Source organism: Pseudoalteromonas ostreae, from assembly GCF_018069805.1.
Classification (GTDB): Bacteria; Pseudomonadota; Gammaproteobacteria; order Enterobacterales; family Alteromonadaceae; genus Pseudoalteromonas; species Pseudoalteromonas ostreae.
The window spans coordinates 1-53727 of the sequence record NZ_JAGPYN010000029.1; the positions used below are offsets into that span (position 1 = coordinate 1).

Annotated in this window: 48 protein-coding genes; 31 read left to right on the plus strand and 17 right to left on the minus strand. The window is 40.5% G+C overall.

Annotated features, from left to right (window positions below; genetic code table 11):
- Nucleotides 1-345 precede the first annotated feature (345 nt).
- The 3 genes from J7338_RS18045 (at nucleotide 346) to creD (ending at nucleotide 3870) form a co-directional block, all read left to right on the plus strand.
- Nucleotides 346-1026, plus strand: coding sequence for a response regulator (locus J7338_RS18045; RefSeq protein ID WP_210798347.1), 681 nt, complete (start codon nucleotides 346-348; stop codon nucleotides 1024-1026).
- Complete coding sequence (gene creC, locus J7338_RS18050; RefSeq protein WP_210798348.1) at nucleotides 1013-2494, plus strand: two-component system sensor histidine kinase CreC; 1482 nt, start codon at nucleotides 1013-1015, stop codon at nucleotides 2492-2494. The genes J7338_RS18045 and creC overlap by 14 nt, the downstream gene beginning before the upstream one ends.
- Nucleotides 2495-2571: 77 nt before the next feature.
- The gene (gene creD, locus J7338_RS18055; RefSeq protein WP_210798349.1) at nucleotides 2572-3870 is read left to right on the plus strand and encodes a cell envelope integrity protein CreD; all 1299 of its coding nucleotides are present in this window, start codon (nucleotides 2572-2574) and stop codon (nucleotides 3868-3870) included.
- A 112-nt stretch (nucleotides 3871-3982) separates the two neighbouring features.
- Here the strand turns inward: creD and J7338_RS18060 are convergent, their stop codons facing one another.
- Both J7338_RS18060 and J7338_RS18065 read right to left on the minus strand, forming a co-directional pair.
- Nucleotides 3983-5254, minus strand: coding sequence for a LysM peptidoglycan-binding domain-containing protein (locus tag J7338_RS18060; protein ID WP_210798350.1), 1272 nt, complete (start codon nucleotides 5252-5254; stop codon nucleotides 3983-3985).
- 66 nt (nucleotides 5255-5320) lie between these two features.
- A complete protein-coding gene (locus J7338_RS18065) occupies nucleotides 5321-6184 on the minus strand; it encodes a LytR/AlgR family response regulator transcription factor (protein WP_210798385.1) in 864 nt (287 codons plus the stop codon).
- Between the two features lie 182 nt (nucleotides 6185-6366).
- Between J7338_RS18065 and J7338_RS18070 the strand changes: the two genes are divergently transcribed.
- Nucleotides 6367-7662: an acyltransferase family protein gene (locus tag J7338_RS18070; RefSeq protein ID WP_210798351.1), complete on the plus strand. Its 1296-nt coding sequence runs from the start codon at nucleotides 6367-6369 to the stop codon at nucleotides 7660-7662.
- 41 nt (nucleotides 7663-7703) lie between these two features.
- Here J7338_RS18070 and J7338_RS18075 read toward each other — a convergent pair whose 3' ends face one another.
- The 4 genes from J7338_RS18075 to J7338_RS18090 form a co-directional block, all read right to left on the minus strand.
- Entirely contained in the window at nucleotides 7704-9725 is a 2022-nt protein-coding gene (locus tag J7338_RS18075) for a TonB-dependent receptor (protein ID WP_210798352.1), read from the minus strand.
- A gap of 163 nt (nucleotides 9726-9888) precedes the next feature.
- Nucleotides 9889-10659 carry a LytR/AlgR family response regulator transcription factor gene (locus tag J7338_RS18080; protein ID WP_210798353.1) on the minus strand — a complete coding sequence of 257 codons (771 nt, stop codon included), beginning with the start codon at nucleotides 10657-10659 and terminating at the stop codon, nucleotides 9889-9891.
- A gap of 81 nt (nucleotides 10660-10740) precedes the next feature.
- The gene (locus J7338_RS18085; protein WP_210798354.1) at nucleotides 10741-12057 is read right to left on the minus strand and encodes a sensor histidine kinase; all 1317 of its coding nucleotides are present in this window, start codon (nucleotides 12055-12057) and stop codon (nucleotides 10741-10743) included.
- 2 nt (nucleotides 12058-12059) lie between these two features.
- The gene (locus tag J7338_RS18090) at nucleotides 12060-13478 is read right to left on the minus strand and encodes a sigma-54-dependent transcriptional regulator (protein WP_210798355.1); all 1419 of its coding nucleotides are present in this window, start codon (nucleotides 13476-13478) and stop codon (nucleotides 12060-12062) included.
- Nucleotides 13479-13704: 226 nt separating this feature from the next.
- Here J7338_RS18090 and J7338_RS18095 point away from each other — a divergent pair, with 226 nt between their 5' ends.
- Genes J7338_RS18095 through J7338_RS18105 form a run of 3 tightly spaced genes read left to right on the plus strand, consistent with a single transcriptional unit; the run spans nucleotide 13705 to nucleotide 18072 of the window.
- A complete protein-coding gene (locus tag J7338_RS18095; protein ID WP_210798356.1) occupies nucleotides 13705-14958 on the plus strand; it encodes an efflux RND transporter periplasmic adaptor subunit in 1254 nt (417 codons plus the stop codon).
- 11 nt (nucleotides 14959-14969) lie between these two features.
- Nucleotides 14970-15674, plus strand: coding sequence for an ABC transporter ATP-binding protein (locus J7338_RS18100; protein WP_210798357.1), 705 nt, complete (start codon nucleotides 14970-14972; stop codon nucleotides 15672-15674).
- Nucleotide 15675: 1 nt separating this feature from the next.
- Entirely contained in the window at nucleotides 15676-18072 is a 2397-nt protein-coding gene (locus tag J7338_RS18105) for an ABC transporter permease (protein WP_210798358.1), read from the plus strand.
- A 52-nt stretch (nucleotides 18073-18124) separates the two neighbouring features.
- Here the strand turns inward: J7338_RS18105 and J7338_RS18110 are convergent, their stop codons facing one another.
- The 4 genes from J7338_RS18110 to J7338_RS18125 all read right to left on the minus strand — a co-directional run bounded on the left by J7338_RS18110 (nucleotide 18125) and on the right by J7338_RS18125 (nucleotide 23247).
- Entirely contained in the window at nucleotides 18125-18661 is a 537-nt protein-coding gene (locus J7338_RS18110) for a sugar O-acetyltransferase (RefSeq protein WP_210798359.1), read from the minus strand.
- 226 nt (nucleotides 18662-18887) lie between these two features.
- Complete coding sequence (locus J7338_RS18115; RefSeq protein ID WP_210798360.1) at nucleotides 18888-21281, minus strand: ABC transporter permease; 2394 nt, start codon at nucleotides 21279-21281, stop codon at nucleotides 18888-18890.
- The gene (locus J7338_RS18120) at nucleotides 21275-22009 is read right to left on the minus strand and encodes an ABC transporter ATP-binding protein (RefSeq protein WP_210798361.1); all 735 of its coding nucleotides are present in this window, start codon (nucleotides 22007-22009) and stop codon (nucleotides 21275-21277) included. Before J7338_RS18120 ends, J7338_RS18115 begins: the two co-directional genes overlap by 7 nt.
- Nucleotides 22010-22020: 11 nt before the next feature.
- The gene (locus tag J7338_RS18125; protein ID WP_210798362.1) at nucleotides 22021-23247 is read right to left on the minus strand and encodes an efflux RND transporter periplasmic adaptor subunit; all 1227 of its coding nucleotides are present in this window, start codon (nucleotides 23245-23247) and stop codon (nucleotides 22021-22023) included.
- Between the two features lie 189 nt (nucleotides 23248-23436).
- On the opposite strand from J7338_RS18125, the gene J7338_RS18130 reads away from it, so the two are divergent.
- The 4 genes from J7338_RS18130 to glmS all read left to right on the plus strand — a co-directional run bounded on the left by J7338_RS18130 (nucleotide 23437) and on the right by glmS (nucleotide 28553).
- Complete coding sequence (locus J7338_RS18130; RefSeq protein WP_210798363.1) at nucleotides 23437-25494, plus strand: winged helix-turn-helix domain-containing protein; 2058 nt, start codon at nucleotides 23437-23439, stop codon at nucleotides 25492-25494.
- 51 nt (nucleotides 25495-25545) lie between these two features.
- On the plus strand, nucleotides 25546-25743 hold the full coding sequence (locus J7338_RS18135; protein WP_275074571.1) for a helix-turn-helix domain-containing protein: 198 nt from the start codon (nucleotides 25546-25548) through the stop codon (nucleotides 25741-25743).
- Between the two features lie 117 nt (nucleotides 25744-25860).
- Nucleotides 25861-26619, plus strand: a complete 759-nt coding sequence (locus J7338_RS18140; protein WP_145240141.1) for a DeoR/GlpR family DNA-binding transcription regulator — start codon at nucleotides 25861-25863, stop codon at nucleotides 26617-26619.
- Nucleotides 26620-26732: 113 nt separating this feature from the next.
- Nucleotides 26733-28553: a glutamine--fructose-6-phosphate transaminase (isomerizing) gene (gene glmS, locus J7338_RS18145; RefSeq protein ID WP_210798364.1), complete on the plus strand. Its 1821-nt coding sequence runs from the start codon at nucleotides 26733-26735 to the stop codon at nucleotides 28551-28553.
- A gap of 493 nt (nucleotides 28554-29046) precedes the next feature.
- Here glmS and J7338_RS18150 read toward each other — a convergent pair whose 3' ends face one another.
- From J7338_RS18150 to hslR, 3 genes are all read right to left on the minus strand, one after another.
- A complete protein-coding gene (locus J7338_RS18150; protein ID WP_210798365.1) occupies nucleotides 29047-30585 on the minus strand; it encodes a phosphoenolpyruvate carboxykinase in 1539 nt (512 codons plus the stop codon).
- A 265-nt stretch (nucleotides 30586-30850) separates the two neighbouring features.
- Nucleotides 30851-31696, minus strand: a complete 846-nt coding sequence (gene hslO, locus J7338_RS18155; RefSeq protein WP_210798366.1) for an Hsp33 family molecular chaperone HslO — start codon at nucleotides 31694-31696, stop codon at nucleotides 30851-30853.
- Between the two features lie 12 nt (nucleotides 31697-31708).
- Nucleotides 31709-32134 carry a ribosome-associated heat shock protein Hsp15 gene (hslR, locus tag J7338_RS18160; RefSeq protein ID WP_210798367.1) on the minus strand — a complete coding sequence of 142 codons (426 nt, stop codon included), beginning with the start codon at nucleotides 32132-32134 and terminating at the stop codon, nucleotides 31709-31711.
- Between the two features lie 201 nt (nucleotides 32135-32335).
- Between hslR and gspC the strand changes: the two genes are divergently transcribed.
- From gspC to J7338_RS18225, 13 genes are all read left to right on the plus strand, one after another.
- Complete coding sequence (gspC, locus tag J7338_RS18165; RefSeq protein ID WP_210798368.1) at nucleotides 32336-33283, plus strand: type II secretion system protein GspC; 948 nt, start codon at nucleotides 32336-32338, stop codon at nucleotides 33281-33283.
- 23 nt (nucleotides 33284-33306) lie between these two features.
- Nucleotides 33307-35370 carry a type II secretion system secretin GspD gene (gspD, locus tag J7338_RS18170; RefSeq protein ID WP_210798369.1) on the plus strand — a complete coding sequence of 688 codons (2064 nt, stop codon included), beginning with the start codon at nucleotides 33307-33309 and terminating at the stop codon, nucleotides 35368-35370.
- Nucleotides 35363-36922 carry a type II secretion system ATPase GspE gene (gspE, locus tag J7338_RS18175; RefSeq protein ID WP_275074513.1) on the plus strand — a complete coding sequence of 520 codons (1560 nt, stop codon included), beginning with the start codon at nucleotides 35363-35365 and terminating at the stop codon, nucleotides 36920-36922. Before gspD ends, gspE begins: the two co-directional genes overlap by 8 nt.
- 2 nt (nucleotides 36923-36924) lie before the next feature.
- Complete coding sequence (gspF, locus tag J7338_RS18180) at nucleotides 36925-38160, plus strand: type II secretion system inner membrane protein GspF (RefSeq protein ID WP_210798370.1); 1236 nt, start codon at nucleotides 36925-36927, stop codon at nucleotides 38158-38160.
- A gap of 74 nt (nucleotides 38161-38234) precedes the next feature.
- The gene (gspG, locus tag J7338_RS18185) at nucleotides 38235-38654 is read left to right on the plus strand and encodes a type II secretion system major pseudopilin GspG (RefSeq protein WP_145242768.1); all 420 of its coding nucleotides are present in this window, start codon (nucleotides 38235-38237) and stop codon (nucleotides 38652-38654) included.
- Between the two features lie 52 nt (nucleotides 38655-38706).
- Nucleotides 38707-39306, plus strand: coding sequence for a prepilin-type N-terminal cleavage/methylation domain-containing protein (locus J7338_RS18190; protein WP_415837829.1), 600 nt, complete (start codon nucleotides 38707-38709; stop codon nucleotides 39304-39306).
- A complete protein-coding gene (gene gspI / locus J7338_RS18195) occupies nucleotides 39306-39683 on the plus strand; it encodes a type II secretion system minor pseudopilin GspI (protein WP_210798372.1) in 378 nt (125 codons plus the stop codon). Before J7338_RS18190 ends, gspI begins: the two co-directional genes overlap by 1 nt.
- Nucleotides 39684-40307, plus strand: coding sequence for a type II secretion system minor pseudopilin GspJ (gene gspJ, locus J7338_RS18200; RefSeq protein WP_210798373.1), 624 nt, complete (start codon nucleotides 39684-39686; stop codon nucleotides 40305-40307). It begins immediately after the preceding gene.
- The gene (gene gspK, locus J7338_RS18205; protein WP_210798374.1) at nucleotides 40297-41286 is read left to right on the plus strand and encodes a type II secretion system minor pseudopilin GspK; all 990 of its coding nucleotides are present in this window, start codon (nucleotides 40297-40299) and stop codon (nucleotides 41284-41286) included. The genes gspJ and gspK overlap by 11 nt, the downstream gene beginning before the upstream one ends.
- Nucleotides 41283-42491, plus strand: a complete 1209-nt coding sequence (gene gspL, locus J7338_RS18210) for a type II secretion system protein GspL (RefSeq protein ID WP_210798375.1) — start codon at nucleotides 41283-41285, stop codon at nucleotides 42489-42491. Before gspK ends, gspL begins: the two co-directional genes overlap by 4 nt.
- Nucleotides 42488-42961: a type II secretion system protein GspM gene (gspM, locus tag J7338_RS18215; protein ID WP_210798376.1), complete on the plus strand. Its 474-nt coding sequence runs from the start codon at nucleotides 42488-42490 to the stop codon at nucleotides 42959-42961. The genes gspL and gspM overlap by 4 nt, the downstream gene beginning before the upstream one ends.
- 3 nt (nucleotides 42962-42964) lie before the next feature.
- Nucleotides 42965-43723, plus strand: coding sequence for a type II secretion system protein N (locus J7338_RS18220; RefSeq protein WP_182719492.1), 759 nt, complete (start codon nucleotides 42965-42967; stop codon nucleotides 43721-43723).
- A gap of 18 nt (nucleotides 43724-43741) precedes the next feature.
- Nucleotides 43742-44362 carry a UPF0149 family protein gene (locus J7338_RS18225; RefSeq protein WP_210798377.1) on the plus strand — a complete coding sequence of 207 codons (621 nt, stop codon included), beginning with the start codon at nucleotides 43742-43744 and terminating at the stop codon, nucleotides 44360-44362.
- Between the two features lie 2 nt (nucleotides 44363-44364).
- Here J7338_RS18225 and J7338_RS18230 read toward each other — a convergent pair whose 3' ends face one another.
- Both J7338_RS18230 and J7338_RS18235 read right to left on the minus strand, forming a co-directional pair.
- Nucleotides 44365-44568 carry a hypothetical protein gene (locus J7338_RS18230; RefSeq protein ID WP_145242786.1) on the minus strand — a complete coding sequence of 68 codons (204 nt, stop codon included), beginning with the start codon at nucleotides 44566-44568 and terminating at the stop codon, nucleotides 44365-44367.
- Complete coding sequence (locus tag J7338_RS18235) at nucleotides 44568-44927, minus strand: hypothetical protein (RefSeq protein ID WP_145242788.1); 360 nt, start codon at nucleotides 44925-44927, stop codon at nucleotides 44568-44570. The genes J7338_RS18230 and J7338_RS18235 overlap by 1 nt, the downstream gene beginning before the upstream one ends.
- Before the next feature lie 291 nt (nucleotides 44928-45218).
- Here J7338_RS18235 and ccoG point away from each other — a divergent pair, with 291 nt between their 5' ends.
- From ccoG to J7338_RS18260, 5 genes are all read left to right on the plus strand, one after another.
- On the plus strand, nucleotides 45219-46649 hold the full coding sequence (gene ccoG / locus J7338_RS18240) for a cytochrome c oxidase accessory protein CcoG (RefSeq protein WP_210798378.1): 1431 nt from the start codon (nucleotides 45219-45221) through the stop codon (nucleotides 46647-46649).
- 64 nt (nucleotides 46650-46713) lie between these two features.
- Nucleotides 46714-47691 carry a serine/threonine protein kinase gene (locus J7338_RS18245; RefSeq protein ID WP_210798379.1) on the plus strand — a complete coding sequence of 326 codons (978 nt, stop codon included), beginning with the start codon at nucleotides 46714-46716 and terminating at the stop codon, nucleotides 47689-47691.
- A 29-nt stretch (nucleotides 47692-47720) separates the two neighbouring features.
- On the plus strand, nucleotides 47721-48344 hold the full coding sequence (locus tag J7338_RS18250; protein WP_210798380.1) for a thiol:disulfide interchange protein DsbA/DsbL: 624 nt from the start codon (nucleotides 47721-47723) through the stop codon (nucleotides 48342-48344).
- Nucleotides 48345-48378: 34 nt separating this feature from the next.
- Nucleotides 48379-49017 carry a thiol:disulfide interchange protein DsbA/DsbL gene (locus J7338_RS18255; RefSeq protein WP_145242797.1) on the plus strand — a complete coding sequence of 213 codons (639 nt, stop codon included), beginning with the start codon at nucleotides 48379-48381 and terminating at the stop codon, nucleotides 49015-49017.
- A gap of 63 nt (nucleotides 49018-49080) precedes the next feature.
- Nucleotides 49081-49530, plus strand: a complete 450-nt coding sequence (locus tag J7338_RS18260) for a 2-thiouracil desulfurase family protein (RefSeq protein ID WP_210798381.1) — start codon at nucleotides 49081-49083, stop codon at nucleotides 49528-49530.
- A gap of 5 nt (nucleotides 49531-49535) precedes the next feature.
- Here the strand turns inward: J7338_RS18260 and trmA are convergent, their stop codons facing one another.
- Complete coding sequence (gene trmA, locus J7338_RS18265) at nucleotides 49536-50636, minus strand: tRNA (uridine(54)-C5)-methyltransferase TrmA (protein ID WP_145242801.1); 1101 nt, start codon at nucleotides 50634-50636, stop codon at nucleotides 49536-49538.
- Nucleotides 50637-51020: 384 nt separating this feature from the next.
- Between trmA and J7338_RS18270 the strand changes: the two genes are divergently transcribed.
- Nucleotides 51021-52142 (plus strand): DUF5610 domain-containing protein, encoded by a 1122-nt coding sequence (locus J7338_RS18270; RefSeq protein WP_210798382.1) that lies wholly within the window; start codon nucleotides 51021-51023, stop codon nucleotides 52140-52142.
- A 63-nt stretch (nucleotides 52143-52205) separates the two neighbouring features.
- Nucleotides 52206-53021, plus strand: a complete 816-nt coding sequence (gene murI / locus J7338_RS18275) for a glutamate racemase (protein WP_210798383.1) — start codon at nucleotides 52206-52208, stop codon at nucleotides 53019-53021.
- Here the strand turns inward: murI and J7338_RS18280 are convergent.
- Nucleotides 52984-53463 carry an RNA recognition motif domain-containing protein gene (locus tag J7338_RS18280; protein ID WP_210798384.1) on the minus strand — a complete coding sequence of 160 codons (480 nt, stop codon included), beginning with the start codon at nucleotides 53461-53463 and terminating at the stop codon, nucleotides 52984-52986. The genes murI and J7338_RS18280 overlap by 38 nt on opposite strands.
- Nucleotides 53464-53727 lie beyond the last annotated feature (264 nt).

Consider the following 53727-nt stretch of genomic DNA (forward strand, 5'->3'; position numbering starts at 1 on the left):
TAAGAAAGCCGCTTCAGAAATGAAGCGGATTTTTTACGTCTGGAATAAAGTAAAAATATTAGCTATCAGCCGCACACTGTCAACCTATACACCGTAGCGTGGGTTGAGTATCTGACACCCATGGATAAAAGAACGCGACGGTATCCGCACATAGCCTTGTACATCATCTTAAAATACTACGTATGCATTTAAGTATCATTTATTTAATTTGTATTCATAAACAACATTATTTTCATCTTGATAAACACTCTTTATAGTTTACTGCAAACCATTTCTATTGACTGCTCTTATAGTTACTGCAACTATAAACCTTGCTAATTAGGTTGTTGTAAAGGAATGAATAGCATGACAGTTGCGCAGATTGTGATCATTGAAGATGAAAAAACGATCGCTGATACACTGATCCATACTCTAGAAATAGATGGTTTTGCTGTGCGGTGGTTTGCTACCGCAGGTGAGGGGCTTGAGTATATTAAAAATAACATGCCTAGCTTGTTGATTTTGGATGTTGGTTTACCAGATGCCAATGGTTTTGAGCTATGTAAGCAGATAAGAGAGTTCTCTGTGGTGCCGATTATATTTCTTACTGCCCGTAATGATGAAATAGACCGCGTGGTGGGGTTAGAAATAGGTGCTGATGATTATGTTACTAAGCCATTTAGCCCGCGAGAAGTGCTTGCAAGGGTTAAACTTAGAATTAGACATAGCAAAACTGCGGTTAAAACATCCACCTCCCCAGAATCTGTCTCAGGGCTTTATGCTGAAAATTTTGATTATCATTTCCAAAACCAAGCATTGGCTCTCACAGCATTGGAATTTAAATTGCTGGATAAGCTAATTAGCCATCCTCGCCAAGTATTCTCCCGTGAGCAACTACTAGTGTCGGCGCAAAATCATCAAGATGGCATCTATGCCCGTAATGTAGATAGTCACATTAAGGCTATTCGCAATAAACTACGCGCAGTATCGGCTCCTGAATGTATTCATACTAAACGTGGCTTTGGCTATTACTATGAATCCACCTAAGCAAGTAAATACAGTGTTTTCTCGTCTTAAAAGGTGGCCTAAAATTCCACTTGGACTGAGGCTATTTTTACTCTATTTTGTGTTAGTGATTTTAACCGCTTACTTGGTTAGCTCCACAGTTATGAGAGAGATCAAGCCAACGGTACGCCAAGCGAGCGAAGAAACGCTGGTCGATATGGCAAACATGTTAGCTGTAATGGCAAGCAATCCAATGGCGAGCGGCGATATCGCACAGAGCGCTTTTGCTAAGCAAATCAACTTTTATGGTTTACGTAACCCTGATGCTGCTATTTGGGGAGTTGAAAAAAAATCTGTTAATCATCGAGTTTATATAACCGATCAACAAGGAATTGTGGTGCTAGATTCATGGCAGCAGGATGTTGGTAATGATTTTTCTAAATGGAATGACGTTTACCTCACCTTGCGTGGCGAGTATGGGGCACGCTCAACCGCATTAGACCCTAATGATCCGCTATCAACCGTCATGCATGTAGCGGCACCTATTCTCTATAACAATGAAATAATTGGCAGTGTCACAGTTGCCAAAGCGAACCGTTCGGTACAGCCCTTTATTGATATTTCTAGGTATCGGGTATTAACTTGGTTAGCGTTAATGAGCGTACTCGCGCTTATAATTGGAGCGTTAATCGCATGGCGTATAAATACGGCGTTATATAAGCTGGCAGACTACGCTGATAAAATGGGCCTCGGTGAAAAAACCAGTAAACCCACCTTTAGAGTTTTTTATGAATATAGCTTACTCAGTGATGCCCTTGAAAATATGCGTCGTCAGCTTGATGGTAAGCGATACGTAGAAAATTATGTGCAAACTCTAACACATGAGTTAAAAAGCCCATTGTCAGCGATCAAAGGGGCTAGTGAAATACTACAAACCCCTACCACGGTAGATAAACAACAGTTGTTTGCTCAGAATATTGAAACCGAAGCTACGCGCATGCAGCAATTGATTGATAAGTTGTTAGCTCTAACAAAGCTTGAGCAACTCCCTGAACTTGAACAGCGGCAATCAATTGATTTACCAACTTTATTGTCGCAGATAAAGGCCTCTTGTATCAGCAGGCTAATGACCAAACAAGTAGAGTTAAGCGTTGTATGTGATAACAAAGTCGCTTTTGTGGGGGATCAATTTTTAATACAGCAAGCTTTGTACAATTTGTTTGAAAACGCGCTGGATTTTGTATACGAACAGGGCAAAATCAAGATCACTGTTACGCACACTGTAAGCGAGCTTTGTATTAACGTCGAAAACACTGGTCCGAAGATACCAGATTATGCGTTAGAGAGAGTAACCGAACGCTTTTATTCGCTTGCCAGAAGTAATGGACAAAAAAGTACCGGCCTTGGACTTAACTTTGTAGAACAAGTAGTTAAATTACATAAAGGCAAGCTAATAATAAATAATACTTCACAGGGGGTATCTGTTCAGCTGTTCTTACCAACTCCATAAAGACTCCACATAAGCACCACTTCAACTCCATGTTTGTTGATTATTCTGTAGTTATAACAAACACGGAGTAAATAACAATGAAACAAAAACTGGAAACAAAATTGGTAATTATCATAGGTTTAGTTGTGCTGCTATTAGTACCTATTTTTATGATACAGGACTTGATTGATGAGCGTTCAGAGCTGCAACAGCAAGTGCAGGCCGATATCGCACAAAGTAGTAGTGGTGAGCAGCAAGTAATAGGGCCATTTATAAACGCGCAATTTATAGAAACTCATATTGTTGAGGGTAAAACCACGGAGCAGATAAAAACATTGTTGTTATTGCCTGAATCATTAAAAATAAATAGCGAATTATCTTCATTTGAAAAATACCGAGGTATTTACAAAGCGTTGTTATATCGCTCCGAGAATCACTTTGAAGGTCAATTTAATACCGAATCTTTAAAGCAGTTAATTGGTAAAAATATCAAAAGTGTGTCTATGGTGATGGCGATTAAAGATATTCGTGGTATTGGTCAGGGTAGTACTATGCGCATAAATAACCAAGAATATGCGTTGCAGCCAGGCACTAAGTTGGCGCAATTGCCTGAAGGCGTTAATATAGAGCTCGATTATAATGTTTTACTTGCGCAGGAGACGCTGGATTATCAAATTGATTTAAATCTACAAGGAATGCGAAAACTAGCTATTGCTCCTATCGGTAAAGAAACCAGTCTTAACATGCAAGCAGATTGGCCACATCCAAGTTTCGTTGGTGATTATTTACCTATCGACTCACGTATTTCAGAGCAAGGCTTTACTGCCAACTGGCAAACAAATTACTTTGCTACCAACTTAAAAGAGCTGTTTCAGCATTGTGTTTTTCAAAATCAGTGCGAACAATTTAAGCAACGTAGCATGGGAGTTAACCTTGTTGATGGTGTTGATCATTACTTAAAAAGCTATCGTGCCAGTAACTACGCAATTTTAGTGCTGATATTGGTATTTGCCAGCTTCTTTTTACTCGAAGTGCTACGCAGCGAACCTGTTCATCCGGTGCAATATGGCTTTGTCGGTTTAGCACTGGCCGTTTTTTACTTATTGTTGATATCACTTGGTGAGCACCTAGGATTTAACCTTGCTTACTTATTGTCAGCGCTTGCCTCTTCATTATTACTAAGTATTTATGTGGCCGGTATGTTGAAAAATACTAAGCATGGGGGGTTATTTTTGATCGGTATACTGTTTTTATACAGCTTACTGTACGGGCTATTAAGCGCAGAAGATTACGCATTGTTGATGGGCAGTTTACTGGTGTTTGTAGTGCTGAGTTTGATTATGATGCTGACCCGTACAGTAAATTGGTACAACACTAAATCACAAGCTGATGATTAATCTCTGTTTGCAAAGGGCTGCATGATTGCAGCCCTTTAATTATTCAGGCCTAACACAGTTAGCATTGGGTATAGCCGCTGAAGATAGGCTTATTATCCAGCGTTCATGTTATTTAACTTGCTGATAAAAATACGGTTAGCTTCTCGCCTACTTTTAAGCGATCGCTTGAAAGGCTATTCCATTGTTTTAGCTTAGTGATGCTGACTTTGTAATGGTTGGCTATTTTCCATAAGCTTTCGCCAGATTTTACCTTGTGCTCTATTTGTGTATCGGCTAACTGCGGCAGCACCAACTTTTGGCCAATACGTATGGTACTACTTTTTAAATTATTGAATGCTTTAAGCTGACTCACACTCACTTTGTAGCGTTTTGCAATAACACTCAAACTATCGCCACGTTTAACAGTGTAATGCTGCCATTGGCTGTAATCGTTGCTTTTTTGATTTGCGATCATGGTTTCAAATTGTACTTTCTCGCTGGCAGGAACGACGATATGCGGCGCATCAATAATTGCTGGGAAGCGAATAACCCCGTAATTTAAAGACTCTAACTGTTGCCATTGGGCTTTATTATCTAAAATAACTGAGCCAGAAATGGCCACTTTGGCTATCGCATCTTTATTTGCGATTGCAGGGAACGCCATTTTTTGGCTTTTTAATAATTGTGCCGCAGCAAGTAGTTTAGGTACATACTGACTGGTTTGCTGAGGGAGTTTTAAACTGAAAAAGTCAGTTGGTTTACCTTGCTTTTTATTGTTGCTGATCGCTCTAAGTACACGGCCTTCACCTAAGTTATAGGCTGCTATAGCGTGATACCAATCACCATCAAAGCGTTTGTATAAGTACTCCATAAAATCCAGAGCAGCGCGGGTACTGTCGATCACATCTTGGCGGCCATCGTACCAAGGGCTAATTTTTACCTTAAAGTACTTAGCAATGGCAGGCGTTAATTGCCAAAGCCCAGATGCATGCTTGTGCGAATAGGCACTGGCATCAAAGTCACTTTCAATTAGCGGCATTAACGCTAATTCTATGGGTAAGTTCCGCTTTTCAACCTCTGTGACTATATAATAAAGGTAAGGCTCAGCACGGCGACTAATTTCATCCATATAGTTTGGGTGAGATAAATACCAAGCAATGCGTTGCTGAACTGCTGGGTGGCTTGAATTGGCAAATGTTAGCTGTGCGCGAATACGTTGCCATACATCATCAAGTTCTTTTGTGGTGAGTGGCGCTATTTGTGCAATATCTTCGCGCTGTTCACTAACAATTGTTTTGGGGTTAGCCTTAATTTCAGGGGTTGATATTGGTGTATCGGGTGTGGTTTCACAGCCGGATAAAATAAACACTAATGGCAAAATGCGGATAAATCGATTTACAAACACGTACTAAACTACTCCGAAAATATAAATGCGGCTAACCTAAAGCAGGTTAGCTTAACATAAGGTGAGTTAAAAATTACCGGCAGATGAATTTAACTGTCCCTTAAATTGCTCTTTGTAGCGACGTGATAAGTTAAGTACTTTGCCGGTTGTAAGTTTTACTTCACTGTCCCCGCTCGATAGTGGCGTGATTGATTCAACCGCGTCTAACCGAATGGCATAGGAGCGATGAATTCGGCAAAACCCTTGCGGTTCTAACTGAGATATAAGTTGGTTCATAGTTGCACGTAACGGGTAAATCCTTGCATCAATATGTAGATTTACATAATTACCGCTAGATTCAAGCCAGTCTATTTGTGCTACGCGGACAATAAATTCTTTTCCCAGTTTTTTTACCAGTAGTCTGTCGAAATTTAAATTTTCAGGCGTATCTTCGCCTTGTCTGATCGGTGCTGCTTCACCGGTTAATTGGTTTACGACATATTGATAAGTTTTAATAACAACAATTAGAAATAAAAACCCCCACAAGTCTTTTCGATATTCATAAAGTAACTCAAACCACACTAATCCAAAGTCATATTGCATACCTTGTACGGTGTAAATGAGCTTGCGAATGGTGACCATAATGCCAATATGCAATAACGAAAAAGCAATGCTTGCCAGCAGATATAGCAGTAATGAGCGGGGGATTTTTTGCCAACTAAAAGACTGGGTTTTTAATAGCCAAACTAAAGCGGGAAACAACAACAAGGTGCCAATAGCGCTGGAATATTCCCATACAAACGGCTCCCAGATCATAAATGGGAGTTCGCCATCTCGCTGGGCTTCCATAATGTTTGAGCTGGCATTTATAGTATTGTTGATAAAAATATAACTAGATAAAAATAATGCCGCATACCAAGTTTGATAGCGCTGAAAATGCGTTAAGGAGATCATTATTATTGTTACTCTTTAAAAGACCATAATTAGACTAGCAAGATAGTGATAGATCACCAAACTTATCATCCCTGATATCCACCGTTTATCCCTACTGACTGTTTTATCAGCCTTTTCTGATTGCTTAACGCAGATTGTTGTTCATATTTGTTATTAATTATTCGTAAGCTAAATCTACCATGACACTTAAAATAGTAATTAAAAACACAACACGCACGCTATTACAGCCATGGCAAAATGCGTTCAACCAAGCTGTTGAATTACCACCGCGCCGCTATGATTTAGATTGGCTACGGGTGATTGCATTTGGTTTATTAATTTTCTACCACACCGGTATGCTATACAGTGAAAATTGGGGTTTTCATTTTAAAAGCCAGTATTTATCCAGCAGCATTGAAAATATCATGCTCTTCCTGTCGCCATGGCGGATGGGATTAATTTGGTTCATTTCAGGTGTGGCGCTGCGCTTTATTGTTGCGCGTTTTAGTCTGGGCATGTTTATAACTACGCGCAGTGTAAAAATATTACTGCCTTTATTGTTTGGCATTTGGTTTATTGTGCCGATTCAGCTTTATGCGCAAATGAGCCAAGAGGTTGGTTTAGCTATGAGCTTTTGGCAGTTTTACAGCCAGTTTTTTGATTTAACCAATCCGTTATTTGAGCACTATCAAGCAGGTATTTGGCCGCATGTTGATGTAAACCATCTTTGGTACTTGCGTTCGTTGTGGCAATTTACTTTATTGCTGGTGTTGGCAATGCCACTGTTTCATCACTCTCATGTGCAAGTAGTAATCACGCGTTTATGTGAGCGCTCGTTATTTACAGTTTTTATTGTATTGCTATTGCCGCTGTGTATTTTAAAACTCAGCTGGCCGAGTGATACATTCAGATACCCCATGGGCGCGCTGTTTTTACTTTACGGTTACTTGCTTGCGTGGCAGCCTGCATTTTACAGCAAATTGCTACGTCACTGGCAGGCGTTATTTGCGGTATTCATTGTAGGTTATTTGGTTGTTGTGTTGGGTTATCAGATGATTTGGCAAAACCCAGCTACGAGCCAATGGCAAATTACTAGCATGGATATGCTGTATACCTCGCAACGATTAGTGGGTGTGTTATTGATGTTGGCACTAGCACAACGTTTTTTGAATCACGATCACCCTAAACTGGCTTTATTAAACTGTGCAGTATTCCCTTTTTATTTATTACATCAAAGTGTAATTATTGGCCTAGCTTATTACTTTAGCCCATTGCAATTAGGCCCTTGGCTAGAGCCAACACTCATTATTTTGTTTACGTTTGGATTGTGTGCGTTGGTTTGTTGGGGGCTGAGTTATGGTGCGCTACTTAGACCATTATTTGGCATGAAAGCCAATTACCAACACGCAAAGCTAGAAACAGTATACTTAAAGCGTATTGGTATGCTTGTTGGTGGAGTCGCTATTTTACCTATGGCACTTAGGTTACTGTTCTAAATGCCATAGGTTTATTTGTTTAGGCTCGGTCAGTAGCGCGTTTAAAACTCGCCACTGAGTGAAATAGTGAGGCTGGGTTCACTGTGTTCTAGCGCATAGTAGCGATAATCTAACTTGCCAGTTCTATCTGGGTAATAAATATGGCGGTCAAATAGATACTCTCCACCAAAAGCATCTTCAAGTTCTATATTGATCTGCATGTCATTATCCAAGTCGAACTCGGCGTAAAAATCGTAAGTAGCGCGATCTTTTTGTCGGTAAATTTCTTCTGAATAGAAACCTGTTTCAGTGTTGGGTAGAGATGCCAGCACACCCCATGCATACCAATCCCCGTTTTTTCTAAACTCTATCTCTGCACTGTGCGGCTCTAGCCAAGATATGGCCCGATCACCTGTTAATGGGTCATCGTAGTTGGCATCGCGATATTCATAAAATGCATTTATGAGGCTGTCTTCCAGTAACTGATTGGTTTGTATACTGATATTGATATCTAAGCCATAGTAATAGGCGTGCCCTGCATTACCGACCCCCCAGTCACCATTCTCAAAACGAATGAACTCATGAATATCACGCTTTTTTTGCCAAAAAGCTCGCGTATTTAGCGTCCAGAGATCTTCTGCTTCATAATTTAACTCGTAACTTAACTCGATACTTTGTTGAGGCTTCAACTCAGTGTTGCCAGATTGCTCACGGCCAAAGTCATTGCCCTGGCTATCCAGAAAGTCAGAGAAATCAAGCTGGTCGACCTTACGCTGCAAAGTGAATGTTGATTGCAGGCCGTTTTGCGCTTGGTGGCTGAGCTTAATTAGAGGTTTAAGATAGCGACTTTGTGTTTCATATTGGGTATTTGATTGGCTGCTGAGCTTAGCGTATTCAACCGTTAATTTACTGTATAGCTGCCATTGCGGGTTAAGCTCGATTTTGCTGGCAATAAAAGGCTCTGCACGGGTTTCACTGACGCTGGTAGTCGTGATTTTGCTCTCTGCGGTGTGCGCTTCTAACGTATCTGCCTCTAAACGGTTATGACTCACCTCTATACCTAACTCTGGTTGCCACCACAAAGCAGGTTGCTGACTTGCAAGCTTTAATACTTGCTCTGTATTTGATTGGTTTTGCTTAAATTGAGTAAGCGTGAGTTCACTGTCGCTTTGCTCTGTGGTGAACGCAACTTGGTCACTGTCACGAAGGCGAAGTAATCCCGTCACTTGCCATAACCATGATTGTTCGCCTGCAATTGCTTGCTGTTGCCAGTCAAAGCCCAACTCATACTCATCGAGTTGAGATTTATCTTTTATAGCCTCATTACCCGACTCATCGTTATTGTTTTGCCAATCACGTTTATAATCTTCTTGATAATGCTCTTTAAGTAACAGAGCATTTATTTGTAATACGCTACCAGTCATCACCTTGCTTGATGTAATACCTGTACTGATATTTTCAATGCTTTCTTGATACTGCTCTTGACCATTTAAATAGCTGATATTTTGACTGTTAGACTCAGTGTAATCAGTTACAGAGTAAGCAACATTTTTGTCAGTAGAGAGCTTTAACTGGTGATCCCAATTCAGCCATTGTGTACTGACTTGTAGCGAGGCTGCATTTGCTTGGTTAAAGTCTTTATGTGATTTAGCACTAACCTGCCAATTTGCCCTGTTTTTAGAATTATCTCTTATAATATTAACTGCTTGCGTATATTGGCTGGTAGAAGAAAATGGATGGCCGGCTAAATAGACTTCCATTTCAGCAATTTGGCTTATGGGTAAATCTGACAAAACCGTTTCTAGGCTTTGCGACTTATTGAGAACGGGCAGGCCATTAATCAATACATTGCCGCTGGCGTTACTCAGGCCTCGTTGATTATTTGAATCAATAAACTGAAAGCCTGCAACTTGCTCAATAATATCGAATGCAGTTTGCCCCTGCATGGCTAGAAGATCATCGCTGGTATAAAGCGCGGCTTTATCTTCAATGACAACCCGCGTGACATTTTGGGCGAGCACTGAAGAGTTACAGCTTAATGAACTGATAAAAAAAGCAGAGGTAAGCCAATTTTTGCGATGCATTGTGCGTCCTTGTAAGTGATTTAAAACGTTGCTATTAGATTTTATTCAAGGGCTGACCACAATATTTAAGTGTTAACTGGCTTGGTCTAGGGACGAATGGATGGGTTTCTTTCCAGTTATCCCATTGAGCAGGGATAACTGGACTGACTTATTTAAGCGCGGCTCATGCGACTTGTTGAAGATAAGCCATAACGGCTGTTTTATGGGCTTTACTCAGGGCGACAGTTTTATCGTTCGACAGCACTACAAAACCACTACCTGAAGGCTTAATTGTCACCTTTTTGATCAATGTAATATTCACTAAATGTGAGCGATGAGTTCTGAGAAAGGTATTATCAGGCAAGTTGGCTTCAACCTCTTTCAACGTGGCACGTTTTAACCAAGCTTGTTGTGCCGTACAGATCTCTACATAGTTACTGGCAGAATTGAACTGAATAATTTCGTCATAAGGAATATCAACAAATTGATCGTTATGTTCGACGGTAATACAGGCTTGGTATTCGTTTTGCGATGCTTTTGATTGAACGGACTTTGATTTTATCAAGCGCTGCCAAAGGTAAACATTTACGAAAATCACCAGAGGGTGTAAGGGGGCAAAATATAAAAACGTATAGGAGATTGGGTCGTTAAGCGCATAAAGGTCAAAGATTACTTGTGCGCTCATGGCAAAAGCAGACACACCAGCATAAGCTAGTAGAGAGAGCGTTGTGATATGTTTTTTCTTCTGTTCAATAAGGCTGAGGGCTCTAAACAGTAAAGGCGTAATAATAAACCACAACCCCCACTCTTGAGCTGCCCAATACCAGACATTATTGAGCTGATCTTCAGGTGCAACCGATAAATCATGCAATACATATATTGTGGTAAGAAAGAGTATGACAATACACCAGACGATACTGGATATTTGCCACTCTTTACGTATTTGCTTGTCCATTACTGCCCCAATTCAGAAACTTCGTTTAGTTTACTTGCTGAGCAAAAATTGGCAATTTATTGCGAGAATTTTTTAGCTCGATCATCCAAATACACACCTAAAGCATGCGCCTTGTGGTTTTGGTACATAAATTAAATCACCACCGTGGTTGAGCATGATTTGCCGTGAGAGGCTAAGGCCAATGCCGGAGCCTTGTTGCTTGGTGGTAAAAAATGGCACGAAGATCATATCTATCACATGTTCGCTGATGCCTGGGCCGTTGTCGCTGATTTCAATATAAAGTTGTTGGCTAGTGTTTTGCGCCAAGCTGATTTCTACCCTTGCTTGAGTGGCATTCTCTGCGCTGTACTTTTGGTTACTCTTTAGTACTTCAAGTGCATTTTTTATTAAGTTTACTAATACCTGTTCTATTTGGCTGCTATCAAGCATGACTAACTGCTGATTTTTAATCGACAGTTCGATATGGGTGTGTTGAACGCGTGCTTGTTGTTGATGTAAAGCGACAATACGCGTTAGCATATCGGCTAAATTTGCCGGTGTTAAATTGGGTTTAGGTAAGCTGCTAACTTGGCGAAAACGAGCAATAAAATCCCCTAAATGAGCGGTTCTTGATGCTAACGTGTTTAGCGCAAGCTGTAAGTCTTGTTTATCTTCAAGCTCATCAAAACATAGCTTTTGTGGCAGTAAATTGCTACAGGTATCAGCCAGTGATGACAGTGGCGTAATAGAGTTGGCAATTTCGTGCGTAAGTACCTTAGTTAAGCGCTTATAAGCTTGTTGTTCTTTAAGTTGTAATTGATCATGGATTGATTGCAAGCTCACTACTCGGCGTACTTTACCTTGTATTTCGGCAATACTCAGTTGAATTGAGAGAGTGTCGTGCTGCTCGCCATTTTGCCAATAGGAGGTGCTGCGAAGATTATGACTGGCGTTTAAAATTAACTCACCTACAGCCCCTAACTCATGTAAATGTCGAAAACTCTTCCCCAGTAATTTACTAACGGCTGGGTTTGATTCGATCACCTCGCCGTTGTCATCACATACCATAACAGCTAAATCAACATGGATGAGCAAAGCTTGTAGAAACTGTGCTTGTTGCTCGGCATTAAAACGTGCCGTTTGCATTTGCGTTTTTACTTGTTCAAATTGCTTAAGCATTGGATGTTGTTGACCAAGCCCCAAGGTGCTGTCGCCATTGGCTAAAGCGCGGATCACCATTTCAGCTTGTTTTTGTTGGTGCTTAAACAGCGTAAAAATGTGCGCTATTAACGCCATGGCGACTAGCATTATAAACAATGTCGTCGCTGAGAAACCATGCTTTTGCAATACATAGCTAAGCAACGCGCTTACACTTAGAAGTGCGATAATATTAAATGAAAGCAATAAATTAGCTCGCATGATTATAGCCCATACTTTTCAAGGCGGCGGTACATGGCACCGCGGGTTAAACCCAGTGCTTTGGCCGCATGACTAACATTACCTTGATGGTGCTTAAGTGCTGCGCGAACTGTACGTTGTTCAAGTATGTCTAAATCAAAGGTGTCGTACTGCGCTACATTGTTTAAAACCTCTGTGTTTTGGGTATTCTCGTCAGTACTAACTGATGCTGAATTACCAACCACTGAGCTTATATCGAGTTTATCCCCTTCAGTTAAAATAACCGCACGCTCTATAGCGTGAGCCAATTCACGTACATTACCTGGCCACGCGTATTGGCAAAGTGCACTCATATCATCATCGCTAATGGTTAAGCTACGTTTATATTTTTGCGCAAAGTGTTTTAGGTAGTAATTAGCTAATAATGGAATGTCATCGCTGCGCTCCCGTAATGCCGGAAGGCGAATTTCAACGGTGTTTATACGGTATAACAAATCTTGACGAAAACGTCCCTCTGCGACGGCTTGATCAAGGTTGTCGTTAGTGGCGCAAATAAGGCGGATATCAATATCAACGGCTTTACTGCTGCCAACGGGTGTTATTTGCCTATTTTGCAGTGCAGCCAGTAATTTGGCTTGATGCTCTAGGGGTAAATTACCCAGTTCATCTAAAAATAAACTGCCACCGTGGGCAAGCTCAAATTTACCAATGCGATCGGCTTTAGCATCAGTAAACGCGCCTTTTTTGTGGCCGAATAGTTCACTTTCAAATAAATTCTGCGCTACTGCACCCATATCTAAACTCATAAATGTTTGATTGTGGCGCATACTTGCTTGATGAATGGCATGCGCGGTCAACTCCTTCCCTGTGCCACTTTCACCGGTTATCAATATGTTGGCATCAGTTTGAGCTGCTTTTTCTATGGTGCTAAACACCTGTTGCATCGCATTGCTTTGACCTAAAAATTCAAAGTTAGGCGTGTTTAAGGCTTGGTTTAACCCTTGTTTTTGCCGCGTTAATTTGCCCACTTGCTGTTTGTCTTTGGCGTGTGAAAATGCGGCGGCGACTGCGCCAAGTAATTGCTCGTTTTGCCAAGGCTTGGCAATAAAGTCAGAGGCCCCCGCTTTAATTGCATCTACAGCTAATTGAATATCGCCGTAAGCGGTCATTAATAAAACAACGATATTAGCGTCTTGTTCGATAATTTTTTTTAGCCAATAAAAGCCTTCTTTGCCACTTATTGAGTCTTGGGTAAAGTTCATATCAAGCAATATTACGTCAACGGGCTGTTCGAGCTTGCGTTGCTCGTTAATGATGCCTGCAATGTCAAATGGATTGTCAGTGGTTTTAACACTTTGATAATGCTGCTTTAGTAATAAACGTGCTGCAATGAGAATGTCTGGGTTGTCATCAACAATTAAAAGTGAGCCTGTGTGTTTCATGATTTTTATTCTTATAGAGTTTTATTTAGCCTAAAACAAAAAAGGGACAGTGTCCATAAATGGACGTTTATAAAATAATAAAGTGTTCTATAAACGGACACTATAATTAGTTTATAAACATCATAAATATATAAGTGATTGATTTTGTTTTTAAATTAAAGTTGGCATACGCTTTGTAATAGCAATAGGTAATTAGTTAAATTAAACCAGTATCAAGGTAGTCGACATGGACAAAAAAATAGAACGCTCATTTACGCAAAAGTATTTTAAAAAATTTACTTTTGCAGCACTTGCTTTAGGTGTTGCTGCGGCTGCATACGGTTTTACGCAAAGCAGTGATACAGGCCGTAGCCAAAATATCGAGCGCAGCAGTTTAACGGTTAGCACGGTTAAACAAGGTGCCTTTAAAGATGCTTTGAGCTTACGCGGTCAAGTGGTGCCAAAAACCAGTATTTATCTTGATACTATCGCTGGCGGTCAAGTGGAAGAACGATTAGTCGAGCAAGGCGAATATGTTGAGAAAGGCCAACCGCTCGTGCGCTTAAGCAACACTAACTTACAACTTGATGTAATGAGCCGTGAAGCACAAGTTACCGAGCAGCTTAACTTTTTACGTAATACGCAGATGATGATGGAAACCAGCCGGTTAAATTTACGCCGTGACCTATTAGAAATCGAATTAAAAATCACTCATTTAACACGCCGCTTAAAACAAACTAAGCCCTTGGTTAAAAGCGGGGTGTTGGCGCAAGAGCAATTAGCAGAGCTTGAAGAAGATTTAAATTATTACCAAGCTCGTAAAGAGCTCACCCTTGAGCGCCAAAAACAAGAAAACTCAATACGAGAGGTGCAAGTGGCGCAGTTGTCAGACAGCGCTAAAATGCTAGAGAAAAACCTCCAGTTTGCCCGTCGAAACCTCGACAACTTATTAGTAAAAGCGCCAGTGTCAGGCTATTTAAGCGAGCTTGATGTAGAAATTGGTGAGTCAAAAAGTAGCGGCGCACGACTCGGTCAAATTGATATTCCTAATGAATATAAATTAGTGGTGCGCATGGATGAGTTTTATTTAAATCAAGTTCAGCGCGATATGACAGTGATGATTGAGCTTGATGATGGCGTGATTACCGCCAAGGTGAGCAAAATCGATAGCCGCGTACAGCAGTCACAATTTCAAGTAGAAGTGGACTTACCCAGTAACACTAAAAGCATTAAGCGCGGACAAAGCATTGATATTGAGTTAATGCTAGGGGATGACAATAACAATGCCTTACTGCTTAAACGCGGGGCTTTTTTTACTAACTCGGGCGGTAACTGGGTTTATGTAATCGAACAAGGCGGTGATAAAGCAGTGCGCCGTGATATTCGCCTAGGCAAAAAGAATCAACACTATTTTGAAGTGCTTGAAGGGCTCAATGCTGGGGATCAAGTGATTATCTCAAGCTACAGCAACTTTGACAAAGCACAGCAATTACAATTTTAAGGAAAATAATAATGATAAAATTAACTAATCTAAGCCGCGTATTTCGTACTCAAGATGTTGAAACTACAGCGCTAAGTAATATCAATCTAACTGTAAACGAAGGTGACTTTTTAGCGATAATGGGACCATCTGGCTGTGGTAAATCAACTTTGCTGTCTATTTTAGGTATGTTGGATTCACCAAGTGCAGGTAGCTTTGATTTTGCTGGAACCGACATTGCAGGCTATAGCGAAAAGCAATTGTCAGAGCTTCGTAAAGCATCAATTGGCTTTGTATTTCAAAGTTTTAACTTAATTGATGAGCTTACCGTATTTGAGAACGTAGAGCTGCCATTACAGTATCAAAAAATAAGCAAAAGCGAGCGCAAAGATCGCGTTGAAGCCATTTTAAAACGCGTAGGTATTGATCACCGAGGCGAGCATTTACCACAGCAACTTTCGGGTGGTCAGCAGCAGCGGGTAGCCGTTGCGCGTGCATTAGTGATTAATCCCAAACTAATTTTAGCCGATGAGCCAACCGGTAACCTCGATTCTAAAAACGGTGATGAAGTGATGGCGATGCTACGCGAATTAAACCGTGAAGGCACAACGGTGATCATGGTGACTCACTCAGAAAAAGAGGGTGCCTATGCTGATCGCTTAGTGCGCCTATTGGATGGCCAAGTGATGCTTGATAAAGCAAATGTTGCGCAGCAAGCCGTTGTTGAGGTTGCTTAATATGTTTATTAATTATTTAGTCACTGCTTTAAGATCATTCAAGCAACAAAAACAGCATTTTATCCTAAACCTTTTAGGGCTAAGTATCGGCTTAGCTGCGGCAATTTTAGTGGCACTGTTTGCACAAAACGAGTTGTCATACGATAGTCAGCAACCACACGCTGAACGTGTTTACCGTGTAGGCCAAGATTACTCAAAGTTAGGGTTATCAGTTATTCCTATTTTCAATTATTCATTAGGTGCGCAAGCGACAGAATACAGCCAGGTTGAAGAAGTGTTTGGTTTGACGATGGTATCGCTGACTCGAGAAGCTATGGTTGACGTGCAGTACCGGGATCAGGGTTTTAAACTTAATGACTTGTATGGGGCAACGCCAAATATTGAGAACTTTATCAATATAAACACATTGGCAGGGGATTTAAAAAATGCAATGAGTACACCAGGGAGCCTGGCGTTAAGTGAATCTGAAGCACTGCGTATTTTCGGTGCAGTGAATGCTATTGGCAACACGCTACAGCACGAGCAAGGGCAATATACTGTACGGGCGGTGTTTGCGGATTTACCTAGCAATACTCATTTTGCGTTTAAAAACCTCGTTTATGTAAAACATGATCCAAATAACCTGATGATTAATAGTAGTTATGTTTATATGCGCTTGGCGCCGCAAGCAGACCCAAAAGCACTCGCTGATACGCTTTCGAAACGATTTTTTTATGAAGAAATGGCGGGAAAAATCGCTACTGAACTACACCCATTATTAGACTTACATTTTACAGCAAAATCGCCATTTGAAATGAAAGCAGGCGGCGCAAAGCAAGTTGTAACGATTTGTGCAGGGTTGAGCGTGTTACTTATTTTGATAGCTGGCTTTAACTTTATCAATATGACAGTAGCGCAGTCTGCAAAGCGCGCCAAAGAAGTAGGGGTGCGCAAAGCACTTGGCGCAAGTAAGCTGCAGTTAGTAACACAGTTTTTAGCTGAATCTACTTTGGTTGCTCTATTGTCGATGATTATTGCTTGTGTGTTAGTGGAACTGTTATTGCCAAGCTTTAACCAGCTGGTCGATCGTGAACTGGTAGTGAGTTATTTTTCAGCCTTTGGTTTGGGCATTATGGCTGTTGTTATTGCTGTAGGCATACTTGCAGGTTTGTACCCGGCATTGTTTATCTCATCATTTAGCGCAAAACGAGTGTTAAGTGGCGATTTACAACGTGGTAATACGGCCATTTGGGTACGTAAATGTTTATTGACCTTGCAAGCTTCATTAGCAATCGGTTTGATCATTGCATCAGTTACGTTATTAAAACAATTATCTCACTTACAAAGCCTTCCTTTAGGCTATCAAACACAGCAACGCTTAGTGGTTTCAGAGTTGCCTGTGCAATCGGTATTTACGCAGCAGCCTAGCGCACTAATTAATCGCTTGACGGCTATAGATGGTGTAGAGCAAGCAACGATTATTGATACTCGTTTAACCGTTTCAATTAACAATACATTACAGCCTACTTGGCCCAATGGTGAATTTTCAGGTGGAATAACCCCTGTGATAGGTTCTGGTTTTGATGTAGTAAAAGGGCTAGGCCTTACGCTCATTGCTGGCAGAGACTTTAGCCGTGAGTTTTCCTCAGACTGGGCGACGCGAGCAAATGGGGTTACAACAGTAGGTACAATTATTACAGAAACCGTTGCCAAGCAGGCTGGTTATAGCAATGTGGCTGATATTGTTGGACAAAAAATTAAAGACACAGGGCGTAATGTGGATATGCAAGTTGTTGGTGTTGTAAAAGATGTAAAAGTTGGCAATGCACAAGATGCTAACTCTAACATTATGTTTTTATGTGGCTTTAACTATTTAGCACCAGTATCTGAAGTGATTTTAACCGTGAACCTGCAAAACCTTCCTGCTATAAAGCAAGCAGTGATCACAGCCTTGGCTGAAGTGTCTAATATTTATGAGCCAAAAATAAACCTACTAACTGAAAATTATAAAGCGGTATTAAAAGGTGATGAGCGTGTTTCTTTTGTCGTACTTATATTTACTGGCCTTGCAGTGTTCTTAACTTGCTTAGGTACTTTTGGTTTAGCTTCATTTGCCACGATTCGTCGCCAAAAAGAAGTCGCTGTACGCAAAGTACTGGGTGCATCACGCATCAGCATTATGAACCTATTGGCAAAAGAGTTTTTAATTTTAGTGTTAGGAAGTGTAGCCATAGCATACCCGTTAACCTATTGGCTGGTGGATGATTGGCTCGCAAACTTTAATGAGCGGGTTGATCAAGCGCTGTGGGTTTATCTGGTTGCAGCTCTAAGTGTTGCTGCAATTACTTGGCTCACGGTTGCAAGCATCGCCTTTAAAGCCGCCAGTACGAGGCCATCGTTAACATTAAGATATGAGTAATAACGAGTAAAGAACCCTACTAAAGGTCTATCAGAATACCGATAGACCTTTTTCAAATATCTTTAATTTTCACCGCAGGATTGCCAGCAACCACTGTATTTGCAGCCACATTTTTGGTGACGACTGACCCTGCGCCTACCACGGTATTATCACCAATACTAACACCCGCTAAAACAATAACTCCCGCGCCTATCCAGACGTTATTGCCGATAGTAATCGGCGCTGCAAAGTTCTCTTTTTTGAGCCGCTCTATGGGATTAACCGCATGAGAGACCGCTAATAATTGTACGCTCGGGCCTATTAAGCAGTCGCTACCAATAGTAATTGCCCCCTCACTAATTGGTGCATCTAACACCGTACAATTAATGTTTATAAAAGTACGATCACCAATTTCAAATTGCGAGCCATAGTCACAGTGGAAGCCTGCCTCAATAATCACGCCTTCACCACATTGAGTAAATAAACTCTTAATGCGTTTTAAGTTGCCTTTACTTGGGCTTTTGTTAAACAAGCGGCAAGTCTCATGGGCGGTTTTGCGCGCTTCAAGTAATGGTTTTTTTAGGCTATTAAATTGAGTTGGATGAGTCATTATTTTAAGGAGTTAATAAGTGTGTATTGATGATAAAGCAAAATTGGCAGCTAACCAAACGGGACTACCTGTTGTTGTTGACAGTGAGTGATTCAATGAAACCCGACTTTATGCAGAATAGATTAAAGTCGGGTGCCTATTTATAGTTTTATTTATGGATATACCCAAACCACCTCAATTCTGCATCTGAGGTGGCTTGGGAATATAAAGCGCTTGAGTCTTATTTTCACTCATTTCGTAATGCCTTTATTGGATCTTGTCGTAACGTTTGGTTGATCGGAAAAAAGCTGGCAAGTACTGATACCGCTAATAAACCCAGCCAAATGACCGTTGTTAACCACCAGTCTATAGGCAGGTCAACCCCAGGTAATGACATACAATAGCCTATAATTAAAAATGCCAACGAAAAGGCTAACACTAAGCTCATTATTATGGGTTGCATGAGTTCTAATAAGCTTTCTTTTAGTAGCCTATAATTGTCAGCCCCCATAGAAAGTTTTACGCCTAAGCTATATCTGCGCACTTTAACTAAATAGCTAACAATACCGTTTATGCCAATACACACCATCAGCAGCGATGTTGATGCCAACACAATTGCCAGCCATGCTGCATTTAAGTGACGTTGCCTTTTTTCATCAAACATACTTGTTAAAGAGGCTATGTTATTAATGTCTAATCGTTGATCTACTTCTAATACTGCTTGTTGAATATGGGCAATTGCATTATTTTCATCTGCAACAGTAATCAAATATGTAAATTGTTGCCAACCAGGGTAATCTTTAGGTGTGAAAACTTCAAAGTTTTCACTTTCAGGGCTGCCCGGTACATAGGTGTTGCTGACAATACCTATGATTGAGTAATATCTTTTATTATCAAAACTCACTTTACTGTTTAGTACTTCATTACTGTTTTTATTAAGTAAATCTGCAAGGCGTTGATTGATAATGATCGGTGGGTTTTCTAGTTGTTCATCCCCTTTGGCAAAGCCTTTCCCCGTCATTGTTAAGTTAAGTTCAGTAAAGTAATTGGCAGTTACTAAGCTATTACGTGCTTGGGCAATATACTGTCCAGCTTCGTTATATATTTGATTGACATTAACCGTTTTTGGCAGCCTCATTTCGGATGACACAGCTAAGCTGCTCACATTATTAAGCGCCAGCAACCGCTGGTTAATTGCTTTGTGTAAATTAATACGTTCGCCGGATTTATCGACATTACTATAGTTTATTGTTAATGAATATTTACCTTGTGTATCCAGTCCGTTATCTCTGAGTGCTTCAGAAAGAGTTACTAAAACTACGTGGCTAGCAGTGGTTAATACTAAAAACGAAAACAAAATTTGCAGACCAACAAGTAAATGGCTGGTGGCTGAACTCATTTGCTTGCCCGTGCCTTTACCGCTGCTTTGTAGGCTGCTCATTAAGTTTTGCTCTTTCACTACACTAAGTTCTATAAATGAATAAAGTGAGGCAATGCTGATAATTAGAAATGCTGAAAACAGCAGCGTGTTAATGCTCAAAGAAAGTGTATCTAAGCGTTGAATGGCATCGGCTGCTAGGTTTTGAATAACGATAAAGCCGATTTGAGTAAATGTTAGAGCCAATAACACCGCAATACTAATGAGTAAAACATTATGTTTGAGTGTTTCAATAATGAGCTGTCTTTTACTTGCTCCGAATGCAAAACTGATTGCAAGGGGTTTGATGCGCGTAATGGCTTTTGCAAGCTGCATACTAGAAAGGTTGATAAGTGCAATGAGCATTAATAAGCACACACCCAATAATAGCATTAATACAATCCTCCCGCTGTCGCCCCTAAGTGCATCATTAAATGCAGTAACACGCGCATTGACAGTAAAGTCTTTTAAAATATTAGGAGCGTGCAACTGCGCACCTTTGAGTGATAAATCACTTAATTGTTTACTAATTTCTTGCTCTGAGATTGCGGGTTTAAATCTAACAACGTTCTTATATGCACCCATAAAGCCATTTGATGTTTTAGGGTTAAAAGCTTCGTCAGCATCCATGGGAAGCCATATTGCATCATTTATATTGCTGTATGAGGGTAATACGAGATCGTCAGGTGCAACACCTACAACGGTAAAGCGACGTTGGTTTAGTTGTATTTTTTTACCAACAATATTCGGGTCACCATTATAGTGGGTTTGCCAAGCACGGTAGCCTAAAACGACTGACATTTGCTGAGTACCGAGCGCTTCTGATTTGTTAAATAACCGACCAAGCTTGGGTTGTACGCCGAGTAAATCAAATAAATTATGTGTGGCAAGTATTACGTCCACAGCTGGTCTTGTTGGTTTATCTAGTAGCTTATAGTCAGTCCATTTATGATAAGTAGCAACATCAGTAAAAACGGTGTTTTCACTCTGTATGTAGCTCATTACTTTTGAATTACTTGCAGGCCCTGAATAACCTTTAGAATTAATTGTGCCTTCAAGCAGATATAAGTTATCGCTCTGCTGATAAGGTAGTGGGGCGAAAAACACTAGATCAACCAAGCTAAATGAACTAAGCACCATGGACAGTGTAAGTGCCAGTGTAAAAACGGTGGTGAAATAGTATTGTTTGGCACGTTTAAAAGTATTGTAGGCAGTTTTTAACATGACTGAGCAACCTGTTCTACATTTGCAGGTGTGCTTGGCACGAGTTCATCGTTTTGGGCAACTACAGTACCGTCTCTTAACTGGATATTGCGCGTAGCCATATCGGCATAACGGGGATCATGGGTAACTAATACAATCGTGGTGCCTTGCTGATTAAGGTCTTTTATTAATGCCATGATTGCATCGCCATTTTTTGAGTCCAAATTACCTGTGGGCTCGTCGACCAACATAATGCCAGAATCGCCAGCTAGTGCGCGTGCAATCGATACGCGTTGTTGTTGACCACCAGAAATTTGATTCGGATGTAAATCAGCTTTATCAGCCAAACCTACTTTTTCTAGGCAACCTAACGCTCTTGCATGACGTGAAGATAGCGAGTCACCACGGTATTTTAGCGGTAGCGCAACGTTTTCAAGTACGGTCATTTCATCAATTAAGTTAAACGATTGAAACACAAAGCCAATGCGATTACCGCGTACTTTCGCACGTTGGTTTGAGTCCATATCAGAGACGAGTAAACCGTCAATGTAATATTCACCACTTTGAGGGGTGTCGAGCAGCCCCATAATGTTAAGGAGTGTTGACTTGCCACAACCAGAAGGCCCAGAAATAGAAATAAACTCACCGTCGTACACGGTAAAGCTAATCCCTTTTAAAATTTGACTGACTTGTTCGCCATTAGAAAAAGACTTGCTTAGGTTATTAACTCTTAAAATTTCAGTATTCATATTATTCTTCCTTAACCAGCAATTTTTATTGTTGTTGTTTCTGCGGGGATATCTAATGTGGAAATAATAACCTGTTCGCCAGGCTCTAGCCCTGACAACACTTGAATAAGTTGGCCTGATGCTTTGCCGTATTGCACGTCAATTTTAACTGCTCTGTTATCCATTGTGAGTTTGAATAATGAGCCATAGCTACCTTCGCTTGCACCTGTTGGTTGTTTTATATAATTCACCTCTTTTTGTACATCGGCAAAAATAGTCGCATCGACTTGCTGCATAGGCTTCATGGTGTCTAATTCTGAAGCTTCGAGTTCAATATCAATTTGTACAGCACCGTCGCTGATCACAGGATCTACACGCACCACTTGACCGCGCACTTGGTCATTCAAAGTACTAATTTGGGCTGTCATACCTATTTGAATTAAATGAGCTTGAATTTGCGGTACTTTTATTTCACCAACCAAAGGAGAGAGGCTACCGATTAGCGCCAGTTCAGAACCCGCAGTGACACTTTGCCCTAAACTTAAAGGCAGACGTTGAATAACACCACTCATCCCCGCTTTAACTGAAAGCTGCTCCACCATCAATTTGGCGACATCAAACTCGTCTTGCGCTTGGGCTATTAAGTCATCTTGAATCGAAAGCGACTCTTTTTGCATCTGTGCTAATTTATCAAGCTTGGATTCTTCAAGGTCAATACGCTTTAATAACTGCTTGGCTTCGAGCTCATTCTTCTTCGCGCTGATCCCCGATACAATACCTGATTTAGCCAGTGTGCGTTCTGCTTCAACTTGTAACATGGCAATTTCAGATTGTGCTTTTAGCTCTGACACGGTTGACTCGTTATTTAACAACTCACGCTGTTGCAGTAATACGGTTTGCCGTTTTTGGGTTTTGGCATTTTTAAGCTTTGCTAACGCCAAGCGAAGCTTACTTTCTAGCTCGGGGTTATTTAAAGTGAGGATCACTGTGTCATGGTTAACCACAGCACCCGCTTTTAGTTTTATTTCGTCAACCACCGCATTACTTGTAGCTGTGAGAAGTCGTTTATTGATTGATTGCAATGAACCATAGCCATCCACCTTAATTGAAAAATCACCGCGCTCAACCTTCGCAATGGTGACAGAGTCTTTTGATATAACTTCGGCATTATCTGCAAAGCCTAATTGCCAGCCAGAGATAAGCATAACGACAGATAAACCTATCAACCCTTGATAGATTAGTTTGGATGTAAACTTCATAGTTATTCCTTTTTTAAACGAAAATACGGCAACGTATCAATTAGGCAATAATGTATTAATAATTTTACTGTAACCAAACTGTGACTATGTTTAAAATCAAGTAGTTAAGCTGTTGTGGTAATGATAGGTTGCGTAGGTTATGATTGGACTAAGTAAAAGAAATTGGCCGTTAAGAGCTGTAATGGAAATATGTTGATTCAATTAGGTGAGTATTTCTTAGACACAGACGAAATGTCTCTTCAAATTAATGAGCAGTTCGTTGTACTTGAACCAAAAGTATTTGCCGTATTGATGTATTTTATTGAGCATCATGAGCGTTATATTTCAATGGATGAATTGCATGATAACTTATGGAAAGACCGCTGTGTTTCTGATGCCGCAGTAAGGCGAATTATAAGTAAACTTCGCATAATCTTGAATGATGATTATAAAGATCCTAAGTATCTCCAATCCCTTTCTAAGCGCGGCTATAAATTAATTTGTCCTTTTTCAACAATTCTTTCCCCTATAGAAAAAAAACAAAAAAGTATAGAAAAAACAGAGCACAAGAATGTTAAAAAAGCTAAGGTCTATTTTTACCTTATTGCAATAGCGATTCTTTTTCTTTCGTTAGCTTATCTTTTATTTAAATACAATGTCGATGAAGTTTCAGTTACTGCTAGGGTGGTAAATACTGTCGTCTCAGACAAAAAAGCCTTTGCAGCCTCCAGTGAAGGTCGATACATTGCATTTACTAGTAAATTAAGTCATGAAAAGAATTATCATATTTATTTAAAAGACCAGAAAACAGAGACTATAGAGGTGCTTGTAGATAATACAACCCTGCCTACAGGTTTGGTTTTCTCTAATGATGGGGAGCGCTTGTACTTTTCCGATAATTTAGGTGGTATTGCTTTATTAAAGCAGATAGATCTAACAAATAAAGCGCATGGGATAGGTACATTAGTAGCTGATTTTTATTTTATCACAGATGTGTTTATCGACAAAAATGAAAATGACGTAATTTATTTTTCTGGGCAAAAAGATCAGCAAAGTGCATTACTTATCTATAAATTCAACTCTGAAAAAGGCTTGCTTGAAGAGATTACTTCTGTTCCTCAAAAAGGATTTCATGATAGTCGTGCGGATATTTCTCCAGACTCTGGTAAGTTGGTTGTACTGCGAATCTATTTGGGTAGTAAGCGTAATTCTATTCGAGTACACGATTTAAAGACTGGCAGAACTCTTTTTCACCATGATCAAAATACAACTATCTATGATGTTCATTGGCTTGATGATGAGCATATCATTTTATTAGATGATAAGAAGCTAGCTAAAATAAATGTTAAAACAGGTGATTCAAATATTATTATCGATAAAAACAAAGGCCTTATCGCATTAGAACGAGTAACCCCAAATACACTATTAGCTATCAGAGATAATGATATTATCAATACTCTGATAGAGAAAAAGCTGCCATTAAGTGATTTTAAAAATGTTGAAATGATTCAAAAGAAACAACCTGAGCAAGATAGTAACATTATTGCCTATCAACCATTAGGTAACAAAATCTGGACGGTAATAAATGAGGGAGGTGTTAGCTCCTTAATTTTTTATGAAAAAAGCAATGTGACGAAAAAAGCAACACTAATGAGCACTGAAAACCCACTAGAGTTGCTCGGCGCCTCTCTGTCTGGACAATATGTATTATTAAAGCTTCAAGACCGCATAACAATTTTTAATACGTTTGATAATAGCCTGACTTACCTCTCTAAAGCTGATGAGTTGATTGGCGATGTTATTTTTTCATTAGATGATAAATCCATTCTATATACGCGAAAAAGTAATGGTGAATGGCAAGTATTTGAGTATGTGATTGAAGAGGAAACTAAAAACCTTATCTTTAAAGGTTACCGCTTTATTCGCCAATTTGAAGGGGGATATGTATTAGGGGATAATACGGGGAGGTTATCACGCTTTGATGAGTATAAAGAAACGATGACTCCAATGTCGGTAAGTATGTCCACTGAGACAAACACGAATTGGGCTGTAATAAACGGTAAGGTATTATGGAGTAATCACAATTTGATAAATACGATCTTCTATGAAATAGACTTACATGATGTTGATGCTTCTAGCCTAAAGTCAAAAACGTTTGGTTTTAGTGTGATTAGACCAGGGTTTTATGTGGACAAAGTGAATGGTTTAATTGTCGTTGAAAGTTTAGGTAGTAGAACTAGTGAAATTATTTCCATTGATATTCAATAGGTTGAAATATTTGAAGCTTATCGACGCTCAACAAATCTTGAGGCTGTAAAAATTACGCGACGTGAAAAAGAATGTATTCGTTGGGCTTCTATTGGAAAGACCTCTTGGGAGATCAGCCAAATACTCAGCATTAGCCAAAGAACCGTTGATTTCCATTTAACAAATTGTATTAGAAAGACAAACAGTACAAACCGACAGCATGCCATTGTTAAATGTATTTTGAGTGGAGAATTGCTAAGCCCTCAATAGAATTTCCCTGACCAATTAAAAGCGCATATTGCGCTTTTTTTGATCTACACCTTGCCATTTTCATAGTTTCGTTTAAAATCTCTTAACTTTCGAAACGAAACTTAAATGATTTACTTAATGACTAAACGAAACACCCAGCAACGTCGTCACCTTATTCTTACTCAAGTTAATGAGTTAGGTGAAGTAGCCGTAGATATTTTAGCTGAGCAGTTTCAAACCTCTGAAGTAACCATTCGTAAAGACTTAACAGCGCTTGAAAAAAGCGGACTATTACTGCGCCGTTATGGTGGCGCGATAGCATTGCCGCAAGAAATTGTAAGCGATGATATTGATTCAAAACGTAAAGTGGCGATTGCAAAAGCCGCAGCAGCACTAATCAAAGATCATAACCGCATTATTATCGACAGTGGTCGTACTACAGCAGCAATGATCCCTGAACTGGGTAATAAGCGCGGTTTAGTGGTGATGACTAATGCAATTAAAGTGGCTAATCGCTTATTGGCGCTGGAAAACGAGCCAACACTTTTGATGACCGGTGGTACGTGGGACCCGCATTCTGAGTCGTTTCAGGGGCAGGTTGCAGAGAGTGTTTTACGTTCTTATGATTTTGATCAGCTATTTATTGGTGCTGATGGCATTGATGTTGAGCGCGGTACTACTACCTTTAATGAACTTGTAGGTCTAAGCCAAGTTATGGCAGGCGCTGCTCGTGAAGTTATAGTGCTGGTGGAGTCTGAAAAAATCGGCCGAAAAATCCCTAATTTAGAATTACCTTGGCAGCAAGTGACTACGCTTATCACCGACAGCAACTTAGCACTCGATACTCGCCAAGCAATACAAGCGTGTGGTGTGCAGTTGATCTGCGCCGAGCTATAAATTTACAAATTCGTGTTTATTACAGGCCGACAACACCTGTAATGTTCATTTAAATATTAAACAACACATACAAACCCAAAGTTGACGCTTTGGCATGTGCAAAAGGAGAAATTATGTGTGGAATAGTTGGGGCAGTTGCAGAACGCCCAGTAAATAAAATTTTAGTTGAAGGCCTTAAGCGTCTTGAATACCGTGGTTACGACTCAGCTGGTGTGGCACTTTTAGATGGTAATACACTTAATACCGTAAAAGCAGTGGGTAAAGTAGTTAACCTTGAAAACGCGCTTGATGAAGCTGGCGTAAAAGGGACTACCGGTATTGCACATACTCGCTGGGCAACTCACGGCGGCGTGACGAAAGCAAACGCGCACCCGCATATTTCAAACAGCGAAATTGCCTTAGTGCACAATGGTATTATTGAAAACCACGCCAGCTTACGTGAAGCGCTGAAAGGCGATGGTTACGAGTTTTTATCAGACACCGATACCGAAGTAATGGTGCATTTAATTCATCAACTTCGCCAGCAGCACACTACTTTATTAGCGTCAGTTCAAGCAGCTGTTAAACAGTTTGAAGGCGCATTTGGAACCGTTGTGTTCGATAAAGCGAATGATAACGAAATTATTGTAGCGCGCTCAGGCAGTCCGTTAGTTATTGGTTTAGGCCTTGGTGAAAACTTTATTGCTTCAGACCAATTAGCACTATTACCTGTAACGCGCAGCTTTATTTACCTTGAAGAAGGTGATGTTGCGCGTATCACCCGTAACAGTGTGGAAATTTTTGATGTAGACGGCAATGCGGTTGAACGTGAGGTTGTTGAATCAAACATCACACAAGATGCATCAGGTAAAGGTGAATACCGTCACTACATGCTTAAAGAGATTTACGAGCAGCCGCTTGCTGTACGTAACACCCTTGAAGGACGTTTAAACGACGACCGCGTAGCGATTGATGCTTTTGGCGATAGCGCACAGCAAATATTTAAAGACGTAAAACATGTACAAATTATTGCCTGTGGTACGTCATACCATTCAGGTATGGTTGCTCGTTACTGGCTTGAGCAATTTGCAGGTGTTAGTTGTAACGTAGAGATTGCCTCTGAGTTCCGTTACCGTCAGTCATTTGTACACGAAAATAGCCTATTAGTAACGATTTCACAATCAGGTGAAACGGCTGATACTTTAGCTGCGCTTCGTTTAGCTAAAGAGCAAGGCTATATGGGGTCAATGACTATTTGTAACGTACCAGGCTCATCGCTTGTACGAGAATCAGACCTTGCCTTTATGACCAAAGCCGGTGCTGAAATTGGTGTAGCCTCTACTAAAGCATTTACTACACAGCTTGTTGGTTTGTTAATGCTTACTGCGTCTATTGCTCAAGAGAAAGGCTTAGATCAAAGCGCGATTGTTAACGCTATTAAACTGCTACCAGCTAAATTAGAAGAAACGCTACTATTGGCTGATGGCATTGCAGACCTTGCAGAAGAGTTTGCTGATAAACACCACTCACTGTTTTTAGGTCGCGGGTCGCAATACCCAATTGCAATGGAAGGCGCACTTAAGCTTAAAGAAATTTCATACATTCACGCTGAAGCGTACGCAGCGGGCGAGCTTAAACACGGCCCATTAGCACTGATTGACGCCGATATGCCAATTATTGTTGTAGCACCAAACAACGAATTGCTTGAAAAACTTAAATCAAACGTAGAAGAAGTCCGTGCTCGCGGTGGCATTATCTATGTATTCGCAGATAAAGACTCACACTTTGAGTCAGACGAAACCATGCGTGTGATCAACGTAAATCATGTAGATGACGTAATTGCTCCAGTTGTATATACAATCCCATTACAGTTACTTTCGTACTACGTAGCGGTAATTAAAGGCACTGACGTTGACCAACCACGTAACTTAGCAAAGTCGGTAACGGTTGAGTAAAATCAAAGGGTAACCATAAATAAATAGTGGGTGAACAATAAAGTTTTCCCACACTTCTTACCCTTGAGATTCTTCTTAGATCAAAACCGATATTTATAGATGTCGTCGATGCATCGTTTAGTATCTACTGTTCTAAGCTACTAGCTAGATGAGCTCTCCTCTTTTCACCCCAATTAAAAAACATGCCCTGCGTATAGGTCTTCGGCTGCTGTTGCACTCATATTATGCATTTTGGTGCGGGCAATTTAGCTCTATGTTTTCTCCACATGAGCGGTTGAAAAGTTCAAGGCATCGTTTAATTGGTGAAATTAAATATAAACTCAAAAGCTAATGATTCATTTTTATTTTCTTTTGGGCTAAATTTGGTGTTTTAAAGTTGTTTTAAAGGTGGGGCCGCGCATGACTGCTTTTGAGGCTCAGATTTAGTTTTTCGATTAAAATCAAAAACGCCAACTCAAGGTTGGCGTTTTAATTATGAAGCTAAAGTAGGCAATTAAGCTTTGGGGCCTGCATTTTTAATTTCGTCAGATACGTCGTATTTTGCGAAGTTTTCAGTGAAATCTGCGGCTAACTTAGCTGCATATTCAGCATACTTAGCTTTGTCTTCCCAGGTATTAATTGGGTTAAGTAGCTCGCTGTTAACGCCTGGTACTGCAACTGGTACGTCTAGGTTTAAAATATCAATATGTTGAGTTTCAACGCCAGCTAGTTTACCGGATACGATAGCATCAACAACAGCGCGGGTAGTTGGAATATCAAAACGCTTACCTGTGCCGTAAGGACCGCCAGTCCAACCAGTATTAACTAGGTACACCTTGGCGCCAAATTCACGTACACGCTTCATTAGAAGCTCCGCGTATACACCCGCTGGACGTGGGAAGAATGGTGCACCAAAACAGGTTGAGAATGTTGATTCGATATCGCTGGTAGAACCAATTTCAGTAGAGCCAACTTTTGCTGTGTAACCGCTTAGGAAATGAAACGCTGCCGCTTCTTCGCTAAGGATTGATACTGGTGGTAATACGCCGCTTACATCACAGGTTAAGAATACCACTGCTTTTGGCTCACCGGCGCGGTTTTCTATTTTACGTTTTTCAACGTGCTCAAGCGGATAAGCTGCGCGGCTATTTTGCGTTAGGCTAGTATCATGAAAGTCAGGAATGCCTTTGTCATCAAGGACAACGTTCTCTAGGATAGTTCCAAAGCGGATTGCATCCCAAATAACAGGCTCATTCTTTTGTGAAAGGTCGATACACTTAGCATAACAACCACCTTCAATGTTGAATACACTACCAGGTGCCCAGCCGTGTTCGTCATCACCGATTAAAAAGCGAGTTGGATCTGCGGATAAAGTTGTTTTACCAGTACCAGATAGACCAAAGAATAATGCTGTATCGCCAGCTTCACCTACGTTAGCTGAGCAGTGCATTGGTAGCACGCCTTTTGCTGGTAGTAGGAAGTTTTGCACTGAGAACATTGATTTTTTCATTTCACCGGCATAACGCATACCTGCAAGCAATACTTTACGTTGTGCAAAGTTGATAATTACTGTGCCATCACTGTTAGTGCCATCACGTTCTGGATCACAAACAAATGAAGGTACATTCATTACCTGCCACTGGGGTAAATCAGATGCATTATAAGATTTAGGTTCGATAAACATATTTTTGGCAAAGATATGATGCCATGCAGTTTCTGTTGTAACAACAACAGGTAAATAGTGCTCAGGATCAGCGCCTACTTCAAGGTGAGAGATGAAGTGGTCGTTGCTCTGCACATGTGCTTCTACACGTGCCCATAAAGCGTCAAATTTATCTGCATCGAAAGGGCGATTTACATTACCCCACTGGATTTCATTTTCAGTACTTGATTCTTGAACAATAAAACGATCTTGTGGTGAACGACCAGTACGACGACCAGTGTTAGCAACAAAAGCTCCATTGGCGGCTAAAGTCCCTTCACCGCGACGGATCGCGTGTTCGACAAGTTCAGCTGCAGTTAGATCGACAAAACGAGTAGCGCTTGAAGTCATGTTTATACCTAAATTGTGTGAGATTGAACGGGATAGCTCTGGGGTTCTTGTTTCCCTTTAAGCTGTAATTATAGTAACAGATGGATTAGGGATATTCGAGCCTATGAAAGGCCTAAAAACACATATATTTAGTAAAAAACATGAATAATTTCAATGATACCGGTGTCATAAAAGTAATACAATTCATGACACCGGTATCAATTTTTGGCATAAAAAAACCGCAATAAATGCGGTTTGAATTTTGTTGGCTTATTGAACGATGAGATTAGTTGAAAATACTTTTCACATCTTGTTCATTAAAAACGTAATCTTTTAAGCAATAATGGCAGCTAATTTTTACTTCACCATTTTCAATAACGTCATCTAATAAAGCTTGTTGGCCTATATTAACGAGTGCAGTGATGGTTTTTTCTCTACTACAACCACATTTAAACTGGATTGCTTGCGGCTCGTAAACACGTGGATTGTCTTCATGGTAAAGACGAGTAAGCACAGTTGCAGCATCAAGCTCTAACAACTCTTCAGCTTTAATTGTATTGCTAAGTGCTTCGAGGTGGGTAAAGTCAGTAATCGACTTTTCTTTATTTACAGGCAACACCTGTAATAGTAGGCCAGCAGCTTTAGCATGACCTTGTGTTGTATCAGTTGCAAACCAAAGACGTGTTTGTAGTTGCTCTGATTGTGCAAAGTAGGCTTCAAGACATGCCGCTAACGTATCGTGCTCAAGCGGGACTATACCTTGATAACGTTCACCTTTAGTTGGTGTGATTGTCAGTACCATCACACCGTTACCGATTAGTTCCTGGATGGTTGAGCCTGTTACTTCACCTTGCAGGCGGGCAATACCGCGCATATTTTGTTGATGATCGCCGTTGATAACCGCATATTTTACCGGACCATCACCTTGCAGTTGTACTGCTATATCACCTTCAAACTTTAATGTAGCTGTAAGTAGGCAGGTTGCGACCAGTAATTCTCCCAATAAAGCTTGCACTTGCGCGGGGTAATTATGATCAGCAATCATTTCATTATAGGCTTGCTCTATTTGTACGAGTTCGCCGCGGACGTCTAGTTGATCAAATGTATAACGATGAAGTAGATCTTGTTGCATGATTGGCTTTACCTAACTTGATTTCATTTTTAAAAGTTCGCGTCTTTGCTTTTTATCTGGTTTACGGTCCGGATGAGGAGCAAAAAAACTATTATTCTTGCGCGCGATGCTATTGGCTTCGCGTTTTTCGATACTTGCATCAGATTCGTGATACAAGGTTTGAGCAATGGGGGCACTTAAGCGTTTATCAAGCAATTTAAGTACAGTGATAACTTTTTCGTCAACTCCTTGAGCAAGTTTGATCACGGCATCTAGTTCGACTATTTTACTAGGTTTAGTGCGCTGGCCATTATAATGTACTTTGCCACCTTGCACCATGTCCCGTGCGATGGCACGGGTTTTATAAAAGCGTGCGGCCCACAACCATTTGTCTAAACGGATACTAATAGCTTCATCTTTTGACGTGGGATTACGGGTGTTATTTTTTGACACAATCATACTCAATTAAAAGCGCGGCTCGGTAAGCAAAATTTAGCATGAAACTTACCAACAAAGAAATAGTCGAAGTTTTTTACACTCGGCTTGAACGTTAATTTACCTTGTTTACAAAGTTTAATATTAGTGCGCTTGTTGAATGAAAAATGAAAAGGTACTATAGGCCAGCGATGAAGCAGAAAATTAAAATAAGAAACGTCATTTATGGAACAGCAATTACAACAGCTAAAACATGTAGTAAGTAAATTACCCCACGCTAAATTGAGTTGGGCAATAACGCTATTAGTCGTTGTTTATATTTCCTTTTTATCGGCAAAGCTATTTTGGCTAATATGGCCATCCTCAGTTAATTCTAGCCTTTCTCCAAGCTATATTAATAGCGTTACAGGTAAACCTGAACGGGTTAATACGCAATCAATTTTAGCACAAAACTTGTTTGGTAAAGCCGATGCGGCGCCTAAAAAATCAGCAAGCAAACAAACTCAAGTCATTAACAATGCGCCAGAAACTCGATTAAGCATTAATTTAACCGGTATTGTTGCGGTCAGTGGTAATGATCAAACCGGCTTAGCAATTATTGAATCTCAAGGCCAACAATCAACCTATTTAGTAGATGATGTTGTGCAAGGCACTCGCGCTAAGCTTGCTCAAGTATTACCTGATCGAGTAATTTTAGATGTCAGTGGCCGTTTTGAAACGTTAATGCTTGATGGCGTGGATTTTACTAAAACAGTATCAATGCCAGTACTTGCCGAACGTGATAGTGATGAACCTGAACTCGATGACGGTCCGCAAATGGAAAGTGACCGTCAAATTGATGTAACAGCAAATCAAGAAGTAAAAGAAGCAATTATAGAGACCCGAGAAGAACTGTTAAAAGATCCCGGTAAACTATTTGACTATATTCGAGTATCTCAGGCTATGAAGGATGGCGAGCTTATTGGCTATCGTTTAAGCCCAGGTAAAGACCCTGCACTATTTACGCAGATGGGGTTACAAAATAACGATTTAGCTGTATCGATTAACGGCTATCAATTAACAGATTTAAAACAGGCCATGTCAGCCATTAATGAGCTGCGTAATAGTACCGATGCGAACATTACAATTGACCGTGATGGCGAGCAGATTGATGTGCAATTTAGCCTGCAATAACTTAGCTTTGGAGTTTTAATATAATGGTTCACGCGCTACACCTCAAAAAAATCAGAAAAGGGTTAGCTAAGTACGCAACACTTTTTTTTGTGGCTAGCTTATCTCTATCGGTGTCTGCCGTTGAGTATGCTGCAAACTTTAAAGGGACCGATATCAACGAGTTTATTAATATCGTTGGTAAAAATCTGAATAAGACTGTCATTATCGACCCGAACGTACGTGGCAAAGTAAATGTACGTAGCTATGAATTAATGGACGAAGCTCTTTATTATCAATTCTTTTTAAATGTACTAGAAGTTTACGGTTATTCAGTTGTTGAAATGGATAACGGCATATTAAAGATTGAAAAAAGCTCTGATGCTAAAAAATCAAACGTACCGTTAGTCACTGAAGATGATCAAGCGCGTGGTGATATGATGATCACTCGTGTCGTACGTGTAAAAAATGTTAGCGTACAAGAACTAGGCCCATTAGTGCGTCAGTTTAGCGACCAAAAAGATGGCGGTCATGTTGCCAACTTCAACGCTGCAAACGTCATGATGTTGACCGGTCATGCAGCCTCAGTAAACCGACTTGTTGAAATTATTCGTTCAGTTGACCAAGCTGGTGATAAGCGGGTTGATATTGTAAAGTTAAATTTTGCCACCGCTGACGATGTGGTATCTGTGGTTGATAATATTTACAAAGATAGCGGTAAAGGCAGCGTCCCAGAATTTTTGATCCCTAAAGTAGTTGCAGATGGCCGTACTAATAGCGTGATTGTTAGTGGCGAAGGCCAAGCAAGAACCCGTGCTATTGAGTTAATTAAACGCCTCGACGGTGAGTTACAAAGCCAAGGCAACACTAAAGTAATTTACCTTAATTACGCCAGCGCTGAAGATTTAGTGAAAGTGTTGCAAGGGGTTAGCAAAACGCTTGGTGAAGAAGGTCAAGGTGGGGCAACTAAAACCCGTAGCCGCAATCAAAACGAAACCAGTATCGAAGCTCACCCGGATTCAAACTCATTGGTCATTACTGCTCAACCTGACACTATGCGTTCATTGGAGTCCGTGATTGAACGGCTTGATATTCGCCGTGCTCAAGTACTCGTTGAAGCAATCATTGTTGAAGTAATGGAAGCTGATGGGATTAACTTTGGTCTGCAATGGATTTCAGAGCAAGGCGGTATGATGCAGTTTAATAACGGCACAACCGTTCCTGTTGGTTCTTTAGCTGTAGCTGCTCAGCAAGCTCGTGATAAAACAATTACAGATAGCGTTGTAGGCACTGACAATGCAGTAGTTACTCCTATTAAGAAAACTGTAGAAGGTGATCTTGGCCCGTTAGGTAAGTTGTTAGGGGGCATCAATGGATTGGCCATGGGTATTGTTAAAAACGATTGGGGCGCGATCATTCAAGCAGTCTCTACTGATACTAACTCAAATATTCTTGCTACGCCTTCGGTTACCACCATGGATAACGAAGAAGCATCGATGATTGTCGGTCAAGAAGTACCGATCATTACTGGCTCGCAAACAGGTTCTAATAATAACAACCCATTCCAAACGGTTGAGCGCCAAGAGGTGGGTGTAAAGCTTAAAGTAACGCCACAAATTAATGATGGTTCAGCTGTACAGTTAACCATTGAACAAGAAGTATCTGGCGTGAGTGGTACTACTTCGGTGGATATATCTATTAATAAGCGTGCCATTAAAACCACGGTTATGGCTGATGATGGCGGCATGGTTGTGCTTGGTGGTCTAATTGATGAAGACGTGCAAGAAAGCGTCTCGAAAGTACCAATATTAGGTGATATTCCTATCCTAGGTCACTTATTCCGCTCAACCAGCACCAGCAAGCGTAAACGTAATTTAATTGTGTTTATTCGCCCAACCATTATTCGTGATGGTATTAAAATGAATAAATTGAGCCACAGCAAATATAACTTTATCCGTGGCGAGCAGTATAAACAAAAAGAAGATGGTATTGATTTAATGCCTCTAACCGATGCACCAATCCTACCTGAGTGGAATGATGCATTAGTATTACCGCCAACCTATGAAGAGTATTTAAAGCAGCAAAATACAGATGAGCGCAATAATGACTGATGCAATCACTGAGATCACCGCAGAGGCCTCACAGCCGCTAAATAATAGCGAGCTGATGACCAGTAACGATTTAGTTGAGCTGCCTAATAAACGGCTACCATTTTCATATGCACGACGTGCAGGCATGTTATTAAGTAAAAATAACGATGACCGGGTGGTTTTCTATCGTGGTGAGCTTGATATTGATGCATTGTTAGAAGTTCGTCGCATTGCTGGGCATGGTTTTACGCTTGAGCACTTAGCTGATGATAAGTTTGAGTTGTTATTAGAGGCATCGTATCAACGCGATAGTTCTGAAACCCAGCAAATGATGGAAGACATAGGTAACGAAGTCGATTTATTTTCACTGGCTGAAGATATGCCGCAAACGGAAGATTTGCTTGCCGGAGATGATGATGCACCAATCATTAAATTGATCAATGCGATGCTCAGTGAGGCGATTAAAGAAGGCGCGTCAGATATTCACATCGAAACCTTTGAGCAAGAGCTAGTGATCCGCTTTCGGGTTGATGGCGTGCTTAAAGAAGTGTTAAAGCCGAATCGTAAACTCGCTTCATTGCTAGTTTCGCGTATTAAAGTCATGGCGAAACTAGATATTGCTGAAAAGCGTATCCCGCAGGATGGTCGTATTAGTTTGCGTATCGCAGGACGTGCCGTTGATGTTCGGGTATCAACCATGCCATCAAGTTTTGGTGAGCGGGTTGTACTGCGTTTACTTGATAAAAATAACGCGCGTTTAAATCTTGAAGATTTAGGTATGACGCTGCGCAATCGTGAATTGTTCTCTGATTTGATCAGTAAACCGCACGGAATTATTTTGGTGACCGGTCCAACTGGTTCGGGTAAAAGTACCACGCTTTATGCGGGCATGAGCCAAATTAACTCTCGCGATCGTAATATTTTAACGGTTGAAGATCCAATCGAGTATGAAATCCCAGGTATTGGTCAAACTCAGGTAAATACTAAAGTTGATATGACCTTTGCCCGTGGCTTACGAGCAATCTTACGTCAAGATCCTGATGTAGTAATGGTTGGTGAAATACGTGACCTTGAAACCGCACAAATTGGCGTACAAGCCTCACTTACTGGTCACTTAGTGATGTCGACATTGCATACCAACACCGCAGCAGGTGCTATCTCTCGTATGGAAGATATGGGGGTTGAACCCTTCTTGCTGTCATCTTCTTTGTTAGGGGTATTATCGCAGCGTCTAGTGCGAACTTTATGTAAGAGCTGTAAAGAAGGTCATGTTGCAGATGAGCGCGAGTGTGAATTGCTCGGCGTACCATTTGTAAATCCGCCAACTATTTACCGAGCCGTTGGCTGTGAAGAGTGTAACTTTAATGGTTACCGTGGTCGTACCGGTATTCATGAATTACTGGTAGTTGATGAAACTGTTCGCGAACTTGTTCACAGTGGTAAAGGTGAGCAAAGTGTTGAAAAGTACATTCGCAAACATACCCCAAGTATTCGCCAAGATGGCTGTAGTCGTGTATTAGCTGGTAAAACCACCCTTGAAGAAGTATTACGTGTAACGCGTGAGGAAGGTTAACAATGGCAGCATTTGAATATCGCGCGCTCGATGCTCGCGGCAAAGAGAAAAAAGGTATTCAAGAAGCGGATACCGCGAAACAAATTCGCCAATCTTTACGTGAACAAGGTCTTACGCCGCTCGAAGTTGTGCCCGCCGCAGAGGGAGAAAAACAGGTAAAAGGCGAAAAAAGCCCGTTATTTGGTAGTTTTTTTAAGTCAAAAATATCGACCTCTGATTTAGCACTAATCACTCGCCAACTCGCAACGCTAATTCAATCATCGCTTCCTGTCGAAGGGGCTGTTATGGCGGTGGCTGAACAGTGTGAAAAACCACGTATGAAACGTATGTTAATGTCGGTGCGTTCAAAAGTTGTTGAAGGTTATACCTTGGCTGATGGCATGTCTGAGTTTCCACATGTATTTGATAATTTATACCGCGCTATGGTAGCTGCGGGTGAAAAATCAGGTCACTTAGATGCTGTATTGAACCGTTTAGCCGATTACACGGAACAACGCCAACACATGCGTAGTCAAATCACACAAGCGATGGTGTATCCGGTGATATTAGTAATATTTGCCATTGGTATCGTGTCAATATTACTAGGTACTGTAGTGCCTAAAATATTGAAGACATTTGAAAAGTCAAAGCAGGTTTTACCTTGGACGACTGAATGGGTAATGGCTGCTAGTAACTATGTGCAAAATTATTGGTTCATTACTTTGGTGTTATTTACCGCGACAGTGATTGGTGTTAAACATGCGCTAAAACAGCCTAAGATCCGTTTTTGGTATGATTCGAAAATTCTGATGATGCCGGGCATTGGCAAAGTTGCTCGTAGTATTAATACCGCCAGATTTGCTCGTACACTGAGTATCTTGTCATCAAGTTCAGTGCCATTACTAGAGGGAATGCGTATTTCTGGTGGCGTATTGATCAACGAGAAAATTAAAAAAGCAGTGGCCGATGCCGCAACCCGCGTTAGTGAAGGGGCAAGTTTAAGAGCGTCCTTACAACAAACAAAATTATTCCCACCGATGATGCTGCATATGATCGCCAGCGGGGAGAAATCAGGTGAGCTCGAGCAAATGCTAGAGCGTGCTGCAAACAATCAAGACCGTGAATTTGAAACCATGGTAAATGTCTCGCTAAAGCTCTTAGAGCCTGCGATGATAGCGTCTATGGCGGTTATTGTATTATTTATCGTAATGGCCATATTACAACCTATTATGGCAATGAATAAAGCGATCGGACTTTAACTATTTTAGGGATTTCGTAATGCATTTTCACCGTGTTACGATAGTTAATTATTAAGAACAACAGAGGTATGTACGTGAATAAACAAGCAGGTTTCTCATTACTCGAAGTTATGGTGGTACTGGTTATCATTGGTATGATCATGTCAATCGTGGCACCCAATATTATGGGCCAGCAAGAAGAAGCGGCACTTGATAAAGCGCATCTTGATATTCAGCAGCTTGAAGATGCTATGAGTCTTTATAAATTAAAGAACAAAGCATACTTAACCACAGAGCAAGGCCTTGAAGGGTTAGTGACTAAAACTAGCGTAGAGCCAGTACCAAAGCGTTTTCCTGAAGGTGGCTTTATTTCTAAATTACCAGAAGATCCATGGGGAAATCCGTACCAGTTAATCAGCCCTGGTGAAGTTGGTAAATTTGATTTGTTTTCAATGGGACCTGATGGCGAAGTGGGTACTGATGACGACATTGGTAACTGGGATGAAGAAAAATAATAATGGATCTTGATATAAAGGCGTTTTTACACCTAGTACTGAGCTTAGCATGATGTTAAGTCGGGCTAAGTTGCGCCTTGCAAAGCTAAAGTCACCGATGCGTGGCTTTAGTTTAATTGAAATTTTGGTTGTGCTAGTGGTGATCGCCTTCGCCACTAAAATGGTGGTATATAGTCTTGATGGCGGTGTTGAAGATGAATTGGACAAACAAGCACTGAGACTGCATACCACCATTAATATGGCTTCTGAATTTGCAATCTTAAATCAGCTTGAATTAGGTTTTCAGCTTGATAAAGATACCTTAGAGTTTTTAGTGTTTGATGGTGAAAAATGGATCACCTTCGAGCGAGAAAAGCTGTTTGCGCCGATGACTGTTGATGAGCGTCTTAAGTTGACACTTAATCTAGAAGATCTCGCATGGGCTCAAGATAATCTACTCGAGCAATCCAATTGGCGCGAGTTAATGAGTGGCGGTGATGATGATAGCTTACTCGAATTGCAAAAAATGAAAATCCCGCAAGTGCTAATTTTATCTTCTGGTGAGGTGAGCGCATTTCAACTTATCTATGAATTAAAAGATGAAAAAGAACCTGTGTATTTCATCGAAGGGGAATTTTCCGCACCGGTTAACTTACGCAGAGAGCCAGAATAATGTATCGCAGGTCTAAAGGTTTTACTTTACTTGAGGTTATGGTGGCGCTGAGTATTTGCGCCATGGCTGGGATTGCCGCCATGCAAGCGACAGCCGAGCATATTAATCATTTATCAAGCCTTGAAGAGCAAACCTATGCCTCTTGGGTGGCTGAGAATGTAATGATTGAACAGCGTACCTTAGGCGATAAGTGGCAAGGCAAAAATGGCGCAAAAGGCACTGAAACAATGGCTGGTATAGAATGGTATTGGCGTCAAGATACCGAAGCGACAGCAGATAAAAGTTTTGTAAAAGTGACTATTAATGTATTTAGCGATGAAAAGTTAGAGCGCTCGGTTTATGAGCTCATCAGCTATTTAAATAAAGGTAGAAAATAAGTGAAGCAGCGCGGTTTTACACTATTAGAAGTGATGGTAGCGCTGGGGATTTTAGCATTCGTTGTGTTAGCTACTCACCAAATTCTTGATTCGACCACCAAAGCGAAAGATGCATCAGACGAAAAAATTGCAGAATTGAATGGTTTGCAAACGACCTTTAGGTTAATGGATCAAGATTTCAGCCAAATGACAAAACGTGCCGTGCGCAATGAAGCTGGTGATGTGCAAGAACAATATCTACTTGCTGGGCGTTACACCATTAATAGCCAGTATGATGGCATTGCCTTTGTACGAGATGGCTGGGTTAACCCAATTAATTTGTTACCGCGCTCAGAGCTACAAGCGGTGGGTTATCGTGTTATTGATGACAACCTTGAGCGTATATATCGGGTCTATGTTGATCAACTCGATAATCTTGAGCCGCGAGTGCAAGTTATTCTTAAAGATATCGAAGATCTTAAATTTGAATTTTTAGATGAAAAAAATGAATGGCAAGAGCAGTGGCAGGGAAAAGCCTTGCCAAAAGCTGTGGCGGTGACATTGCAACAAATTGATGAAGAACCAATAAGACGCGTTTTTTTAGTACCGGGTAATGGAAAGACGGGAGGTTTAAGTGAACCATAAATCTCAACATGGCGCCGCGCTTATAATTGTTTTGTTTATTGTTGCTTTGGCATCAATTTTAGCTGTTGAGATGAGTGCTAATTTACTCGTGCAAGTACAAAAAAGTACCAATATACAAGGCCATCAGCAAGCTAAGTGGTATGCCTATGCTGCAGAAGAGCTGGCTATTAAAGCGTTATTACAAAGCAAAAAAGATGACCCTGACAAAACCACTTTAAAACAAATTTGGGCGCAACAAGGCGATATTCCTTATCCGGTTGATAATGGTACTTTGCAAGGCAAGATCACGGACTTACAGGCTTGTTTAAATCTCAATGCATTACGTGTTAAAGCGCCACAAGCGGGTAGTACTGATAAAACCAATCCTGCGCACACCGCGTTATTAGCGCTATTAGAAAATATTGAGGACTTGCCAGCAGAAGAGTCGGAAGAAGCCATGGCTGACAGTGTTTACGACTGGCTCGATGAAGATAGTATTACTTATCGTTCTGGCGCTGAAGAAGATGAGTATTTATCGCGTAAATCACCATATATGACAGCGAATAGTTTTTTTGCATCAAGCTCAGAGCTGCGTTTGGTTAAAGGGTTTAATCCATTAGTGATGGAAAAAATCTTGCCATACGTATGCGTGATCCCAGGTAGCGAATTGTTAGCAATTAATGTCAATACAATCGTTCCTGAACAGGCATTATTATTGAGTGCATTGATTGATGGTTTGAGTGAGTCAGGTGCGCAAAGTGTGCTATCGGTCCGGCCAGAAGAAGGCTTTAATAATATTGAAGAATTTTTTGAACAAGTGAATCAACAAGGGGCTAAAAATGTTAAGTCTGTTGAAAAACTGTTCACCATAAATAGCGAATATTTTAAACTACAAGCGCAGGCTAAATTTGTCGATCTGCGTTTTTCGATGACCACATTACTGCATGCCAAAGATGGCGAAGTAACTATACTGGCGCGAAAATTTGGAGGCGTACAGTGACAGAAATACTGTTGATCCGCACGGGTCAAACTCAACAAGAAAGTATTAATTGGCTGATTTACTCACCATTAGAACAAGAAATAATTGCCAGTGGCGGATTGCCGAACGCTGAGCAACTGAGTGAGTTAGTTGAAAAAGCACAGAGCCGTGAAGTTGTGGTATTACTACCATGCGATCAGGTGCAACTAAAAACCGTAATCCTGCCGACCAAATGGAATCGTAAGCTTGAGCAAGCGCTACCATATATGCTTGAAGAAGAGATTGCATGTGACGTAGATGATTTATTTATCGCGATTGCTGAACCTACTATGGTCGGTGACAAGCACGCCATTAAAGTTGCTATGACTGACCGAGAATGGTTTGAAACTTGGTTAGCTGTATTTACTGAACATGGAATTGAAGTGTTCAAACTGTTACCCGATGCATTATTGCTCCCTACTGCGGAACATGAGGGATTAAGCGTAATTGAGCTTAATAACCAATGGTTATGTAAGCAAGGCTCATGGCGGATAAGTGCTGTAGAGCAAAGCTGGTTAGCTGAGTATTTAACTGCTTTAGGTCACCCTGATGTTGCACATTACAGCCCTGCCTCGCAATTTCCAGAAACGGTTAATCTTACGGCGCATACCGATGCTTATGATTTACCGCTGGCGTTATTTGCTAAACAATTACCTGAGATAAAATTCAATCTTCGCCAAGGCCAATATCAACTGAAAAAGAAAAGCGCATTATGGTGGGCGTATTGGCAAGGTGCCGCCATTGCAGCGAGTGTCGCGTTAGTTGGCTCTGTGGCTGTAAAAAGTATTGAATTGTATCAGCTAAATAGTGAGCTTGAAGTCGCTAAAAAACAGGTGGTTGAGCGTTATCAAATAGCCTTTCCGGGGAAAACAGTTCGTCCGCATTTGATTAAAAACCAAATTCAGGGTGAATTGGCTAAATTAGAGGGTGGTAGCAGTGCCGGCTTCCTAGACTTAACGAATGAGTTGGTGGGTGTATTTAGCCAAGTGCAAGAGTTTACCCCTGAGACATTACGTTACGATCAACGTCGTAATGAACTTAGAGTGCGTGCTCGCGGAAAAGATTTTCAAACCTTTGGTAAAGTTAAAGCAATTCTTGAACAGCGCGGATTAACTGTAGATCAAGGCTCATTAAATAATGATGGCGACTTTGTAGTCGGTGAAATAAAACTACGAGGTGCTGCATGAAACAACAACTTTTAAAACATTGGCGTGGCTTAAAAGATCAAGAACAGCAGTTGATGATGGTCGCGGGGGTTATTTTTGTTATTTTTATCTTAGTTATGGGTATTTTTAGACCACTCAACAACGCGATAACTGAAGCTGAAAAAAACCAAGTTAAACAGCAAGAATTGTTAGCGTGGGTTGATAACAGTATTGTTAAACTCAAAGCGGGTAGTGCGCGTGCTGTTACAAGTGACCAAAACTTGAGTCAAATAGTTAATGCTAGCCGTGGTCGCTACGATATAACCATAAGCAAAATGCAGCCTAGCGATAATTCATTAAGATTAACCATCGACTCGGTACAGTTTAATAAGCTCATAGAATGGCTTGATGAACTGGTAAACACTAAAGGCGTATTGATTGAAAATTTAGATCTCAGTCGCGATGATAAACCAGGCTACGTGCGCGTTAGCCGACTGGTATTAGAGAAGTAAAGAATGAAAAAAATAGCGATTCTTATAGTAATATTTTTCTTCGGTTTTATCTTTTTTGCACTATTAAAAACGCCAGCTGCAGTTGCGCTTAATTTAGCAAATCCTTATTTGCCTAAAGATCTGCAAATAGGTAAAGCATCGGGTAGCATTTGGCAGGGTAGAATCATGCAGCTGCGCTATCAAGATGAACAGATTAATAATTTAAACTGGGATATTTCTGGTTGGGCATTATTCACCGGACAGCTTACAGGCAGTGTAAAGTTTGGTGATCCGCGACAGACCAGTGAACTGTCAGGGCGCGGTGACTTTAGTTATGGTTTACTTGATCAAGTAGTTGCATTAAATGATGCTACATTGCGTTTGAGTGTTGAACGTGCGATGCAGCGTTTGCAGTTGCCATTACCTATTAATGCTAAAGGCAGAGTAATTGTTGAGTTAGATGAATATCTCTCAGGAGCGCCTTATTGTGATGCATTAAAAGGTGAAATCGCCAGTGCAAACATCGATGTGCAAGGATTGTCTGGCTGGTTTAGCGTTGGTCCATTAAGTGGCAAGTTAAGCTGTAAGTCGGGCGATATAGCCGTGTTAGTTGATCCTGAGAACCGCTTAGGCTTAGCGGCTGATGCAACCTTAAAAGCAAACATGGACTTTAAAGTGGCTGGATATATCAAGCCAGAAGCATCACTACCAAAAGAAGTACACGATGCCGCCAAATTTTTAGGCCGTGCAGATAGTGATGGCCGTTACCCATTAAATTTTTAAACAAGGCTGAATTGTTTTATGCAAATTCCTGAATTTACACAGCAACATGGCCAGCAGTTAAGTACGTATTTAGCGAGCCGCAATGGCGCCATGACATTTGTGCAGAGCCAAGGTTACTTATTTGCGGTTATTTGCTCTCCTGAGCCATTAGACGTACACGAGTGGCTTGAGCAGATAGTGCCAGATGCACACGGCCAGCTAGAAGAACAAACATTATTTGCATTTATGGCTTTGTATCATCAGATCAGTGAGCAAGTTTATGAAACAGGTTTTAAGCTCCCTGTAAGTTTACTGGTGAGTGATCAAGATGACAGCTACCTAGATTTGCATGAATGCCAGCAATGGTGTCAGGGTTTTGTTCAGGGAGCACAGGTGTATATTGATAAGCTAATGCAAGCTGATGCACTGACAACAGACTTAACTGATGCATTGCAAACCGCTTACGCCAGTTTAGGCTTTTTTGCTTTAGAGCCCCAGCTTATCACAACAATTGCCCAGCAAAATCAGCTTAGTGAAATACAACTATGCCAGCAACAGTATGAACTAATGGGAGATTTTGCATTAGGATTTGCTGAGTTAATAGAAATTATCGCGGTGCAAAGTGGTTTGTACGCAGATGAAGAAGATGGTTGGAGTTAGCATTATGCTAAATCCAACACAATTTCAGTACAGCCCTTAGGGCATTTAGCAACCCCTTGGCCGGGTTGCTGAGTCTTTAAATCTAACGTTAATATGCCTTGGCATACTTCACATTTAACCGTTTGTCCTTTTGCCAGCTTCTTCAGTAGGTTTTTATGTTGGTTAAACGATGCGCTGCTTTTTTTTGTTAAAGCTGAAAAATCCACTATTTACCTCTGCGCTCAGCCAATGATGTTGAGACGATGTCACACACTGTATTTAAACGATCTTCGTAAAAATATAAGTTGAGATCTTTACTGCGGCAGTAACGAGTATGGAATAGCTGCAGCTGTTCATCAGTTTGCATGGTTTCTTCTAAATACTCTAACTCGCTTTCTGAGAGTGTTAGTTCTGACTTGATGCGGTTTTTTGCCATGCTCGCAGCGGGTCCACGGTTAATATTGCTAGCACTACTTAATAGTCCTACACCTTCTCCTAATAACTTTTCTCGAGGCTCTTTTATCATTGGATGATCAATTGTGAATAATGCAAGTATCACTACAACTAGTACAAGGAATTTTTTCATATGTGAGTAAACTTTGATCTGAACGGGTACGAATTAGGCACCAGTGTAATAAAATGCCCCTTTGTAAAGCAAGCAAGTTAGGTGAATAAATTATTATCAATGAATATCAGCTTTTTTGAGGAGAATTGATATAATGACTGAGAACAATTGGATTTTTCAGAAATCTCTGAACTTTTACAGCACAGAAGTTTAGTTTGCACTATTTTAAAATGTAAGCTTAGTTGTTAATTATCTAAATAATGCAATATGGTTGTTTGACTTTCATTCTCCAAGCGGCGTTGAGGAACTTCGATGGATCAGCAAATAAAAGTAAAAAATATTCCAAGTGAGGTCAAGATCGAAAAGCCTGATCTATACACTCAACAGGATAGATTTAATCCTCGCAATCGCATTTATGTGCGTGCGGTTAAAGGGTTACATCAACTATTAAGACAGCGTATTGGTTTTCTTGGCATGCTGGCTTTTATGGCTTTACCTTGGATAAACTTTAACGGCCAGCAAGCCGTGTTGTTTGACCTGATAGGTCAAAAATATAACATCTTTGGGCTAACTCTATGGCCACAAGATTTTACTATTCTTGCTTTTATTCTGATGCTTGCTGCATTCGCGTTATTCTTAGTAACCACCTTTTATGGTCGGGTTTGGTGTGGTTATACATGCCCGCAAACAGTGTGGACGTTTATTTTTATTTGGTTTGAAGAAAAGTTCGAAGGGACAGCTAATCAGCGTAAGAAGCTTGATCAGCGACCTATGGACTTTGATAAATTTTGGCGTAAGACAGCCAAGCATACCAGTTGGGTAGCCTTTTCTTTATACACCGCACTGAGCTTTGTTGGTTATTTCACACCTATTCGCGAGCTGTTGCAGGATTTTATTACTTTTGATGTAGGTAGCTATGCATTGGTTAGCATTATCGTATTTACTGTATGTACTTATGGTAATGCTGGTTGGATGCGCGAAATTATGTGCTTGCATATCTGCCCGTATTCGCGCTTTCAATCTGCAATGTTTGATAAAGATACCTTCACAGTAAGCTACGATGAAAAACGTGGTGAAAATCGTGGGCCACGTAGTCGTAAACAAGATCGACAAGAGCTTAGCTTAGGTGACTGTATTGACTGTAATTTGTGCGTACAAGTATGCCCAACAGGAATCGATATTCGCAATGGCTTGCAAGCGGAGTGCATTAACTGTGGCGCCTGTATCGATGCCTGCGATGGGGTAATGGACAAAATGAATTATCCGCGCGGGCTTATTTCATATACCACTGAGCGTAACCTCGAAACGCCAGAGCATAAAACCAACCCCCTGCGTGCTAAGATTATTGGTTATATTGTTATATTAGTGGTGCTCAGCGCAGCGCTGGTAACGAATATTGTGATGCGTAAGCCAATGGACTTAGATATTATTCGCGATCGAAATCAACTCTATCGAGTCGATTTTAATGGGCTTGTCGAAAATACCTACACACTTAAAGTGATCAACAAAGCACAATACGAGCAAACCTTTAATATTAAGGTGGTAGGACTGGAGAACTTTAAGTACATAGGTAAGCAAACTTTTACCGTACAAGCGGGCGAATCGCACAACGTGCCATTATCATTGGTGATGGATCCGTATGATTTGAAAGCGCCGATGACCGAGTTTAATTTTGTATTATCGCCAGTGGACAATCCAAGTTCACAAATTTCGCAGCCGAGTAACTTCTTTAAAGCGCGATAGTTAAGTACACTGATAACAAATAAAAAGCGGGATTTTCCCGCTTTTTTTATAATTGATGAGAATTATGAGTAAATTTAGTTTTGTTGACCTCACCCCAGATTCGATTTTAGATGCGGTCGAAAGTATTGGTATTTACGCAGAGTCTGGCTTATTAGCACTGAACAGTTACGAAAACCGTGTCTATCAATTCAAAGCTGAAGATGGCCTACGTTATGTGGTGAAATTTTATCGCCCCGAGCGCTGGAGTAAGGCACAAATACTCGAAGAGCATAGTTTTGCATTTGAATTGGCTGATGCTGAAGTGCCTGTAGTTGCGCCGATACAGCGTAATGGCGAAAGCTTATTTGAGCATAATGGTTATCTATTTACTTTGTTCCCAAGTGTCGGGGGGCGCATCTTTGAAGTTGATAATCTTGATCAGTTAGATGTGTTAGGACGCTTGATTGGTCGGATGCATCAAGCAGCTAAAGCGAATGTTTTTAGCGAACGTCCGGTCATAGGGTGTGACGAGTATCTAGATACAGCTAAAATTCAGTTACAAAACAGTAATCTGGTGCCTAGCAGTTTAACTACCGCGTTTTATACTATTTTGGATATGGTGATCGCTAAAACGAAATCGCTTTACCAGCAGGTGGATGCTATACGCTTACATGGTGATTGCCATGCCGGTAATATTCTGTGGGCCGGTGATGCGTTGATGTTTGTTGATTTGGACGATAGTCGTCAAGGGCCTGCGATTCAAGATTTATGGATGATGCTCAGTGGCGATCGAAACAATCAACTGTTACAGTTAGATACCTTAGTGGCTGCCTATGAAGAATTTTGTGATTTTGATCACACTCAACTCAAATTAATTGAACCATTACGCGCAATGCGTATGATTCATTATATGGGGTGGCTAGCTAAACGTTGGGAAGATCCGGCATTTCCGAGGAACTTTTCATGGTTTGCTGATGACAAATACTGGGAGCAACAAATTTTAGCGCTGAAAGAGCAGTATTCTGCACTTCAAGAGCCGCCGCTGAAGTTGCTGCCTAACTAATTATTAAAAATATCTGAAACGAGAGTCCAATGCTTAACAAACTAAAATTGAGTTTACTACTGCTATGCCTACCTTTTGCTGCGATGGCCGCAGATTTTAAAGCTGGTGAGCACTATGACGTACTAAAAATTGAAAAAAGTAAAACCCCACAAGTAACAGAGTTCTTTTCATTTTATTGCCCGCACTGTTTTAAGTTTGAAGCTGTAGCTAAAGCAATGGAAAAAAGCTTGCCTGCAGGTACTGAGTTTGTAAAAAACCATGTCAACTTTTTAGGTGGTTTATCGCCAGAAGTGCAAAGTAATTTGAGCTATGCATATATCATCGCTAAACAGCATAACAAAGGTGAGCAAGTTGCAGATCAAATGTTTGACAGCATTCATATAAAACGTGCTCCACTCAATAACATTAAAGACGTCAAAGCATTACTTGCAGTTAATGGTATTGATAACGATACCTTTGATAAAGATATTGCCAGCATGCCTGTGATTGCGGCGGAAAAAGCCATGCAAGACAAGCAAAATAAGTTTTCACAAATGGGAGCCTTAACCGGTGTACCAACGTTTATCGTTAATGATAAATACAAAATCAATATCAATACCATCAAGAGCCAAGAGCAGCTTGATGAGTTAGTTGCCTTTTTATTACAACAATAAGCTATTAAAACAATAATTTTTGGAGTTTTTACCGATGATCAAATTAGTTAAAGCAGGATTGCTGGCACTTTTATTACCATTAGCCGCGAATGCAGCACCAACAACTTATGAAGAAGGTGTGCATTATGATGTAGTATCTGAGCGCGCTAGTAAAAAGCCAGAGGTAAAAGAGTTTTTCTCATTTTATTGTCCAGCGTGTAATAACTACGAAGCTCTATTAGTTGAGGTTAAACCTAAACTTGATACAAGTATTGAGTTTAAAAAGAGCCATGTCGATTTTGTTGGTGTGCGTGATCCTGAAAATCAACAAATGATTTCACAGGCACTTGCAACAGCTGAAGTACTACCACAAAAAGATGCCATTATTGCAGCTATGTTTAATCATGTTCACGTTAAACGTGCTAAGTTTAATGAATTAGCTGATGTTAAAGATGTATTTGTCGCGCAAGGTGTTGACGGTGATAAGTTTGATAAACTGTATAAAAGTTTTTCAGTACGCACTATGAGTTCAAAAATGAAGCGTGACCAAGATTACTATAAAGATAAGGGGGCACTGCGTGGCGTACCAACATTTATCGTAAATGGTAAATATAAGCTTAACCTAGGTCGTGAATCAGGTATTACTGAGCCTGAAGATATTAGCAAATTGATTAATTACTTAGCTGCTAAATAGAGCTGTTTAGTGTTTATTGTAAAAGCTCCGTACGCGGAGCTTTTTTGTTACAGGTGGTAAGAAATGCATAAAATACTGGTTTCAAGTTGCTTACTTGGTGCTCCCGTGCGCTACGATGGTAGCGGACAACAGTTACTCCATCCTCAGCTTATCGCATGGCAGCAGCAGGGACGTATTGTCGCTTTTTGTCCTGAGATTGCTGCTGGTTTATCCACACCTAGAGATCCTGCTGAAATCGTCAACGGTAAAGTGATTACCAATACTGGTGATGATGTGACACCGGAATTTCAGCTAGGTGCAAAACAAGCATTACGCCTTTGCCAACAATACAATATTCGTTTTGCGCTATTAAAGGAATCAAGTCCTTCTTGTGGTCGTAATACAATTTACGATGGCTCGCACAGTGGTATTAAGGTGGTTGGAATGGGATTAACGGCTTCGCTATTAGAAAAGAATGGTATTAAAGTCTTTAGTGAGCAGCAAATGCCAGCGCTAGTAAAAGCACTGGCATAAAGACTTTACAATTTACGTTGCAAAAATACCCCTGATTCAATGTGGTGGGTATATGGAAATTGGTCAAAAATAGCAAACCGTTTGACTTCATGAGTGCGAGTTAGGTGCTCTAAATCACGCTCTAGCGTATCAGGGTTACATGAGATATAAATAATACTCTCGTAGTTAGCCACCAAATCACATGTTAGTGTATCCATGCCTGCGCGCGGCGGATCAACTAAAATGGTCTGGCAATCATAGCTGCTTAAGTCAATCCCTTCTAAACGTGAGAAGGTTCGTTCGCCTTTCATAGCTTGAGTAAACTCTTCGCTCGACATACGAATGATATCTAAGTTAGTTACGTTATTTTTAGCAATATTATACTGCGCCGAGTGTACTGACGATTTAGAGATTTCGGTTGCTAATACACGATTAAACGAACCAGCTAAGGCAATTGAAAAGTTACCGTTACCACAATAGAGCTCTAGTAAATCATTTTTTAGTGGTTTACATAAGTCTTGTGCCCACTCCAGCATCTTAATATTTACTTTAGCATTTGGCTGCGTAAAGCTGTTTTCAACTTGTTGGTAAATAAGTTGCTGGCCATTAACTGTTAAACGCTCAGTAACAAAATCATCACCGAGTACTTCTTTTTGTTTGCGAGCACGACCAATAAAATCAATTTTAAAGCGCTCACTCAATGATTCTTTTAGTGACTTGATAGCTGCTAGCCATTCTTCGTCGAGTGGTTTGTGATAAAGCAGACTCACTAAAATCTCACCGCTTAAACTAGAAAGATAATCTATTTGGAATAATTTACGACGCAAGACTTCACAGCCTTTAAGATTATCGATCATTGCCTGCATTACTTCCCCAATTAGCGGCGCTGCAGGGTCAAACACATCGACTCTGATTTTATCTTTGGTGGCTTGATCAAACATAATGTGGAATAACTCATCGCCATCGTGCCATACTCTAAATTCAGCGCGTTGACGGTAATGAATTGGCTCAGAGGCAAAGACTTCTAATTGTTCAACACCAAAGCGTTGGAATTGCGCAATGATACGTTGCTCTTTTTCATTTAACTGTGCGTCGTATCCTGTTGTATCGATCTTTATAACCGCCATTACCTACTACCTTATATCATTATGCTGTTTATCGGCGCTATTGTAGGGGGCAGGGATTATTTGTCTAGGGTCTGTTTATCTTTCTAGGTTAATTTTGCAGCTGCCCGAAGGGTTCTGCCTAGGGGCGATTAACTCTTTGTTACTTACATGGATGTAAGTAAGGGGCGTGAGCAGGACGCGGAAGCTTTGCTCAATTTTTACTTAGCCCACTAGGTTACAAATCTCGCGCCGCGATTAAATCGCCCCGAGGTTGAACAAATTTTAATCCTTAAAGGTCAACAGCCCCTAATTTTGAGTAATAGTAAATGCTGTTTTTTTGTACATTTCACTTTAGTTATTTATTTTTGTGCCGATACTTAAGTAAGCAAACATAGGAGTCGGATCATGAAAATTGGCAACTTTGGCTTTGTTCCAAACAACAACGTCAATAAATACAGTAACAAAGCTGCATTACAGCAACCTACAATACAGTCGCCTCAAGATAGTTACCAGCAACGTGGTAAAGAATTAGCAGCAAAAGTGTTAGGTGACAAAATGGCTGAGGCCTTAGGCTTACCTGTCGCGGAAGAGAAAAAAGACAAGCCACTCTTTGATTTTGAAGAAATAGTCAAAAACGTTTTGGACTTTGTAACTGGTGCCGTTAAGAAGGCGCAAGCCAATGGAGCCGATAATGAAAAACTCAAAGGTATGCTTAGTGATGCACGCAAAGGTGTGCAAACAGGTATTGATGATGCCTATGGTGAATTAAAAGATACCGGTATTCTAAACGACGAAATTGAGCAGGGCATAGAAAAATCCAAAGAAGGTATTTTTAATGGCCTGGATGAGTTTGAAGAGGATTTATTTAACCCTAAGCCGGATTCTGTCAGTGTTACTCAAGCACAGTATTTAAGTTTAAGTAATAATGCTCAGTATAACTTCACCACTGCAGAAGGTGACGAAGTGAGTATTAGTTTTGCTGATGCATTTAAACAGCAATCAGCCAGTAGTTATCAGCGTAATGGTCAAAATGAAGGCTATGCCAGTGCATCATCACAATCCCGGGAATTATCATTTAGCATGTCAGTAAATGGTGATTTAAACGAAGATGAACAAAAGGCTATAAATGCAATGATGGAAGACTTGCAAAATGTTAGTAAAACATTTTTTGGTGGTGATTTGGAACAAGCCTTTGAACAAGCACAAGAGCTCAACTTAGGCAACGAACAGCTAGTCGCGTTTTCAATGGACTTAAAGCAAACTAAAACGTTTGCAGCAATAAAAGGCTATGAAGAGAATAAACCAACACCAGAGAAAGCTGTGGCTGAAAAAATAGCTCCATTTAATGACGATCTAAAAAATGCCTTTAAAAAAGCGGGTGATCTTGGTTTGCAAAATGAACTGTCAGGCATTTTACAATGGTTAAATCAAGACCAAGAGGAAATAGGCAAATTAGTCGACTATACAAAATCAATGTTTGAGCAAATGAATAAATTGCGCTCAGCAGCGCTAGAGAGTGAAGCATAAGCTTTATTTTCAGTACACCGCGTGGCAAACTGCTCAGCTTAGTTATCATAAGGAGCGAGTTGTTTGTCACCTCATATCATGGTTTTTGATTCGGGCATTGGTGGTACCACAGTGCTGAAGCATATTCAGCAATACATACCTGATGGCCGTTATAGTTATTTTATGGATAACGCCTACCTACCTTATGGAAAGCTGAGTCAACAAACCATAATTCAGCGCCTCACCGGATTATTAATTTTTATAGAAACACAACAATTACACGTTGATGTGTTAGTTATTGCTTGTAATACCGCATCTACTTCAGCACTGAGCGCGCTTCGCGAATTAACCACGATACCGATCGTCGGTGTAGTACCTGCAATTAAACCCGCCGCTTTATTATCTAAGTCACAGCATGTTGCCTTATTGGCCACACCAGCAACAGTAAAAAGTAGTTATACACAACAGTTGATAAGCCAGTATGGTCAAGCTGTCACAGTACATTTATATGCGAGTGTTGAGCTTGTAACGTTGGCAGAGCAAACATATCAAAGTAAAAAGATTATCCAAGACAAGCTAGTTGCAGAGCTCGATAGTCTCGTTATTGATAATAGAGTGGATGTAGTCGTGTTGGGTTGTACGCATTTCCCAATTTTGGCAAAAGGTTTGAATGAGTATTTTAATAGCGCTGTATTATTACTTGATTCCGGCGTAGCAATAGCCAAACGGGTGTGTGCAATACTCACAGAACATAATACAGGTTGGAGTAATAAGCTTGACGCTAATTGTAAAGGTGAAAAAAAGCCGTTACATTATTACGCAACGGCTTCTATTTATATTGATGAGCAACCGGTGGAGCTAGTTACGTTGATCGATCCGACTCAGAACGAAAAGAGTTAGATTCATCATCTTGTTTTTGTTTTGCTTCACGAACTTTTAATGTACGTTGTTGAAACTCGCTATCGTTTAATTTTGCAATAGCATTATCAGCATCCAGCTCTGCCATTTCAACAAAGCCAAAGCCACGACGTTTGCCAGTATTTTTATCCTTTAATAAGCGTACATTAAACACTTTACCTTGTTCTTCAAATAAAGCGCGAACTACACCTTCATTTGCACGATAAGGAAGATTGCCCACATAAAGTGTTTTTGTTTTTACTTCGGCTTCTTCTACATCGCCAGATGACATTGCAGCTATAACTACACCACCAATTAATAAACCTGCACCAAATAACAGTGCAGGACTTAATTGTAGGCCCGAAAGCGCAAAATTAACTATAACGAAACCAATAACAGCAAGGATAACTGAAGAGATAAGAGATTTTTGATCGGGTAATTTCATTTTGATCTACCAATAAACAGGAAATAAACATTAATTTAACATTGTGAGCTTGCTATCTTAACGCGATAAATGAACATAGCAATGATATTTATGCGAAATAATTTAATTTACATCAAAAAAGACTCGAAAAAGCATCGATTGAGTGTTCTTTTGAAACGTTTTGCATGCTTTTTGAGCGAATGGTAAAAAGATTGAAAAAAAGTGTTGATCTGTTTTTGGATCTCCCTATAATGCGACCCCACTGAGACGGGAAACGCCAACGCA

Bases quoted from the DNA above. Each gene is read 5' to 3' on its own strand.
- J7338_RS18280 (WP_210798384.1), bottom strand. From the start codon at position 53,463: ATGAAATTACCCGATCAAAAATCTCTTATCTCTTCAGTTATCCTTGCT.
- gspC (WP_210798368.1), top strand. From the start codon at position 32,336: ATGGAACAGCAATTACAACAGCTAAAACATGTAGTAAGTAAATTACCC.
- J7338_RS18115 (WP_210798360.1), bottom strand. From the start codon at position 21,281: ATGTTAAAAACTGCCTACAATACTTTTAAACGTGCCAAACAATACTAT.
- J7338_RS18045 (WP_210798347.1), top strand. From the start codon at position 346: ATGACAGTTGCGCAGATTGTGATCATTGAAGATGAAAAAACGATCGCT.
- J7338_RS18130 (WP_210798363.1), top strand. From the start codon at position 23,437: ATGTTGATTCAATTAGGTGAGTATTTCTTAGACACAGACGAAATGTCT.
- J7338_RS18110 (WP_210798359.1), bottom strand. From the start codon at position 18,661: ATGACTCATCCAACTCAATTTAATAGCCTAAAAAAACCATTACTTGAA.
- J7338_RS18080 (WP_210798353.1), bottom strand. From the start codon at position 10,659: ATGGACAAGCAAATACGTAAAGAGTGGCAAATATCCAGTATCGTCTGG.
- J7338_RS18150 (WP_210798365.1), bottom strand. From the start codon at position 30,585: ATGACTTCAAGCGCTACTCGTTTTGTCGATCTAACTGCAGCTGAACTT.
- J7338_RS18255 (WP_145242797.1), top strand. From the start codon at position 48,379: ATGATCAAATTAGTTAAAGCAGGATTGCTGGCACTTTTATTACCATTA.
- J7338_RS18140 (WP_145240141.1), top strand. From the start codon at position 25,861: ATGACTAAACGAAACACCCAGCAACGTCGTCACCTTATTCTTACTCAA.
- J7338_RS18190 (WP_415837829.1), top strand. From the start codon at position 38,707: ATGTTAAGTCGGGCTAAGTTGCGCCTTGCAAAGCTAAAGTCACCGATG.
- J7338_RS18105 (WP_210798358.1), top strand. From the start codon at position 15,676: ATGTTTATTAATTATTTAGTCACTGCTTTAAGATCATTCAAGCAACAA.
- J7338_RS18260 (WP_210798381.1), top strand. From the start codon at position 49,081: ATGCATAAAATACTGGTTTCAAGTTGCTTACTTGGTGCTCCCGTGCGC.
- J7338_RS18075 (WP_210798352.1), bottom strand. From the start codon at position 9,725: ATGCATCGCAAAAATTGGCTTACCTCTGCTTTTTTTATCAGTTCATTA.
- J7338_RS18235 (WP_145242788.1), bottom strand. From the start codon at position 44,927: ATGAAAAAATTCCTTGTACTAGTTGTAGTGATACTTGCATTATTCACA.
- gspM (WP_210798376.1), top strand. From the start codon at position 42,488: ATGAAACAACAACTTTTAAAACATTGGCGTGGCTTAAAAGATCAAGAA.
- gspF (WP_210798370.1), top strand. From the start codon at position 36,925: ATGGCAGCATTTGAATATCGCGCGCTCGATGCTCGCGGCAAAGAGAAA.
- trmA (WP_145242801.1), bottom strand. From the start codon at position 50,636: ATGGCGGTTATAAAGATCGATACAACAGGATACGACGCACAGTTAAAT.
- J7338_RS18225 (WP_210798377.1), top strand. From the start codon at position 43,742: ATGCAAATTCCTGAATTTACACAGCAACATGGCCAGCAGTTAAGTACG.
- J7338_RS18095 (WP_210798356.1), top strand. From the start codon at position 13,705: ATGGACAAAAAAATAGAACGCTCATTTACGCAAAAGTATTTTAAAAAA.
- gspI (WP_210798372.1), top strand. From the start codon at position 39,306: ATGTATCGCAGGTCTAAAGGTTTTACTTTACTTGAGGTTATGGTGGCG.
- J7338_RS18120 (WP_210798361.1), bottom strand. From the start codon at position 22,009: ATGAATACTGAAATTTTAAGAGTTAATAACCTAAGCAAGTCTTTTTCT.
- J7338_RS18100 (WP_210798357.1), top strand. From the start codon at position 14,970: ATGATAAAATTAACTAATCTAAGCCGCGTATTTCGTACTCAAGATGTT.
- J7338_RS18085 (WP_210798354.1), bottom strand. From the start codon at position 12,057: ATGCGAGCTAATTTATTGCTTTCATTTAATATTATCGCACTTCTAAGT.
- J7338_RS18220 (WP_182719492.1), top strand. From the start codon at position 42,965: ATGAAAAAAATAGCGATTCTTATAGTAATATTTTTCTTCGGTTTTATC.
- hslO (WP_210798366.1), bottom strand. From the start codon at position 31,696: ATGCAACAAGATCTACTTCATCGTTATACATTTGATCAACTAGACGTC.
- creD (WP_210798349.1), top strand. From the start codon at position 2,572: ATGAAACAAAAACTGGAAACAAAATTGGTAATTATCATAGGTTTAGTT.
- J7338_RS18125 (WP_210798362.1), bottom strand. From the start codon at position 23,247: ATGAAGTTTACATCCAAACTAATCTATCAAGGGTTGATAGGTTTATCT.
- J7338_RS18070 (WP_210798351.1), top strand. From the start codon at position 6,367: ATGACACTTAAAATAGTAATTAAAAACACAACACGCACGCTATTACAG.
- J7338_RS18250 (WP_210798380.1), top strand. From the start codon at position 47,721: ATGCTTAACAAACTAAAATTGAGTTTACTACTGCTATGCCTACCTTTT.
- J7338_RS18270 (WP_210798382.1), top strand. From the start codon at position 51,021: ATGAAAATTGGCAACTTTGGCTTTGTTCCAAACAACAACGTCAATAAA.
- hslR (WP_210798367.1), bottom strand. From the start codon at position 32,134: ATGATTGTGTCAAAAAATAACACCCGTAATCCCACGTCAAAAGATGAA.
- J7338_RS18090 (WP_210798355.1), bottom strand. From the start codon at position 13,478: ATGAAACACACAGGCTCACTTTTAATTGTTGATGACAACCCAGACATT.
- creC (WP_210798348.1), top strand. From the start codon at position 1,013: ATGAATCCACCTAAGCAAGTAAATACAGTGTTTTCTCGTCTTAAAAGG.
- gspE (WP_275074513.1), top strand. From the start codon at position 35,363: ATGACTGATGCAATCACTGAGATCACCGCAGAGGCCTCACAGCCGCTA.
- gspD (WP_210798369.1), top strand. From the start codon at position 33,307: ATGGTTCACGCGCTACACCTCAAAAAAATCAGAAAAGGGTTAGCTAAG.
- ccoG (WP_210798378.1), top strand. From the start codon at position 45,219: ATGGATCAGCAAATAAAAGTAAAAAATATTCCAAGTGAGGTCAAGATC.
- J7338_RS18245 (WP_210798379.1), top strand. From the start codon at position 46,714: ATGAGTAAATTTAGTTTTGTTGACCTCACCCCAGATTCGATTTTAGAT.
- glmS (WP_210798364.1), top strand. From the start codon at position 26,733: ATGTGTGGAATAGTTGGGGCAGTTGCAGAACGCCCAGTAAATAAAATT.